Source organism: Bradyrhizobium sp. USDA 336, from assembly GCF_044908355.1.
In the GTDB taxonomy this organism is placed as follows: Bacteria; Pseudomonadota; Alphaproteobacteria; order Rhizobiales; family Xanthobacteraceae; genus Bradyrhizobium; species Bradyrhizobium yuanmingense.
The window spans coordinates 7,653,553-7,711,223 of record NZ_JBIYDC010000002.1 but is presented as its reverse complement, the minus strand read 5'-3'; the positions used below and the strand labels follow the sequence as shown (position 1 = coordinate 7,711,223).

Annotated in this window: 38 protein-coding genes and 8 pseudogenes (2 of these 46 only partly in view); 20 read left to right on the top strand and 26 right to left on the bottom strand. The window is 57.7% G+C overall.

The window, feature by feature from the left end; translation table 11 throughout:
* The 3 genes from ABIA45_RS36900 to ABIA45_RS36890 all read right to left on the bottom strand — a co-directional run.
* Positions 1–469, bottom strand: partial view of a trehalose-6-phosphate synthase gene (locus tag ABIA45_RS36900; protein WP_404655346.1) — the 5' portion only. 41 nt of this gene lie to the left of the window's left edge; the window shows 469 of its 510 coding nt (coding positions 1–469); its start codon is at positions 467–469; its stop codon lies off the left edge, out of view.
* Positions 430–693, bottom strand: coding sequence for a trehalose-6-phosphate synthase (locus ABIA45_RS36895; protein ID WP_404655848.1), 264 nt, complete (start codon positions 691–693; stop codon positions 430–432). The genes ABIA45_RS36900 and ABIA45_RS36895 overlap by 40 nt, the downstream gene beginning before the upstream one ends.
* 142 nt (positions 694–835) lie before the next feature.
* Positions 836–1,216 (bottom strand): hypothetical protein, encoded by a 381-nt coding sequence (locus ABIA45_RS36890; protein WP_370128436.1) that lies wholly within the window; start codon positions 1,214–1,216, stop codon positions 836–838.
* A 1,534-nt stretch (positions 1,217–2,750) separates the two neighbouring features.
* Between ABIA45_RS36890 and ABIA45_RS36885 the strand changes: the two genes are divergently transcribed.
* Entirely contained in the window at positions 2,751–3,311 is a 561-nt protein-coding gene (locus ABIA45_RS36885) for a helix-turn-helix transcriptional regulator (RefSeq protein ID WP_225125827.1), read from the top strand.
* An 804-nt stretch (positions 3,312–4,115) separates the two neighbouring features.
* Here ABIA45_RS36885 and ABIA45_RS36880 read toward each other — a convergent pair.
* The 5 genes from ABIA45_RS36880 to ABIA45_RS36860 all read right to left on the bottom strand — a co-directional run bounded on the left by ABIA45_RS36880 (position 4,116) and on the right by ABIA45_RS36860 (position 10,060).
* Positions 4,116–4,856 (bottom strand): methyltransferase domain-containing protein, encoded by a 741-nt coding sequence (locus tag ABIA45_RS36880; protein WP_370128438.1) that lies wholly within the window; start codon positions 4,854–4,856, stop codon positions 4,116–4,118.
* Positions 4,857–4,880: 24 nt separating this feature from the next.
* Positions 4,881–6,308, bottom strand: coding sequence for a radical SAM protein (locus ABIA45_RS36875; protein WP_370128440.1), 1,428 nt, complete (start codon positions 6,306–6,308; stop codon positions 4,881–4,883).
* Positions 6,309–6,412: 104 nt separating this feature from the next.
* A complete protein-coding gene (locus ABIA45_RS36870) occupies positions 6,413–8,188 on the bottom strand; it encodes a class I SAM-dependent methyltransferase (protein ID WP_404655344.1) in 1,776 nt (591 codons plus the stop codon).
* On the bottom strand, positions 8,175–9,140 hold the full coding sequence (locus tag ABIA45_RS36865) for a hypothetical protein (RefSeq protein WP_404655343.1): 966 nt from the start codon (positions 9,138–9,140) through the stop codon (positions 8,175–8,177). Before ABIA45_RS36865 ends, ABIA45_RS36870 begins: the two co-directional genes overlap by 14 nt.
* Positions 9,140–10,060, bottom strand: coding sequence for a DUF692 family multinuclear iron-containing protein (locus tag ABIA45_RS36860; RefSeq protein ID WP_404655342.1), 921 nt, complete (start codon positions 10,058–10,060; stop codon positions 9,140–9,142). Before ABIA45_RS36860 ends, ABIA45_RS36865 begins: the two co-directional genes overlap by 1 nt.
* A gap of 1,582 nt (positions 10,061–11,642) precedes the next feature.
* Here ABIA45_RS36860 and ABIA45_RS36855 point away from each other — a divergent pair.
* From ABIA45_RS36855 to ABIA45_RS36805, 11 genes and pseudogenes are all read left to right on the top strand, one after another.
* Positions 11,643–12,116, top strand: a pseudogene (locus ABIA45_RS36855) (Lrp/AsnC family transcriptional regulator).
* Positions 12,117–12,486: 370 nt separating this feature from the next.
* On the top strand, positions 12,487–13,320 hold the full coding sequence (locus ABIA45_RS36850; protein WP_404655341.1) for a Crp/Fnr family transcriptional regulator: 834 nt from the start codon (positions 12,487–12,489) through the stop codon (positions 13,318–13,320).
* 1,840 nt (positions 13,321–15,160) lie between these two features.
* A complete protein-coding gene (locus ABIA45_RS36845) occupies positions 15,161–15,391 on the top strand; it encodes a hypothetical protein (RefSeq protein WP_404655340.1) in 231 nt (76 codons plus the stop codon).
* Between the two features lie 598 nt (positions 15,392–15,989).
* Positions 15,990–16,856: a phosphoenolpyruvate mutase gene (gene aepX / locus ABIA45_RS36840; protein ID WP_404655847.1), complete on the top strand. Its 867-nt coding sequence runs from the start codon at positions 15,990–15,992 to the stop codon at positions 16,854–16,856.
* A gap of 132 nt (positions 16,857–16,988) precedes the next feature.
* A pseudogene (locus ABIA45_RS36835) lies at positions 16,989–17,772 on the top strand (phosphocholine cytidylyltransferase family protein).
* Between the two features lie 7 nt (positions 17,773–17,779).
* Complete coding sequence (locus ABIA45_RS36830) at positions 17,780–18,388, top strand: CDP-alcohol phosphatidyltransferase family protein (RefSeq protein WP_404655338.1); 609 nt, start codon at positions 17,780–17,782, stop codon at positions 18,386–18,388.
* A gap of 105 nt (positions 18,389–18,493) precedes the next feature.
* The gene (locus tag ABIA45_RS36825; protein WP_404655337.1) at positions 18,494–19,282 is read left to right on the top strand and encodes a class I SAM-dependent methyltransferase; all 789 of its coding nucleotides are present in this window, start codon (positions 18,494–18,496) and stop codon (positions 19,280–19,282) included.
* A 451-nt stretch (positions 19,283–19,733) separates the two neighbouring features.
* Entirely contained in the window at positions 19,734–20,849 is a 1,116-nt protein-coding gene (locus ABIA45_RS36820; protein ID WP_404655335.1) for a PLP-dependent aminotransferase family protein, read from the top strand.
* Between the two features lie 38 nt (positions 20,850–20,887).
* Positions 20,888–21,802, top strand: a complete 915-nt coding sequence (ilvE, locus tag ABIA45_RS36815) for a branched-chain-amino-acid transaminase (RefSeq protein WP_404655334.1) — start codon at positions 20,888–20,890, stop codon at positions 21,800–21,802.
* Positions 21,803–22,264: 462 nt separating this feature from the next.
* Positions 22,265–23,098, top strand: coding sequence for a class I SAM-dependent methyltransferase (locus tag ABIA45_RS36810; RefSeq protein ID WP_404655333.1), 834 nt, complete (start codon positions 22,265–22,267; stop codon positions 23,096–23,098).
* A 739-nt stretch (positions 23,099–23,837) separates the two neighbouring features.
* On the top strand, positions 23,838–25,241 hold the full coding sequence (locus tag ABIA45_RS36805; RefSeq protein WP_404655332.1) for a carbohydrate porin: 1,404 nt from the start codon (positions 23,838–23,840) through the stop codon (positions 25,239–25,241).
* Between the two features lie 337 nt (positions 25,242–25,578).
* On the opposite strand, the gene ABIA45_RS36800 is transcribed toward ABIA45_RS36805, so the two are convergent.
* Positions 25,579–25,728, bottom strand: a complete 150-nt coding sequence (locus ABIA45_RS36800) for a hypothetical protein (RefSeq protein ID WP_404655330.1) — start codon at positions 25,726–25,728, stop codon at positions 25,579–25,581.
* Between the two features lie 246 nt (positions 25,729–25,974).
* Here ABIA45_RS36800 and ABIA45_RS36795 point away from each other — a divergent pair, with 246 nt between their 5' ends.
* Entirely contained in the window at positions 25,975–27,228 is a 1,254-nt protein-coding gene (locus ABIA45_RS36795) for an ABC transporter substrate-binding protein (protein ID WP_404655329.1), read from the top strand.
* A gap of 260 nt (positions 27,229–27,488) precedes the next feature.
* Here the strand turns inward: ABIA45_RS36795 and ABIA45_RS36790 are convergent, their stop codons facing one another.
* The 5 genes from ABIA45_RS36790 to ABIA45_RS36770 form a co-directional block, all read right to left on the bottom strand.
* A complete protein-coding gene (locus ABIA45_RS36790; RefSeq protein WP_404655328.1) occupies positions 27,489–28,559 on the bottom strand; it encodes a hypothetical protein in 1,071 nt (356 codons plus the stop codon).
* Positions 28,560–28,765: 206 nt separating this feature from the next.
* Positions 28,766–29,704: a TauD/TfdA dioxygenase family protein gene (locus ABIA45_RS36785; RefSeq protein ID WP_404655327.1), complete on the bottom strand. Its 939-nt coding sequence runs from the start codon at positions 29,702–29,704 to the stop codon at positions 28,766–28,768.
* Positions 29,705–29,797: 93 nt separating this feature from the next.
* Positions 29,798–30,649 carry a carbohydrate ABC transporter permease gene (locus ABIA45_RS36780; RefSeq protein ID WP_404655325.1) on the bottom strand — a complete coding sequence of 284 codons (852 nt, stop codon included), beginning with the start codon at positions 30,647–30,649 and terminating at the stop codon, positions 29,798–29,800.
* Complete coding sequence (locus ABIA45_RS36775; RefSeq protein ID WP_404655324.1) at positions 30,646–31,512, bottom strand: carbohydrate ABC transporter permease; 867 nt, start codon at positions 31,510–31,512, stop codon at positions 30,646–30,648. Before ABIA45_RS36775 ends, ABIA45_RS36780 begins: the two co-directional genes overlap by 4 nt.
* A gap of 95 nt (positions 31,513–31,607) precedes the next feature.
* Positions 31,608–32,786 carry an ABC transporter ATP-binding protein gene (locus ABIA45_RS36770; RefSeq protein WP_404655846.1) on the bottom strand — a complete coding sequence of 393 codons (1,179 nt, stop codon included), beginning with the start codon at positions 32,784–32,786 and terminating at the stop codon, positions 31,608–31,610.
* Positions 32,787–33,387: 601 nt separating this feature from the next.
* On the opposite strand from ABIA45_RS36770, the gene ABIA45_RS36765 reads away from it, so the two are divergent.
* Both ABIA45_RS36765 and ABIA45_RS36760 read left to right on the top strand, forming a co-directional pair.
* Positions 33,388–33,636, top strand: a complete 249-nt coding sequence (locus ABIA45_RS36765) for a hypothetical protein (RefSeq protein ID WP_404655323.1) — start codon at positions 33,388–33,390, stop codon at positions 33,634–33,636.
* A 505-nt stretch (positions 33,637–34,141) separates the two neighbouring features.
* Positions 34,142–35,014: an isocitrate lyase/phosphoenolpyruvate mutase family protein gene (locus tag ABIA45_RS36760; RefSeq protein ID WP_404655321.1), complete on the top strand. Its 873-nt coding sequence runs from the start codon at positions 34,142–34,144 to the stop codon at positions 35,012–35,014.
* A 1,649-nt stretch (positions 35,015–36,663) separates the two neighbouring features.
* Here ABIA45_RS36760 and ABIA45_RS36755 read toward each other — a convergent pair.
* Positions 36,664–36,873 carry a helix-turn-helix transcriptional regulator gene (locus tag ABIA45_RS36755; RefSeq protein WP_404655320.1) on the bottom strand — a complete coding sequence of 70 codons (210 nt, stop codon included), beginning with the start codon at positions 36,871–36,873 and terminating at the stop codon, positions 36,664–36,666.
* A gap of 942 nt (positions 36,874–37,815) precedes the next feature.
* On the opposite strand from ABIA45_RS36755, the gene ABIA45_RS36750 reads away from it, so the two are divergent.
* Entirely contained in the window at positions 37,816–38,022 is a 207-nt protein-coding gene (locus ABIA45_RS36750; protein WP_404655845.1) for an isocitrate lyase/phosphoenolpyruvate mutase family protein, read from the top strand.
* A gap of 804 nt (positions 38,023–38,826) precedes the next feature.
* Here ABIA45_RS36750 and ABIA45_RS36745 read toward each other — a convergent pair.
* Both ABIA45_RS36745 and ABIA45_RS36740 read right to left on the bottom strand, forming a co-directional pair.
* Positions 38,827–40,633 (bottom strand): annotated as a pseudogene (locus ABIA45_RS36745) (ABC transporter ATP-binding protein).
* A gap of 589 nt (positions 40,634–41,222) precedes the next feature.
* Positions 41,223–42,365, bottom strand: a pseudogene (locus ABIA45_RS36740) (TlpA disulfide reductase family protein).
* A 1,785-nt stretch (positions 42,366–44,150) separates the two neighbouring features.
* On the opposite strand from ABIA45_RS36740, the gene ABIA45_RS36735 reads away from it, so the two are divergent.
* Entirely contained in the window at positions 44,151–44,432 is a 282-nt protein-coding gene (locus ABIA45_RS36735) for a helix-turn-helix domain-containing protein (protein WP_260343658.1), read from the top strand.
* A gap of 135 nt (positions 44,433–44,567) precedes the next feature.
* Positions 44,568–45,503 carry a LysR family transcriptional regulator gene (locus tag ABIA45_RS36730; protein WP_404655317.1) on the top strand — a complete coding sequence of 312 codons (936 nt, stop codon included), beginning with the start codon at positions 44,568–44,570 and terminating at the stop codon, positions 45,501–45,503.
* 118 nt (positions 45,504–45,621) lie between these two features.
* Here the strand turns inward: ABIA45_RS36730 and ABIA45_RS36725 are convergent, their stop codons facing one another.
* The 4 genes and pseudogenes from ABIA45_RS36725 to ABIA45_RS36710 all read right to left on the bottom strand — a co-directional run bounded on the left by ABIA45_RS36725 (position 45,622) and on the right by ABIA45_RS36710 (position 49,777).
* On the bottom strand, positions 45,622–46,992 hold the full coding sequence (locus ABIA45_RS36725) for a CapA family protein (protein WP_404655316.1): 1,371 nt from the start codon (positions 46,990–46,992) through the stop codon (positions 45,622–45,624).
* A gap of 408 nt (positions 46,993–47,400) precedes the next feature.
* A pseudogene (gene tnpC, locus ABIA45_RS36720) lies at positions 47,401–48,926 on the bottom strand (IS66 family transposase).
* A 193-nt stretch (positions 48,927–49,119) separates the two neighbouring features.
* Complete coding sequence (gene tnpB / locus ABIA45_RS36715; RefSeq protein WP_404655314.1) at positions 49,120–49,353, bottom strand: IS66 family insertion sequence element accessory protein TnpB; 234 nt, start codon at positions 49,351–49,353, stop codon at positions 49,120–49,122.
* 166 nt (positions 49,354–49,519) lie between these two features.
* Positions 49,520–49,777: a transposase gene (locus tag ABIA45_RS36710; protein ID WP_404655312.1), complete on the bottom strand. Its 258-nt coding sequence runs from the start codon at positions 49,775–49,777 to the stop codon at positions 49,520–49,522.
* A gap of 82 nt (positions 49,778–49,859) precedes the next feature.
* Between ABIA45_RS36710 and ABIA45_RS36705 the strand changes: the two are divergent.
* Positions 49,860–50,129 (top strand): annotated as a pseudogene (locus tag ABIA45_RS36705) (IS3 family transposase); the annotation flags it as partial.
* Between the two features lie 739 nt (positions 50,130–50,868).
* Positions 50,869–52,147 (top strand): annotated as a pseudogene (locus ABIA45_RS36700) (ATP-grasp domain-containing protein).
* Positions 52,148–52,474: 327 nt separating this feature from the next.
* On the opposite strand, the pseudogene tnpC (ABIA45_RS36695) reads toward ABIA45_RS36700, so the two are convergent.
* The 5 genes and pseudogenes from tnpC (ABIA45_RS36695) to ABIA45_RS36675 all read right to left on the bottom strand — a co-directional run.
* A pseudogene (gene tnpC / locus ABIA45_RS36695) lies at positions 52,475–53,997 on the bottom strand (IS66 family transposase).
* 122 nt (positions 53,998–54,119) lie between these two features.
* Entirely contained in the window at positions 54,120–54,284 is a 165-nt protein-coding gene (gene tnpB, locus ABIA45_RS36690) for an IS66 family insertion sequence element accessory protein TnpB (protein ID WP_404655310.1), read from the bottom strand.
* A 250-nt stretch (positions 54,285–54,534) separates the two neighbouring features.
* Entirely contained in the window at positions 54,535–54,864 is a 330-nt protein-coding gene (locus ABIA45_RS36685; RefSeq protein WP_404655308.1) for a winged helix-turn-helix domain-containing protein, read from the bottom strand.
* Positions 54,865–57,162: 2,298 nt separating this feature from the next.
* Positions 57,163–57,492 (bottom strand): hypothetical protein, encoded by a 330-nt coding sequence (locus tag ABIA45_RS36680; RefSeq protein ID WP_404655306.1) that lies wholly within the window; start codon positions 57,490–57,492, stop codon positions 57,163–57,165.
* A gap of 124 nt (positions 57,493–57,616) precedes the next feature.
* Positions 57,617–57,671, bottom strand: the 3' end of a protein-coding gene (locus ABIA45_RS36675) for a M81 family metallopeptidase (protein WP_404655304.1). 1,415 nt of this gene lie beyond the right edge of the window; 55 of the gene's 1,470 nt are visible here — the last part of the coding sequence; its start codon lies off the right edge, out of view; it ends in the stop codon at positions 57,617–57,619.

Below are 57,671 nucleotides of genomic sequence, written 5' to 3'. Positions count from 1 at the left end.
TTTCTTTGGGATCGTTTGGATCCACCAGCAGCGCCTCGTCCTCATTGAAGTCTTCAGCCGCCCCCGCAAACTTCGATAGGACCAGAACGCCGGGATCCTCCGATTCTTGGGCAGCAACATATTCTTTTGCTGCCAGATTCATGCCATCCTGCAGTGGCGTCACCACACCTACATGTGCCTCGCGGTAGAGACGCGCGAGTGCAGCCTGGCTGAACGAGCCATTCGTGTAGTGGATCGGCCTCCACTCGTCGGTGCCATGATCGTCATTGACATGGTTGATCGCATTCTCCACGTCCTCCTTGTACTTCTGATACTCGTCGACGTCGGCGCGCGAGGACGGGGCGATCTGTAACAGCGAGATGCTCAGCAGCTCCTTCGTCAAAAGCTCATTGAACCCGTTTATGGCTGCCTTTCGTGTAGTGAGCCGGTCTACGCCGATGGCAAACTTGGCGCCCTGACATTTTTGCAATAATGACGAGACTTGTTCTTGCTCTGCGGGAGAGAGGTCTGCCGCAAGGTACGCGCGAACTGCTCGGGATCGATCCCGATTGGGAATTTTTGAAGTCGCGTCTGGCAACGTTCCGTGGTCACAACGCCATCCTTACTCTCGAGCCCGAAATGGGTTCGCAGGCAGGCCAGGAAATTGTCTACATCCCGGTTCGTCTGAAAGCCGAGCAGATCGTACTTCAGCATCGATTTCATCAGTTCGCGATGTTTGGGTACGCACTCTAATGTCGGGCGTGGGCCATGGCGTATGGAGGAAAAAGCCGGTTGGCCGCTCAATGCCCAGGCCTTTCAGCTCGGCCCCAAGCGGGAGCAGATGATAATCATGAACTCAGAATGCGCCCCTATCTCGTACATCGAAAGCCGCGCGCGCGATGAAATCGTTGATCCTTCGATAGCTGCCATAATCCTCTTCCGAGCCCGACATCCGGTCCGGCAAGGAGTGCAATGCTGGCCACAACGTTGAATTCGAATAACCTCGATAGTAGCCCGCATGGTCTGCGGCCGGCAGATCGAGCCTCGCGACGTGGCCTGCACCAGTCGGCACCAATGGCAGGGGCCGCTCGATCCCGTCGCCGCGGGTCTCAAAAGAGCCTATCCAAACCGCGCCGGAGCGTTCCACCACCGGCTCGAGACCCGCGGCAAGCCCGCCGGTCTGGGGTTTATTGGGGTCGAACGGCGCAATGCGGTTCGAAATGACGACAAGCTTCAAATCGGGTTGTTGCTTGACAGCATCAGGGCGATCCTCCACCTCGTCCGATACACTGGGATCGGAAGGACCTGCACTAGCTTGTTGCTCTTGCGGTCTGTCGTCCAGGTGCTGATCAAAGGCCGTTTGACCTATGGTTTCATCTTGCCCGGTGGCGGCTGATGTGCTGACGGGGTCTAACGTTGCCGTATCGAGCGTGTCTTGGATTCGAACTATCTCGCAACTCCGTTTGACGATGTTTACGTTTGCTGCAGTCGCAGATCAGCCCCGAAATATCTCCACTTGCCCAGGATCGTAGGTCTAGCTTTCGGGAAGCTGACCGGCCGAGCGAAAGAGTTAGATCCAGGACTTCGAGGCTGTCCTGGCGGATGAAGGGACGAGATGGTCGGATAAGGTAAGACGACCTTTGGCTTCATCGACTTGATGAGTGCACGCAGAGCGTGGTCGTGGTTCGGCGACGCACAATGGGCCTCGACGTTAGGAAAACTCGGGCGCTGTGGCGAGGTCACCGTCCTGATCGCACCATTTGAATGGCGCAACCGCCCATTGGCGCTATGGAACGGGCTCGCAAGTGCCGAGCTCCGTCTGCCCGATGTTCGCGACGTTTCCCCCGCTCGCGTTCGGGTGATGCGCTTTCCGAATCTTCGCATGGCGGTAGCTGGCCAGAGGTGGCAACCGAGCTCCCATCATCTGCAAGCGTGCGCGCCGATAGGCTGTTTTCTTCGATCAACCGATAGGTGCCGCCCCCCCTGGCTCTTGGGCTCTTCGCTGACGACGTGGGAGTTGCCAACGTCAGGATCGAGATGCCAGCTGGTTTTGATAGTACGTAACGCACCGAACTGGTGCGCCATAGACACAATCGGCGGCTCCAAGCTGCCTTCGCGGCTTCTTGCTTATGGAGTCCTTCGATGATCAGTGAGAAAGTTTGCCGCCATTCGTACGCACCGCAACCGGTTCAGCCGCGTGCTGTTGCCCGGTCTTGATCGCCAATCCATCGAAAATGCCTTTGCTCTCAATGCTCTAATCTCCGCCGGATTCCTATCGTTATCCACATTCAGAATTAGAAACACGACATAGAATCAAACAGAACTCCCGCACAGCAGGGCCCGACGAGATAAAATTCGGCGCGAAACGGCGACTCTTGCGTGATGTATGCAGACACGACATTGCAAGCCATTGTTCTTCGTGTGACATGTTGAGCTTTTCGCTTCTGGATCGAACGCAATCAAATGTCGCCCAACAAGCGCGGATCGAACAAGAAAACGCGCCAAGCAGACCCGGACCAAAAGTCCGGCTGCAGACGACGCAGTCTGAAACTGACTAGGATTAAGGGGACACATATCCCAAATGGGACTGTCGACGTAGAAGCACGCAGCTATAAGTTGCCGGCTGATCCGTGGGTTTGTTGGTTTTATTTAGTGACGGCAAGCACGATCATTTAATCAATGCTCAAGACTGAAGAGGAAACGGGCGCCGTTCCAAAGAGAGTTTTATTTTGCCCGAGCGAAATGCGCATCACTCGTGGGAACAGCGCAGGATGATTGGTGCGCTTGGATTGCTGAAATGGCCGGCGATTGTAGTCGATCGTCACGGCATGGTTCTGGATGTCAACGAAGACGCCTATAGTCTTTTTGATGGTGATCTTTCGATCAAGGGAAAGCGCCTGTTCGCGGCGGACCTTCAATCACGAATGAGATTGGATCGGCTGGTCAACCAGATTCGTCTCGCATCGAGTAAAGCGGGTCGTACCACCTTGCAAACTGTCGTCACCAGACGCCAAGGCCGTCCGGTCGTCGTTGATGCCTTTGTGCAAGGATTGGAGGACGACCTATTTCCGGCTGTGGGTGCCCTTCTTCTCCTCACCGATCTCAACGAAACCCTCCAGGTGTCGCAGAATTCTGTGATGGAGATCTTCGGACTGACGCCTTCTCAGGCCCGGCTCGGATCGCTGCTGGTCGAAGGAAAGACGCTCAAGGAAATTTCCCTTGATATGAAAATTTCTCCAGGGACAGCGCGTAATCATCTCAAAGCCGTTTTTCTACGGACCGGGACGAGACGGCAAGCCGAGTTGGTATCTCTGTTGTCCCGCCTGCGGTAACTTTCAATCGAGGTCCGCTCGCGCGATCGAGGCATTCGTTCTGACGCCAGCGCATGCTGTGGCAACGCAGTGGCTGCAGTCAACTTCCTCGTTTCTGACAAATTCTCTCGATGCTCCCCATGTCGAAATCCGTGCTGCACCAATGCCTTCGAATCCGAGGCGATGGGCCACGGCTTTCCGCGAATACGACGTGCGCTGGATGTTCAACAAGGAAATCAACCTGATAGGGGTGCAAGCGCTCGGCAGGGCGGGGTACGCTGAATGCCCAGCTCGGTGTCAAGCACAGGTCAGCACGATCCAGGCTCTCAGAGCCAGTATCTGTGCCGTCCTCCACCCCATCGTCAGACTTCAGTTGGGCGCGCTCGTCATCGCTCAGTATCAGGGGCAAGAACTTGTGGCTCGGGACGCGCTGGCTTCCAGGAGGCATTGACCTCAAGTATTCTCCGATGAGATTGGTGCCCGAGGACGCGCAGAGCAGCGCCAAGGACAACCAGGCGCGCAAGCGAGTGGTCCTGAGCGTCATCATGCGTCCGGCCGTCATAGCTCGTCGTATTGCGGTGGGCGCATCGCGACCCGCATCGCCCTAACTCGGCGATGCCTCAACCGCCATGGACGGGCCGAGCCCGGGCTGACCGACGGCAACGGCCGGAGGTCGCGTTGGCTGCAGCGACCATGAAGGAATAGTGGGAAGGTCCGGAAAGCGGTCTCGATGGTCGAGACTTGGCGAGGTCAGCACCCTGATCAATGGATCAGGGACAATCTTTACCAAACAGCTGCCCAAGGTAAACTATAGGCTACATAGTCCTATTTGATGGCCAGAAATCCCTCGAAACAGACATGTTTGTATATGGTCATGGCGTCCATAAACCCCGCACGATGCAACATGTCGAGATTGCCCTTGGTCGAAAACGGCTCAAGAACGCCTTTCAAGCTGCTTGCTTTTCCCAGAACTTCTTCGGGCGAGTAGCCGTTCTCCAGCTTATAATCGGTATAGATCGCGCTCATAATATCCTGAAACCGCGCATCTGGCGCCCTGACTTTCTCGAAAAACAGGAATGCTCCGCCCCAATTGAGTGACTTATAGATTAAGTCTATCAAGTTCTGGCGGTGTCGTGGCGGAACGAACTGTACCGTATAATAGGAGACGATAAAATCGCTGGCTTCGTAGTCTACCTCGCATGCGTTTGCGAGCAAGTACTCGACGTTCGGCGCTTTGCCCGGAGCGCTACGCGCGTATTCGATCATGGCGCGCTCGTTATCGATCCCGATCCAGCGCGTGCCGTGTGGATGGCGTTTCGCTAGTTGCCGCAGGAGCGTTCCGGTTGAAGTACCGATTTCATACGCGACTGAGTCCTTCTTCACGAAAAAATCACTCACCTGTTCAATCAGGCTATGGCCCGCTTCATAGTTGGGAACGGACCGTGCGACGTGGCGATCAAAATATTGAGGTGTGTCGCCGCCGAAGCTCCAGCCGGCGCGTTCGGCCCGGATGCCATCTCCGGTAGGGCCCCTCTCTCTTGCAGCAGACTGCTCCAAGCTGTCCATGACCACCTCTCCCGGTCTTTCCGACTATGCGAGCTGCAGTTTACGTTCGCTTGTCGTTCTTCTGGCCAATTCGCTTTTGACCGCGGGGCTGAAAAAGAGGGACAAGGCCTCGTCTTCAAAGAGTTTACCGAGTGCGGAAAGTCTCAGCCCGGCTTGGCCCCTATCGTCGAGATAAGCCTCTAATGCGCCGGCATTGTTCAGCTCGTCGACAAGAGCGTCATAATACCTCGAAAGCTGGGGATGAGCGGAGCGGAGCGACCGCAGGCTCTCGTCCTCGATGCGTCCGATACGTAGTCCTGTCGCATAAGAGGCGGCCAGCAATTCCTCTTCGTCGACGGCGCGTCCGGTGGCGATCGGAATGTTGCCCGTCAAGACGGCATCCACATATGTCGGAATATTCGGGTCATTGCGAAACACGTGCCCCAGACAATTTGCCTTCGCCACTTTGACGCCGCCATGGGAGTAGGCTCCCGCCCCCAACCCAAGAAGATCGCTCGCCGCCGTCGTTCGGATCCTCTTGAATGGATCGGTAAATTCATGCGATCGCACAAAGCGGTTGCCGTCTGTCTGGTCATAGCCGAGCGCGGCCATTTCCTGCCAAATAAGCATCCGGCCAAGAAGTGTCGTGAACTCGTCCTCGAACTCCGCTCGCTTTGTTTCCGTCCTATACCAGTGCCCTTGAGGACGGTCCCCGAATCGTCCGTGATACCAGGTGAGGTGTGGCGGACGGATCTCGGCAATGGCTTCAAGATTGCCCCATACTTCAGACGTCGACCCCCTATAGAGCCCCTGGATCAGGTCAAGATTCCAGTTTTCGAAGATCGTGTTTGCAATTGCGCATGCACGAATCGGAGTTTCGCGCTGGTAGCCGCGGGCCGCATATTTGAGGACCTCATCATCGAACGACTGTACTCCAAAGCTCAGGCGCGTAACGCCTTGAGCTTTAAGAGACCGCAGCTTGTGTTCGCCCTCAGGCGCGGTGATCGTGAGGGGGCTGCCTTCGATGCAAAACTCCGCGCCGGACCGCAGATCATATTCGCTTCGAATGGCACGTATCAAATCTCGCAACGCTGACTCATCGAGAACGAGCGGCGTGCCTCCGCCAATATAGACCGATGACACCACGGTGCCGCTTCGAGCGAGCCGCGCGCCCCAAAACGCGAGTTCACGTTTTAGCGCGGTCAGATAACGAGCAACTTTAGCGTCCTCGATAGAGTGCTTTGCCCGGCCAGCGTAGTGATCGACTGTGTAGTGACAGAAGGTGCAGCGGGTTTCACAGAACGCTATATGAACATAGAGACTGGCTTCTTCGCCCCACTCGATCGTATCGATCACGCTTCTTGAATCGAGCGGTGTCAAAGAGTTGATGGGCGGGTAGATCGCCACCGAGTGCGATCCGCCCAGGACCGCCCGACTGATGCCGATTCCGGCGGCATGAAGTGCCGGCAACATCGCCGGAATTCCGAGCCGTCGCAGCGACGAACATGCTTGCTCAAGAGCGGATTCTCTCGATCTCATGGTCGCACCTCACGTTATCGCGCTACCTAGTTGATAGATCATCGCCGTTGCGCGATGACGGTAAGATAAACGTCGGCGCGCGTATCTGGACTGTCGTCGTATCTGTAGATTACGTCGTAGGGATTTATCAGGCGCGGCATATACTGCTTACGCCAAAGGGTTGCATGCTCGCCTATGAGCGACGGGACGATTTGACCCCAGATGCGTTCCGCGATGATCGTCAGATCCGGATGCACGAAGGCTTCGCGAATCCACGCATAGATTTCGTCATACTGGACCCATGGCTGCCGCAGCGAAGCGAGATGAAGCTGCACGAGCCGATGGGTGACCGCGATGCGGCCTCCGGGCCGTACGACCCTCGCCATTTCTTTGACCATACTGGCTCCGAGTCCCAGTTCCCAAATGCCCCCGGTCCATTCGTTGACGGCCGCATCAACTGACGCATCGGGCAGAGCGAGACGCTGCGCGAGACCAGGGCGAAAATCGAGATTTGTGAAGTTTCGTTCACAGGCGAACCGGCGCGCCCGATCGCTCAGGCAGCGAAACATCTCGACGGAAATGACGAGTCCGTCTTCCCCAACAGCCGGCGACAAGCGTCGTGCGACGCGTCCGAGCCCGCCGCAGACGTCGACCACGATGCTCCCGGGCTTGAGCAGCAGCAGTTCCGGGTGATTCGGAAGCAGATCCTCTTGCGCACGGACCAGCTTGTCTTCGACTTCAGGTACCTGGCTCCAGCTATTGTCGTTCTCACATGCCTTCAACAAAGGCAGACGCCATCGCAAGTACGCGGCTCGAAAACGCTTTGCAAAATCCGACACCCGGCCGGGAGACGTAGAAGACGCCGCATTGCCTAGCAACACTTCATCGCTCGGCAAATTGACGATCAGGACGTCACCGAGCGCGTTCTCGATTGCGCGGACCGCTTTGAAAATGGCATCAAAATCATCTTCAGCGGCATCTCCGGCGGGCCAGAGAGCGTCCGGATCAAGCCGTAAGCACAGACCTGAGATGAAGGCCGAGGTCGCCCAGGTTAGAACGCGCCTCCGCTCAGCCTCGTCCATGATCGACAGGTCGGGAGTCATGAGCAGATGGATGGCGACGCAATCGCGAACCATCTCCTCAAGCCCGGCAATCGGATGGTTCGGCGCCGGCCAAGAAATTCCGTCCAGGTAGACCGCGGCACCGAGACGAATGAGGGAACGCCGGAGTTCATTGTCGCTCGCCAGGCATTGCGTTTGCACCACCGTCTGGTGCATTCGAACAATGCCTTTCTGGCGAAGGCGCGCCAGTTCACTCAAAGTCAACTTATAATCTGCCAGCTGCGCGCAACGCAGCAGCAACTCCGGCGGATGCGTTTCGTCCTTCAGGCGCGTGGAGATCTGCTCAAGCGAAATCTCACCATCGAGGTCGATTACGATGGAGCGGCGCAAGCTTGCGGTGCGTGCACATTCCGCAATGCGTCGCAGATGCTCAAGCTCCTCGGTCGACGGCTTTGTTTGCGAGGTAATGTGCATAAAGCCGTGCTGGCGGAGCGAAGCCAGCATCTCGTCAATCATGGACTGATCGTCGAATTGAGCGCGTAGAACTGCCACATTAACAGGCTCGTTGCTGAGCGTGGTGACAAAATCCACCAGGCCCTCCCCAGGTGGCACGACCATGCCGATCTCGAGGTAACCGTGACTGAGCAATCGATGTTCGGCAATCTCGGCATCCAGAACCTCGACAGCCGGGTCGAGCATGACAAATGCATCGTCCGGCAGCTTCTTGGAAAGGCTGTCCGGTCTGGAGGTCTTAAGGCGCTCAAGCAGCTTCATGGGGCGCGCCGCCGCAGATCAGGTGTGAAGCAAGAGGGAGCTCATCTACGGCATGCGTTCCTTTTCGGGAGGCAATTGCACTTTTCGACGGGTTAGGTTGATTATCCGATCCGCTTACGATGACACCGAGCCCCGCCAGAGAATCGATTAACGCGAGCACATCAGCTTGGGCGACATCGTCCAGGGCCGTCGACAATTCCACCAAGCTCTTTGGGACACGAAGAACATCAAAGAGGCGGGCAGCTCGCTGCGAAAGCTCCGCATATTCATGGGGGGATTCAGCGACCGGAACATAGATCAGCCAATGTCGTGGAGAGGCTTCGAGGTCCTGGCTGGGGTCGAAGTCAAACGGATTCTCAATCCATGGGGTGAGATCATAGGATGACGAGATCATCGTCGCCGCTGGATGGGCGACGAAGCGGATTGACTGCAAATTCCTGCTCGGGCTCTCTGCCGAGAAAGCCTCCGCCGCGGTATTGGGCCATATCAGGGGAGCGGCTTCGCCGAGCCGGCGCGCAAGCGCAACGCCGGCCGCGTCGATCGCAAGCACATCCTGGTGCGGGCGGGAGAAGAACTCCGCACGACCGGCCAAAAATGCGACAAAACATGCTGCCGTTCGCCAGAAGTAAGGCCCATTGTCCGCGTAACCGCCTGACTGCACAAATTCCGAGGCAACCGCTTCAACATCCAGCCCACTCGCGTGCAGGAGCCGGCGCGTAAGCGGGACAAGGTCTAGCGCACCCAGAGCATTCCTGACCAATCCGCGACGATACATGCCAATGTTGGATTCGGTCGGCGCGGGAGTTCCCGCATAGTCCACCAGGATTGCAAGCTCATCCGCCGTGCAGCCATGGGCATCTTCGGTCCTCGAGTTGGGATTCACGACCCAATTCGCGAGGCGATCGTCTCTCAGCACGCGCCGCCACGTATCCCAGACCAGCCGCGCGTCCACTAGGCAGCCTCGCTGCGCGTCGTACGTCTGCTCGCCCGCCCGTAGGCGCGATCCCACGCCTTACGTCCCCGTTCGAGGTCCGAGAGGATTAGATCGGTGGTACGCCCGGTATCCGCCATTTCTCCATCGCAGTAGAGAGATTGGGTCTCATATTCGAGGATGACGGCGCCAGGCCGCGCACGCGACAGAACATCATCGAGCAGGTCCCAAACTGCCTCTGCAACCTGGGTATCGTGAAGATCGTGATATTGACCCTTGATCCACCGCCCTCCCGCCATATGAATAGTGATGATGCGATCGAGCGGAATGGTGCTCAGAAACCGACGGATGGAATACCCCCTCGCGCGGTGGTTCTGCTCGTTCGCGTAGAGATTGTGCAAGTCCAGGTGCAGGTAGGTGCCTGATAATTCAAGCATTCGCGCGAGGAATTCCTCTTCGGGCAAATCGCTACCGGGGCATACGCGGTAGTACGCAGCGTTTTCGTGCGCGAGCGGAACGCCGTAAAGATCTTGAAGCGCGCGCGCCCTCGCCGCCACACGAACAGATTCAGCCCGCGAGAATTGTAACGGACTGCTCCAAACGTCGGACCAGGAGGCATCGCCGTAGAAACAGTGGTTGGCGACCGAAGCAACGTTGAATTTCTGAGACAGCGGAACGTGCCGTCGTACCGCCGCTGTGCTCATCAGATCGTCGAAGCCAAAGTCACCGCCGTAGTTCGAATGTCCGAGGAGCGGATATTTATCCATAATGTCGCGCATGAGATCGATGGCGCGGGGAGATACAAGACCCGGCCCATCAAGAGGGCTCATGACCGAGTCGAAGAGTACTTCCAGCGCGTCAAGGGGCTGGCTCAGAAACGGAAACCATCCAATTAATTCCGGGTTAAACTGAAGCCCAACGCCCAAGCGCGGAACGCTCATTTCCGAGACCTCCAATAGCCTTGGCGGCCCCGCAAAGGCGACGCGCCAAGGCCACGCCGGATTAGGATCGGTCAGTTAGGGATGATCCGCCGCGCACTTCGCCGCGGTTGCGGCGCATCTCGCTGCGGTTGCAGCGCACCGCGCCGCGGTGGCCGCGCATCGGGCCGTCGCTGCCTTTGCCTGGGCATGCGCCGCAGTCGCCGCACATTTGGCAGCCGTAGCGGCGCATTGAGCGGCCGTGGCGGCACATTTAGCGGCTGCCGCCGCCGCTTCTTTCACCGAGAGCTTTTTGACGTCCATTGGATTTCTCCGTGTGTGGAATCAATTGTCGAAAACCACTTCTCGAAGTGTCTCACTCAATCACCAGTAGAACTACCTGATCCCGACGTGGCAGCCAGTCCCATTTGGGATAGGAGCAGATGATTCTTTCCAGGGGTTCGAGCGCTGCATATGAACTCTCGCCTACGGTGATCAGGTAAAGTTGAACGATCTCGTCACAAAGCTAAGTTCATGCCCGCGCGTCAGGGCGAGACCGCCACCGACGCCCGCAGCGCTCCCGCATAATTCAGTCAATGTGCTCGCGCCTGTGTTCGACCTTGCGCGAAGCCGACGTGGTGATCGATGCTTCGGCATCGACAGAGGTACAACTAGCGCTGGCGCACTATTGCAAAATTCGGCGTACCGTACGTGCTCGGCTACGCGACGCACTGGGTGGCGGGCGGTTTGGTCGCGCGTTTCCTCCCTGAGGAGGAAAGTTGCTTCGTTTGCCTCAACGAACATTGGAAGGACGGTCGCAGCTCCGGCGGCGGCTATCGGCAACGCCGCAAGAGATCAAGATCTTCGATCCTTTTTCAGTCTGGCCGCGGCGGTGCGCTTACATGTGGGTGATGGTGGATCCCGGCCCGCCGGCAAGGCGCTGTACCGCCCTGAGGCATCCGGCATATCCCGCGTAAGGCGCGCGAGTTCGGCACCTCGACGACGCACTGGAAGTCCTCATCGTCGGAAAGCACATCAACAGCTGCGTCGGGCATCTTCTCGCGGCGAAGGACGCCAGGACCGTTTCGATCTTTGCAAAATGGAGACACTAAAGGAGAACAGCTGACCAGGGGGCAATCTCCACCTAGCGAGCTTGCATCAACGGCTAACAGGAACGCCATGGCGGAAGCTCGGCGGCTGTTATCGAGCTCGAGGACGAAGTCAAGCCAGAGGTTGGTCCTCTCAGAGGCAAAACAGCGCCTTGACGGCGCGCCCGTCAGCGGGCGAGTAGCTGTCTAACCTCAATCAAGATGCCGTTTGAGCCGAACTTATCGCGCGGCGCGGTTCGGTTGCGTTTCAGCTTCACTTTGGTTCACATCTTTGTCGAAAACGAAGGCCCCGATCTTATCGGAAAGGCCCGGCTTTGCGGCTTCGCTCCCTGCCGCGCCGCAGAATGCCTGGCAAGGCCCCTCCTCCCCACTTTTGATCAATACCCATCCACGTTGGGCCTTTGTCACGGAAGATTTCCTCGTATTTTTCACAGTCGAGGATTTCCTGCGCGGAGTGATCATCTCGCGGTGAAATTCGTCTCAGGCCGGGGGTGGTTATGAAGTACGACCGGATAGATGCCCGCATTCTCGAGATCGTGCAAAAGAATAATCGTCTGACTTCAGATGTGATTGGCGAGATGGCGGGGATCTCTCCCACCGCCTGCCAACGACGGTTGAAGAGGCTCCGCTCGGAGGGCATCATCCAGGCCGACGTTTCGGTTTTGTCGCCGAGGGCGGTCGGACGACCTATTCAAGTGCTTGCACTGGTGACCTAGGAGCGAGAAAGCCGATATCATCGATAGGTTTGAAAAAGCCATCAAATCATCAATCGACGTCGTCAACGGCTTTTACGTCACGGGCGATGCCGACTTCGTCCTGTACATTACCGCGCCGTCCATGGAGGAATACGAGCAGTTCACCGGCGCTTCTTCTACGAGAATCGCGACATCAAGGGCTTTAAGAGTGCAGTCATATTGGATCGCGTAAAGGTTGGATTTGCTGTTCCGGTTGAGCTTCCCCCAAAGGATTGATTGTCCTGATGCGCGCGATCGTCGCGACCGCCATCTGCGGTTAACACTCCGGTGGGTTCTTTGGAATGTCAATCAGCATAGCAACAAAAGACACATGTAGAGCCCGGTCTCATCGCAATCTCGTTGGCGCAATTATCGTATCGCTAGCGATAAGGTGCAAAAGCAAGAATGTGGCGCCTCGCCTCCGAGCCGGCGCGAACGCGTCCATTCGCTTGGTCGAAATTCGCCGAAGACAGGCCCGTGAACGCAGGATTCGGGCGCCGATGAGATACTCGTTGCATCAATCAAATGAAGATGTTGGCTATAGTCGGAGTCACGTTCTCGTTGCGGTCAGGCGCGGCTAGCAAAAGCCTCTATCAGGAGAGGGACCATGACTGATCGCGTGCCCTCTTTCGAAGTGATCGACTGCTCTCAAGATAGAGCTCTCAAGCAGCAGCCTGGCACACCACCGGAGCCTCTGCGTTCTCTTCCGGTGCGTCCTGCGAAACGGCCCCTTGTGAAGAACGCAATCCTGGCTCGTCTTCCTATCCAACAGCTTGCGGCCATAGGGGAGTGCCTCAAGCCGGTCGCCTTGAAAGAACGGATGGTTCTGCAAGAGCCAAAAAGGCCGGTCGAGCACGTCTACTTTGTAGAGAGCGGCCTCGTCTCGCTTAGAGTTGTTACCGCGGGCAGTATGCTCGAAACGGCAGTCATAGGCTATCGAGGCGTCGTCGGCACGTCTTTCTTGTGGGGAGCACATCTTTCGAGCAACCAATCTGTCGTCGTCTTCCCCGGAAGCGCGTACAGAACTCGCGTCGATGATCTTCGTCGGATCATGAAGGTGCATCCGGAGATCAGAGACCATCTTTTTGAGTACGTGCAAGCGCTGACATTTCAGTGCGTCCAGACAGGGTTGTGCGGGGTTCGGCACCATCGTGAACAGCGCCTCGCGAGCTGGCTTTGCCTTGCTAGTGAAGCTGTTGATGCCCGCGTGCTGCCAGTGACCCACGATTACCTTTCCTCGGTGCTGGGGCTGCGCCGCGCGGGTGTGACCGAAACCTTGATCCGCTTTGAGGAGCAAGGGCTCATTCGCAAGATGCGGGGCGTCTTGCAGATCGATGAACACAAATTGCTCGAAGAGAAAGCATGCTGTTGCTACAAGCTCGTCTCAGCTGCCTATGCGTCCTCATCAGTCCGCACTCTCGGCGAAGAACAGGCGAGTTAGCAACTCGCGACTGGCGTTTCTGCGTCCCCTGGGTTCTTGCGACGCGAAGTTGAGGCAATTCGCTCCGAGAAAGACCACACCGTCACGAATCAATGGATCCCTTGCGGCGTGTAGCTGGTGGTGCGTAACCGATCATCGGGTTACCTAGAGGCGATTTGCCGAGCACGTGAGCAGTCAAACTACCAACCGGCTGGTCCTCTTAGCTATCAATATTTGCTATAAGAAGCGCGCTAACGTTGGGATCAAAGCAAGATCCTGCTCCTTAGCCCCAACGAGTTCGGCCGCTGCCGACCACCCGAGGGCCGTCGCATCTTGTATATTGATCATCACATTTTCCGCTGCGTCAGCACCGCCCCAGCCCGCTTCGTTAATGGGAGTGGGCGGCGCATGCATGACGTCCCCTGTGAAGAGGGCAGGCAGTCAAGGTAGGCCCGGCAAGTAATCTCAGGCTCGGAATTCTGGTTCTAGCTACGCCAGCGCGAACCAATCCTTCTGTCTACCAGATCCACAAATAGCCAGTTTGCGTCGCACGAGCATCTGTCCTGCTCTTGAAACTTCCCATGTAATCTCGTAGAGGTCAGCAGCGATCTCCTCGGCGCTACGCAGTTCGCGTCTTCGCAGCGACGTCGCGTCGGGAGGGGCGGCCTCGGTTGCAGCCCAAACTGGCGAAGCGGCAGCCGCATCCAAGGTCCAACGTCTTCGGTAGACATAGGACTGACGTTGCGCCCCTCCGGAGAGGCTACTTTTCGACTACCGCAGAGATCGGGGTGTGGCGCGCGCACATGGCAAGAGTGTTTGGCATTCTTCTGACTGGACAAGGAAAGCACTGGCCCGGATCAGCGGATTGAGAGCGTAATTGTTCTCCATGCGTAAAAACGGACTGCCAGCTCCTGCTCTGGACCGACACTCCATATGATTGGTTGCGAAGCTGACCTCGGCGAGCGCCGCGCCGGACCACCCGTCGTCTGCAACCGGCGCCGGTGATTTCGATTGTCAGAGACCGTGAACGGGACGCAGCCCTCGACGGCCGGCCCGCCCGATGCTTACCTCCGAAAGACGGGTAAGCTTCTTTCGGTGGCGCTCACGGCCGCAGATTCAACGCGTGCACCGTCCTAATTGAGCAGAATTCCGGCTTCACAGAACGCTTGATGTGATGCGAGATTTACGTGTCGATCGACAAACTTAGCAAGCCGCCTTGCGGAAATCGGAGCGTGACAAGATCGTCGTTCTGCCACCCCGTTTGCGCCGATGAAGATGCGGGACGGCGGAATTCCGCGAAGCACGCGAGTGACGGCAGTGGATCAGGGAACGAGCGTACCGTCACTCACCTTGCATACCAGCAGCTGTCGGAATGCGAAGGACAGACGCTTGCGCGACCGCGTATCTCGCGACAGCGTTGCCGGCCTAATAAACTATGCGCCGCAGGTGAACATCCTCGCTTCCGAATCAATGAAGACCTGCAAACAGCCGGAGTGGTGAGGGCGTATTAAAGCCCCCCTAAGTATCGACCGCATCGCCTGGCCCCCACACACGGTACTTTTCGCCGCTGGCGCGCTCGGACAGCGCATCGTCGCGGAATCTCTCTTCTCTTCTCAGATCTGATAGGAGATCTCCGTTCCCGTTTGAGCTATTCCTTCTAGGTTGATGAATACTTGCCACCCAGCGAAGGCCACAGCCGACTGGTGGCCAATAGCCACACTTTAAAGTCGTAGATGCTGGTTCTCGAATGCCGCGATGTAAGTAGCACCAAAGCTCAACAATCGCTTTACGATCCCTAGCCGGAGCACCTCCGAAATGGATTGTTCCACATGAATGTGAGCTGTCATCTCACCGAAAGGACATGATGATTCAGGTCCTCGCCTCCCATTCAAGTGACTGCGCTCCGCAGATTGTGTTCGTCGGTAAAAATCGGGCCGGCAACTGGGTTGCCCGTGAACAACAGGGCGCGTTTGGCGGGCTTTTTGTCAACCGCGCTGAAGCCCTGAAATACGCTCTCTTCAAGAACGGACACCATCCAGAGAGCATCATCGAAGCGACGCGTGAGATCGAGCTTGATATTCCCAGCCCGTGAACTGCAGAACATAACAATGTGATCGTTCTTCTGCACCTGCTACCCACTCGAAGCCGGGGGCACTCGTTCATCGTCGCAGGTCCAAACGCCGCCAGCCGATTTCTTCAGCGTGCCCACTTCAACCCTTCAACTAGGCAGCCCAGAGGCTTTCTTCGCAGCCTGTGTGGGACGACAACATCCGCCGATCATTGCTTCCGCTCGATGCGTGTTACATCGCTATACAGCTGAACATGAGTCGTCCTTAGTCGTTCCGAACGACGACACAAGAGGAGAGATTCCAAGGACGCGCCAGCGACCTTCCTATCTGGGTCCAGTTCACGACGGAAAAGAGAGCGCAACTCAAAGAACTCGTCGGTTCATCTGCATCTGTCTAATCTCGAGGTGGAATGCGTTCGCAGGCTTAACGCAAATATCATCCGCAGCGAGACGTTCTATGATCTCACCTACCAGTTCTCTCAATTGATCAAGAAGCCAGAAACGTGTCACGCTCGAAGTGGGATAACGTTGGGCCCGAGGCACGGTTCGATTGCAGGATCATTCACCATCTCTCCTCGCCGATGGGTATAAACAACCCCTCGATCTCACTCGAGCTGATGCTCTGCGTGCTGAGGTTTGCTGCAGCAGCGCGCTCTCCTTTCTCATGGAAGCGCACGACGGTCTGTCCGCCGCAATCGCCGAGCGAGCAGGTTTCAAGGGCTTGTGGGCTTCCGGTCTGTCGATTGCCTGTTCTCTAGGTTACCGCGATGCAAACGAAGCATCGTGGAGCCACCTTGTCGGCGCCGTTGAGCGGATCGTGGATTCAAGCCGACTTCCGGTCCTTGTCGACGGCGATGGCGGGTTCGGGAACTTCAACAATGCCCGCCTGCTGGCTCGCAAGCTCCGTGAGCGCGGCGCGGCGGGTGTTGCGCTGGAAGACAGCTGCTTTCCGAAGCTAAACTCGTTTGTTGGCGACCGTCACCCCCTCGCGGACGTTGACGAATTCTGTGGACGCTTGCGCGCCGTGAAGGACACAGTTGCGAACGAGCTCGTCCTTGTGGCCCGGATCGAAGCATTAATCGCCGGCCACGGAATGCACGAAGCAATCGCACGCGCTCACGCATACCGGGAAGCCGGAGCCGATGCGATCCTAATTCACTCCCGAAGCAGCTCCGCAGACGAAATCCTTTCGTTCTCGGATGCTTGGCAGAACAGGTTGCCGGTCGTGATCGTTCCAACGAAATACTATCGGACACCGACCTGCGAGTATCGTCGCGTCGACATCTCGACGGTCATTTGGGCCAATCACTCCATGCGAGCGGCAGCCGCCGCAATGCGTCGGGTCTGCGGCCGCATCTTCGCTGAACAGAGCGTTGCGACCATCGAGCCCGATATCACCCCCCTCGAAGATCTTTTTCAACTGTTCAGCTACGATGAACTCGCCGAGGCTGAAGCGCGGTACCTCCATCCTAACAAACCGCAGCATTAGGGGCATTCACGGTCCAAGTCAGGCGGCTTAGTCCAACAATGGACGCTTGTTGCTCTAACTACTGCCAGATGTGCGGCGAATAGACGGACGCTTTGAACGAACCACCCATAACTCGGCGGCTGCTGCGACCAAATGACTATCAAGAAAGCAATCATTCTCGCCGCAGGCGTCGGCTCTCGCCTTCGACCGCTGACGGACCTCCGGCCGAAGCCCTTGGTCGAAGTCAACGGTACGCCGATTATCTACAACGCGCTCCGAAATCTGGAAGCCGTCGGCGTCGAAGAGGTGACGCTCGTGGTCGGTTATCGCAAGCATGCTATTCAATACGCCTGCGGGCATCGCTTCGGCACGCTTGCAATCAACTATGTGGAATCATCGGCTTTCGACCGCACAGGAAGCGTCTATTCATTGTGGCTCGCGCGTGACGCGCTGCTTTCCGGAGATTGCTTTCTCCTCGAGGGCGATGTGTTCTTCGAGGAGGACGTACTGCGAGATCTTCTGCACAGCCAGGCGACCGACGCGGCAGCAATCGTTCCCTTCGAAGAATCGATGGAAGGCTCGGCAGTCCTGCTGACGGATCGCGGCCTCATCTCTGAGTTCCGTATGAGGCAAACCGGAGCAAACTTGGCGGCGAGTGGGCCACGGCTTTTCAAAACGATGAACCTACTGCGACTTTCAGCTCCGACCCTCAAGGCGACGATTGTTTCCAGCGCTGGACCAGATCATAGGGTCCGGAGCGACCCAGGCCTACATTGAGGAGCTCCTTTCGTACCTTATTGAACTGCGCGGCCTGCAGCTCGCCACTACGCGGTGCGACCATGTCAGATGGTACGAAATCGACACCGCTGAAGATCTGCAAGTCGCAGAGCGCCTTTTCAGGGGAGTGCAAGGTCGAGGCATGCCTCGCAAAATGTGAGAACTCGATGCTCAAATATCTTTGGGATCCGGCGAACGCCATAACAACTGGCGGCCTTCTCTTTTCGTCCGTCAGTCTGTTTCTTGCCCTATCCAATCGCCTTGAACTGTCGATCGCGACAGCACTTTGGGCTGTCCTGTCCGACCACCTCGACGGAATAGTGGCAGCTCACACGAAAAATCGCCACCCAGATGTTGCCAAGATGGGAAAGAGCCTCGACGGGTTTGCTGACCTCATCTACGGAGCCGTTTTGCCCGCGGCAATCCTAATTCAACTCAGCGGAGCCTCGGGTTTTGCCCTAGCCACCGCGACCGCCCTGCTCGCAGCGGGAGCAATTAGGCTCAGCTACTTTGACAATTTCGGCCGCTTACGCGACGACCGTTTTTTGGGACTCCCATTATCATACGACATTCCTGTGATGGCGATCATTTTCCTTGCTCGACCGTTGGTTTCCGATGGGCTTTTCGTACACTTCACGCTCAGCACTTTTGTCTTGCTCGCAGCACTACACGTTGCGCCAATTCGCGTCGCAGCGCCGAATAAGACCATGTACGTCGCAATCTCGATATTTTCCGTCATCGCTTCATTGGCTCTGGGATTGCGAGGTCTAAGCTAACCAGCGTGTCGCGGGTCGTATGGGTACGGAGCTCTAGATCTTTGCAATTAACCGAGAGACGTCAGATGCGGATTTGGGCGCTTAAGCAGCCGAAAGGAGAGCTGGATGTTAGCAAGCGGCATCTTTGAGGGAGCAGCGTTTTACTATGCTCGCTATCAACCTGAGTACCCGCACGAACTCTTCAGATCGCTCAGCGAGCATCTTCTTCTAACACCTGACAGTCGGGTACTTGATCTTGGATGTGGTACCGGACAGATCGGACTTGGACTTGCTCCCAGCGTGAAACATGTGGACTGCGTCGATCCCAATCGCGCCATGCTGGGCGAGGCCGACCGACTTTCATCTGAACGCGGCCTCCTCAACATTTCAGTGATTGAAAGCACCGCCGAGGAGATGGATCCGGGGTTGACCGGCTACCAAGGGGCCACGATCGCGAGTGCCTTTCACTGGATGGACCGCTCGCTCGTTCTGGAGACGCTTGATCGTCGCCTGCTTTTGTCCGGCAAGGTCGCGATCATCACAAGAGTTCGCGACGAGACCACGCCGAGTGATTGGTGGAACAGGATCTGGGACTTCGTGCACACTTGGTGGGGAGGCTCTTTTCCCGCCGGACGTGGCGATAAGCGCCGCGAATTGCGCGTGGACCACGAAGCTGTTCTGCGCCAATCGAGGTTTTCGAACGTCACGGGAAGCCACATCCCTTACATGGTATCGTGGACTTCCGAGAAACTCGTCCAATACATGTATTCCACATCAAAGGCCTGTCCAGGTGTACTAACGCAGAGAAGAAATGAATTCGACGAACAATTGCGCTCTCTACTCCACCAACTGTCGCCGGCTGACATGTTTCTTGAAAGATGCCATTTAGATATCCTATACGCCAGCCGCTACTAAGGGCGAAATGCAGCGGGAATTGTTCTTCACCAAATCGGATCCGCGGAGCTTAGATTGTGCCGCGCTTCAATCGCCCGGAGGTGCACCCTTGATGTCCGATCTCGTTCATTGGCGGCGCGCGATGATAGCCATTCTGAGCGGCAGAGCGTCTTCTATGCAGCGGCTCCTACGGGCCAGCAGATTCCCCATGCTTGTGCTGATGAGGCTCTGGCAGGGGTCGTCAAAGCAATCCCAGTTACGTCCGAGAACCCTGATAGTCTTAGAGGCCTGCTGTTGCTCACAGGAGCAACTGCAGCTGGCCAGGGAACGCGGCATTTCGGGCAGAAGCGGAGCCGTCGATTCCACAGCAGAAGTCGCATCCCGGACCTCGCTTCTAACCCTTGCCGGCGTAGAACCGGCTAATAGCCACAGCTTTGATGTAATGCGGTATCGGTGGGCCGAGGAGAGTTGAATGTCTGGTGGTGAAACGACGGCGCCGATTGATATGACGCGAACATGGGCTCCTCACGTGCCAGCTTTCCGCGAACATATCGAAGAAAGCCTCACTGCGGCGGCGCGCGCACCGGACCTTGCCAGCATATTACAACGCCATCGCTTCCACGGGAGTGCACGAGACAAACAGGCCGCTGCCGATTGGTTGAGGAACCGGCTCGGCGCGCGCCCTAGTCCTAACCGCTTACTGATGACAGGTGGCACTCAGAACACGCTAATGGTCCTGTTCTCGCGACTGGTACCCCAGGGAGCGGCAATTGCCGCGGAAAAGCTGACTTATGCAGCGATCGGCCAACTCGCAATGCTGGGGCGGATTAGCGTTCTGCCAGTTGACATGGACGAAGATGGCATGCGTGACGATTCCCTTGAGTCATTATGCAAAGCTCACAATTTGGCGGCCGTTTACATGAACCCGACAGGTCACAATCCGACGACTTCAATGATGTCGCTTGAGCGCAGACAGAGGATCGCTCGGGTCGCCCGCAAGTACGCCGTTTCCATTATCGAAGATGACGTGCATGGCCTTATAGCCAATAACGCTCCCCCTCCGCTCGCTTCGATCGCTCCTGACCTCACTTGGTACCTGATGAGCGTCTCAAAATGCTTGGGCATCGGATTGAGGACTGCGTATCTTGTTGCACCATCCGACGACAGCCTCGCCGATCTTCTTCGACCAATACCAAGCGTCTCGAGTTGGTTTGTACCGGGGTTATCGGCGGCGATTATTACTCACCTGATTGAAAGTGGTGCCGCAAGTCACATTGTCGGACAGATATCCAAGGAAATCGCGGCCCGGCAAGACATTGCGCAGGAGATGCTTGGGGATCTAGGGGTGATGCGCACGAACAAATCGTCCCTACACGTCTGGATCGACTTGCCATCTCCCTGGACAGCAGAGCCATTCATCCAAGCGGCTCGCACCAAGGGCGTAATCCTAAGACATCCGGGAGTGTTTGCGACACTTGGCGTCAACGTCGAGCACAACATCAGAGCATCGCTGATCGCTCCGTCAACCCACGAGGACCTCCGACGTGGACTGAGTGTTCTAGCGGCCTTACTCCTCAGTCGGACTTAAATCGCGGATCTGGTAACTCACAATCGGTGTAGGCAAAGATGTTGGCGCCAAAATTTGCGTATCTCAATGGCCGAATTGTCCCATGGGGTGAAGCCAGGGTGCATGTATTCTCGCCCGTGGCAAAGTATGGCATTGGTGTGTTCGAAGGAATACGCGGCTATTGGAACGAGAACGTCCAGCAATTGTACCTCTTTCGTGTTGCAGAGCACCTCGAGCGATATGCCTTCTCGCAAAAGGCAATGAGGTTCGATCAGCTGATCTCCTGTGATAAGCTGATGGAGGCACTTGTCCACCTCTGCCGTGCAAATTCATTTCGCACGACGGTGCATATTCGGATGATGGCTTTCATTGATGGGCATGGCGAGTTGGTTGCAAAAGGGCCCGTGGGGACGGCGATTACAGCCTTGCCCCGCGAGGCCACTCGACAATCCGTCGACGGCGCATCTGCTCAGATCAGTTCTTGGATGCGCATGCCGGACAACGTCATGCCCGCCCGCATCAAATGCAATGCAAACTATCACAACGCACGATTGGCCATGATGCAAGCCAAACTCGATGGGTACGATATCGCTTTTCTCCTTAATTCAAGGGGAAAATTGGCCGAGGCGCCAGCAATGTGCGTTTTCATGGTTCGGGATGGTCAGTTGGTCACGCCAAGCGGAACCAACGACATACTGGAATCGATCACACGCCAGACTGTTATTCAGTTAGCACGTGAATATCTTGGGGTGGATACGGTCGAGCGCGATGTCGACCGGACGGAACTTACCCTCGCCCAGGAGGTGTTCTACTGCGGCACCGGTGCCGAAATCACTCCGGTGACTTCGATCGACCGCATGGTGGTAGGGAGTGGTCAACCCGGAGCGATCACACGGCAGCTCATCGATATCTACCGAGCGATCGCCACCGGAACAAATACCGCACATGAGTCATGGCGAACTCCTGTCTTTTGAAGGCATGGATGCAAACGGGACGACCTCACCTTAGCCGCTAGCCGGTCAATGATGCGTCATTGTCGAATTGCTCCGGTTCTACAACTGCCGTAATGGCAATCCTAACTCCTTAACGCGCCGCGGATGCTGGTGCGGTCACAAATCTCCGAAACGGCCCGCCACCAATCGCGAGCGGCGCTATTCGCACCACAACCCGACCCGGAATGGGTACGCACCTGCCCTCTCGGGCCTGACCTACTGGTATTTATAGTCTGCGTCTTCAGCGCTGCTTGATACGATAGACGGCGTCACTGATCGCAGATTTGATGAATTCGTCCGCATTCGGGGTACCTTTGGGTCTTCGTCGGCCTGAACGTGCAGGAGCCATCCCGCAATCAGTCGGATTCGAAGCTACTCCCGCCCGGCTTCCGTCCGGGCGATGGAACGCCGCTCTCCTTTGTTTAATTCTCCGCTCGAGGCGCTATGAATGAACGGGTGACATGGCAGCTCTATAACGGCGCCGCTCTGGACTACGACGAGTATAGGCCGAGGTATCCTCACGCGGTCTTTGATATCCTCACGGGCTATCACTCGGCACTCGCGCCACTGCGGTCAGCCGCAGACGTGGGCGCGGGTACGGGGATTTTCAGCAGACAGCTCATGGCGTCGGTTCCGAGCATTGAGCGCCTAACCTGTATTGAGCCAAACTGCGATATGGCCGCCGTTGCCAAGGAGCGATCCGCAACGTTTCATGGCCTCGACGTCCTCGCCGGCTTTGCTGAGATGCTTCCGCTCCCGGATCGTTCATGTGAACTCGTGACGGCAGCAACGGCGGCCAACTGGTTCGATCGGCCTCTATTCTACCAAGAGGCTGCACGGGTGCTGAAGCCTTCGGGAACATTGCTGCTCCTACAGAACAAGCATCGGCACGAGGAAAGCGCATTTCTTGATGATTTCGTCAGCCTTCAAGAGCGCTACATCCCTGGATTTCGTCGAGACCACTACTCTGATTTCTGGGGCAACTATGGGAAAGCTGATTTCGAAGCGGAACTCCGTTCGAGGCACGATCTGGTGTCTGTGGAACGCTACAAGCTGGAATGGCGCCAGACGACGACCGCAGTGCAGTTTCGCGGCTACTGTCAATCAGGACATTTAAGGATGGCGATCGCTAGGTCTGGCGCCGCAACGATCGCCAAGGAGCTTGACGCCCTGCTAGACCGGTACCAGGACGCCTCAGGTTATGTTATTATTGACTGGCTGACCGATCTCGTTTTGAGCAGAGCCCGACCTCAGGAGCAACCACTGGGGAAGCGCTAATTTGCTTTATTCCGACTGCGAGAAGTCCCCGCTTTGGCTTACATCTAGGTCCGATGCCGGTCGTGCCGAACCAACCGAGACGCCTCCTTTCGCGCAGAAAACGAAAGGGCGACATTCTCGGCTCGAGGCCAAATGGACGCGACACCGGACCAAGCCCGAACTTGTCCGATTGCGCGACAGCCGTTTCTATTGTCGCCACAAGCGGCTGAGGCACTGAGCAGACGCCCGAATATATACGCCTGATCAAATGTGCATCATTCCGACCGAGGTCATGACGCGCTAAACTTCAAATGCACTGTCGAATAATCCTAAAGGTCAAGACCTGCCCTGGACAACCTTCCAATCGGGGTGTCCTTCACTTGACCACACTCAGATTGCCTCCGCACCATAACTTGGACGGTCCGGTCGCATGTAGAGTGATCTCGCTCCGCAGTCGCACGGGTACACCCTCGCAGTAGCATCCCCGATACTTAGCGCCATCGCATCTTACAGGCACTCACATCGAATTATCCGATGCCTGTCATCCTCCAGTTGCGGTTGCGATGCCAAACACAGCGCGCAACGGCTCTAACCGCGTCTGAGGGATTCTATGCGCGTCAAGATAAACAACGATGGACAAAATGATCAGGCAAGACCGCCCTACTCGGCATCAGGACATACGTGCTGCTTCCGAACCATTCGAAAAGCGAAGCTATCAGCTGCATGTATCCTGACAACTAGTTTGGTTTCCGGAGCGGCGTTGGCACAAACGACCAATATGCCTAATCAGAATAGCGACACTCTGAGCGAGATCACCAAGAGAAACGCTCAAAAGAAGATGATCCAGCTTGGGAGTGATACTCCTGAAAAGCGAACAGTGCGTCCTGGCGCTCGCCCAGCCGCAGCTATCACGGCCAATGCCGACCACCTCGCAAAGTTCGAACACCTTCGGATAAAGGGATTGGGGGTCAACTTACCTGGTCCAGCCGATACGGCGGTCCAGGACAAAGGAGGCATCAGATCCGCGCTGGCAGAGATTGGGATCGGATACATTGCTTGGACGCAAAATACCTACGTTAACAACCTGCTGCCGAATGCAGCCAAGAGCACGATCGCAAACCAACTATATAGCGGACAGAATCCGACATTCTACACCTTAAATTACATGATGGTGACCTATGATCTCAGCCGGTACGGGATTCCCGACGGTCAGATCATTGTTGGAACCGAGCAGCAAGCTTGGACATGGCAGCCCGGAGGCCCGGATAGGTGGGGAATCAACACGATTGCCTACTACCAAACCTTTTTTGATAGGAAGCTCGAGCTCAAAGTCGGCTACCTCATGAACTCATATGAGTTGGCCGGCACTGTGGTCGGAGGGAATCCAGGAGCGAACGTCTTCGGCCCCTCATCGAATGTGCTTTATCAAGGAGGGATGAACTTCGCGCCCGCGCCGACACCTACTCTCAACCTCACTTACCATTTCGATGACCGGCTGTATAACAAGGTATCATTCCAACGCTCTACCAGTCCAAACGGGGTGTTTGCGCATATATCTGCAAACCCAACGGGCTTAGCCTGGAGTACGGCGAACGCGGGCATTCTGTTGCTTGACGAGAGCGGGTATCGCAACAGCGCGGCTCCCGGCTTACCCGAGACCTGGTTGCGGGCGGGTGTTGGCTTCAACAACAGCCACTACACGAACTTGGCGTATCCAACCCAACCGAGAGCTGACGAGAATAGCCTCTATTACGTCGCTGCGGACAGGCAACTCTGGCAGAGCCATGTCCCTGACGCCGCATCGCGTGGCATCTATGGTGGATTCTCGGTTATGGGCGCTCCGCCTGATCTCAATAAGGTTACTCGGTATTATGAGCTACGGCTTTACGCGAAGGGACTCTTTGATAGCCGGCCCAGGGATCAAATCTCGCTCGTTGCTACCGACACGGTTTGGAGCAAATTTGCTATTGATGCTGCGGCGGCTAAAGGAAATCTCGTTCATCGCGACGCGAAAGCAATCTCCGGAACATATACTGCGCATCTTGGCCCCGGAATATACGCCAGCTTGGGGCTGACATATATCGATCACCCGACAAGCATCACATATACGCCCCAAACCGGCCATGCCCTGAATTTCTCAGCGTCTACATCGATATTTTTCTAACGGAGTCGCTCGCGTTATACGTGATGAAGGCCGCTCAAGAGTGGATAAGCTGAGATCGTAGAGCCCGGGAGGACTGCGCGAGCCGGTGATGCGTACGAAGTTAATCTCGGCGTAAGCGAGGGTGACGCCAAAGGCGTCCCCTCGCAGTTGATTGGTTTAGTCGACGCCTGATCCTAGCTTACAGCACCCCAACGAGCGGCTCGCGCAGCAGGTATTTGCGCGCTTGTTTCGGAGACCAGCTGAACTCCTCCAGTCATAGCCGTCACTCAGCCGAGCTAGCCGCGGTTCGGCCGATCTCCCAATGCAGCAGACCTTGCTACGCGGACATGTCCTGTGTTCACTTTTCGCCGGTATTCGGCCGCGAAGATAATTTGCCCCTTGCTTCCGCCGACAATCGTAATTCGATGATCATCACGCGAGCCAATAGCGCGCCATGTTCAGATGTTGCGCGTTTCTCATATGATTTTTCGATGTATGTCATCAGCATGTCGCTATCAACCTCTTGAAGTCGTTCGCGAGCGCGTTCGAGAGGTCAAGGAATTGATCGTTGTAATAAGATGTGGAGGGCCAATGGCAACGCGTCGTTGACAGAAGAGCGATCGGAAACGCTCAAGCCTGGTGCCTGCTCCTTGTTTCACTGCTGACCGGCGCAAATGCCGCAGAAACGCGTACCCGCGCGACGAGCGGCTAGTTCAGGCCGCTTGCTCGCTGTAGTTTCGATTGGAGGTTAACGATGAGACGTCTGCTTGCGGTGGCTTTGTTCTTGGCGCTTTCGATTGTTATCGCGAGACCGAGCATGGTTTACGCGCTGGAACTGCGCGTGAGCTATTCGCCGGCCAATTTTTCCGCGATGTACAATGCAATCGCGGCTGAATTCACGAAAGCGCACCCGGAGATAACAATCAAGTTCGAAACGGCGAAGAGCTACGACGAATTATTGCAAAGTACCTTGCGCGCCCAATTGATCAACGATGCGCCCGACGTCTCCCACCAGGGCCTAAATTATATACGGCTGCTGGTCGATCGTGGCCTCGCCGTACCGCTCGACCGCTTTATCTCGGCCGAACCGGATTGGATTCAACAGGGGGTTGCCGATGCCATCCGAAACATCGGATCGTCCGGTGACAAAGCTTATGCCGTCCCTTATTCGCTGACGACGCCAGTGCTGTTCTACAATAATGCCCTTCTCGCCCGCGCTGGCGCAGACCCTGCCAAGCTCCCCACGACCTGGGACGGTATTTTCGATTTGGCAAAGAAGATCTCAAAGCTGGAGCCGAACGTGAGTGGGTTCTACATAGACTACAATGCGAATGGCGCGTGGGCCTTTGAAATACTGCTTTTTGCGCATGGCGGCAGGATGATGACCAAGGGCGAGGACGATATCGCCTTCGACCAGCGGCAAGGGCTTGCCGTTATGGAAACCGTAGCGCGCGCCGCAGATTCTGGTATGATGGACTTATCGCGTGACAACGCCCGTCAGTCCTTTGCCGGTGGCAAGATCGGTATCTACTTGACGTCCAGCAGCCTTCTCACCGATTTCGAGCAGCAAATCGGTCAGCATTTCATGCTTACGATGACGCCGATCCCCCTGGCTCACGACGGCAAGACCTTGGCCGCCGGCAATGGAATGATGATGCTAACCAGGGACTCCGCTCGGCAGGAAGCAGCGTGGAAATACATCAAGTTCGCCGCGAGCCCGCGCGCACAGGCGATCATGGCGGCGATGACCGGCTATACGCCAATCAACACGGCCGCCCTATCGGATCCACAGCTACAGAAGCTTTATCGGGAAAAGCCGAACTACATCGTTCCGCTGGGGCAACTCAATAATCTGGTGGCTTGGTATGCATTTCCCGGCGAGAACAGCACGAAGGCCGCGGCGATGATCGTGGACAAAATGCAACTGGTGTTGAGCAGTAAACTCTCGGCGCCAGCGGCGCTCGACGACGCGGCCAAGGAGGCACGCAAGCTCATTCTGAAGAAGTGATGACGTGTACAGGCGCGCCTTCCTGACGCGCTTGTACCGCCTATCTGATCTTTTCGTGGACGGTGTGTACCAGCAGCACACCGCAGTCCTTCGTTTGACGCCCATTAACCTCCGTGCCCGGCTTGGTGTGAGGAGACGAGCACCTCGTCCCTGCCGCCCCAACACGCTGGCGGGCCAGCTTGAGCGACACCTGGTGAGGGGCGCTGGCATTATCAGAAATGCGTCCAGTGAGTGCTTAGGAACGGCTGAAGGCTGTCATTTTATTTTGTTGGTGTTGCCGCTTGATTGCAGACGATTGCCGAGACTTCGGCCTGCAGGAATGCAATTTCAGTTGCGAGATTTGTCAGATGACGTGCTGTTGCTTTGGCGCCGCGCTCACCTACGAAGAAGAAATGACCGCCTGATACAGTACGCGTGAGGCGGCGTGGCAAATCTAACATAAGCAACCGCAGGTGCTCCCAGAGCTGGGGAGGGAAAGTGGAAAGACCAGGGCATCCGCTAACGTAGCGCTCGAAGACGTGCTGTGCGTTTAGGAAACCCCAGGTGAGTGAATCGGTCAGCGCGTGGCGCGCATCAGAAGGCCGCGTCGGCGCTATTACACCCGTCAGCGGATGGGAACCAAAATCGAAAGTGCCAAGTTCCTCCGTCACTTCTGCAACCGAGACGACCGCGCTGCACGATCGCAGATATTGCGGCTCTCCGCGCAGCAGAAGCGGGGTATTTACACGATAGTCGCGTTGATAGACATCTTCGGGGATGACCACGCGCTCGTTGTCGGCCGATTGGGCAGCAAGTTCAGCACACCAATTTGCGTGACGCGTGGGTAGACCGGGCTCATCGGCCGAGAGATCCCACAAGCCCGCCTCGGTCACCGGCTCGCCCCTCTCGAAGACGGGCACCAGGCCGGGAAACGGAGCGCTCGCGGCGAGCGAGACAAAACCAATCGGCGGCAAACCGCCTCGGGAGAGACCTCGACAGACAGAGCGCGCAACCCGACCCGCCATGCTCCAGCCGGCCACAACGACCCGCCGTGGCGCCGGACACGGGGCCAAAAGGCCGAGGGCGATCGCGGTCACCGACGCCCCCCAGTCGCTCACGGTCATCTCGGGATAGAGGTGGGGAAAGGTGGGATGATCACTGGGATAGGAGACCGCGAGAAGCCCCCATCCGGCCTCTCGCAGCCAGAAGTCGAGGAAGTCCCGCGGATCCCCGCCCGGGTGGCCATATGCGACCCGGGCCAGATGGCCACCGCCAGGCAAGAAAAGGACGGTTGGGTTCGTGCCGGTCGGCGGTCGCCAAAACACAACCGCAGGAAACGTGCCGCCATTCATAAACAGCTCGTTCGAAAATAGCGCGGCCTCCGATCTGGGGACGGCCTCAGAGATTGTCGGCGAACAGGCAACCACCCCACTTCTCCAATGATGGTGCGACTTGTAGTCCCGAAAATGGCCCGCCGGCTTTGGGCGCCTCGAAGCAAAGCTATGCTCTTCTTGGCGGGCATCGATGGATCGCTACAGGCGGATGGCACCGCTCACCTTCACTCTGCCCCGCTTCTTTCTGCCGCAAACTGGGCTCTCGCGGCCCATTGGGACGCCGACGCATACGGAATCGGAGGCTCGCCCTGCGTCGTGATATGCCATAAGACACGCCGTTCTTGGGAGTCGAAGGCCTCACGCCTATGAAGCGTGTAACTGTTATCGAAAACGAAGAGATCATCGACACCTACCACGTCGCCCCATGTATCGTTATAGGCTTCGACGTATGTCCATAGCAGGTCAGAGAGCTTCTCACTCTCTGCGCTCGTCAAGCCTTCGATAAGGCATTGTCGCTGGCGCGGGAGATACAAGGATGGTCTTCCACTATGGGGATTGAGGCGCACGAGCGGAAAGCTGGGCCCAATATGTCGACGATCGGCCCCTTCGGGGAGTGCTGCAATTTGCTCGGCATATTCGGGAGCGAAGTTATACTGAGAATAATGGATGCAGCTCAGTTGGCTCAGATAGGATGTCAAGCAGCGAGGCAGGCGATCATGGACATCGGAGAGGTTCATGAAAAATGTCTTCGGCGGATTTGCTTTGGGCGACTCGCGTCCGTACAAGAACGTTAACTTGACAGGCTGTGGCAGATAGGTGCCATCGGTGTGCCAGTAATTCTCAGAGGAACCGCCGTCACCGATCGGTTGGCCACCATCATTCGCTACGTTCGAGACGACCTTGATTTCAGGATGGCCAGGCAAATGCGCGCTACTTGACGCTGCGGCGCGCTTCAGCGTCTTTGTATGGCCGAAGGCTGACGCAAGCCTGACGAATTCGCTTGGTGACAGATGCTGACCGCGAAAGCGAAGCAAAAGGTGCGTTTCAAGCGCTTCGCGAAGCGCAGCGACAACGGCGGCGTCTTTCGATTCCGCCAATCTGCGGAGATCAACGTTGACGACATCCGCGCCGATCGCAGAAGAAAGCTTTGTTATTGTGAACATCGGAGTTCCTTTTCCAACCATAGCCATTCCAGCGCGTGCCCGGGCAATGCCTGTGCATGCGACGAGAGGTGAACTTTGATCGCCTCGACTCGCTTATTGTTTGACGGCCCCTGAGGTCAGTCCCTCGACAAACCAACGTTGGGCTGCAAGGAAGGCGATGGTGAGCGGGAGCACCACAAGAGTGGATGCGGCCATCAGAGGACCGTAGTCGCTGCCGGCCTCCTCGTTCTTGAAGACCAGAATACCCAGCGGCGGCGGCATCAGAGACTGATCACGTACGGCGATCAGTGGCCAGAACAGGTCATTCCAGTGCCCGACCACCGAGAAGATTGCAAAGGCGATGACAGCCGGTCGTGCCATTGGCACCATGACCTTCCAGACGATAGCGAGTTCAGAGAGACCGTCGAGACGGGCAGCGTGCAAGACGTCATCCGGAATGGTCTTGAAAAACTGCCGAAACAGAAAGATGCCGAAGGGTGAGACGATATAAGGAAGAATCAGCGCGGCGTAAGTGTTGAGGATTGCGAGCTTGTACCCGAGGATGAATAGCGGCAGCGAAAGCACTTGGTGCGGGAGGATCAGACCGGCAAGCACCATGCCGAAAACGAGGTCGCGACCGAAAAATCGCAGTTTTGCAAGCGCGTAGGCGCAAGGAGCGCAGAGGAGAATTTGCACCGCCAGGATCAGACCGCATACCATCAGGCCGTTGCCCATGTAGCGGAGCAGCGGCGCTTCAGACAGCGCTTTTTCATAGTTTTCGATGGCGTAGAATTGCACGGGCCAAACGGAGAAGGACGCGTGGAATATCTCGCCCGGCGCTTTGATCGAGAGTGAAATCATCCACAGGAACGGAATGAGTATCAACGCTCCCGTGACGAGTAATACGACATGGCGAAGGATCCCGGCAAGTGCGGAAAAGCCTTTGACGGAAGCAACCGCGCTCATTGGTAATGCACCTTTCTATCCATGACGATCGCATTGATCAGCGTGAGAGTACCGACCATGGCGAGGAAGACGACGGCGATGGCGGCGCCATATCCGGTGCGCAGATACTCAAAACTCTCTCGATAAAGCGTGTAGAGCAGTACTTCGGAGGCATCTCCAGGGCCGCCCTGCGTCAGTACCTTCACCGCGTCGAAGCATTCCAAGGCCCGCAGTGCCACGACAATGACAACGAACATCGAGACCGGCCCGAGTGAGGGCAGAGTGACGGTGCGCAGCCGGTCAATCCATAAGTCGGCACCATCGACGTCGGCGGCATCGTAGAGATCTCGCGGGATGCTTTTGAGGCCTGCGAGAAACAGAACCATCGCATAGCCGAGATTTTGCCAGATCCCGAGAGCGCCCAACACCGGGAGGACGGTATTTTCATTGCGCAGCCAGTTGGCGGTCGGAAGGCCGACGGCGGCGAACATCTGGTTCACGAGGCCTATCGTGGGATGCAGCAGTGCCTCCCAGACAATGGCCATACTCGTGACCGTCGCCATAAAGGGCAGGAAATGGACGGCCCGATAGAACGAGTGGCAGGATTTTCCGCTTTCGATCAGAAGTGCAACGGTAAGGCCGCCAAGAAGCGTACCCGGCACGACGATCAGAACATAGACAGCGGTGTTAGCAAGGGAGGCCCTAAAGGTGGCGTCCAGGAACGCCTCGCGGTAGTTGGCGAGGCCGACGAACGATAAAGAGCTCGCCCCGAGCTGCCAGTCGGTCAGCGCGATGAAAAACACGCCAACAACCGGCAGCAAGAACAGCACCAGCAGAAAGAAAACCGCAGGGCCAGCCAGCCCGTATCCTGCGAATGCCGTCACAAAAGCTTGCCGACGAGCTGGAGAGACCGCAAGACATGACGCTCCACGCCCCGTTAAGGACCGATTATAAGCGTTGGAAAAAGCACGGGGCTCGCTCATCCCACCGCCTCGCGGAACGGAGCAACGTGTCTGCGAACAGGATCTGCTTCCCGCCGTAAGCGCCGTCCATCCCGTGTAAACAGAAGAATGCGATCCGGTCTCGCGCCGACATGCAAGGTCTGGCCCGGCGCGATGTGCGGCGGCCGCTCGGGCAGCAGCCTTGCGATCAACGGCTGATCGATGCCGGCAAGATCGAGATGTACGAAGAGATCTGATCCCATGTGCTCGACCATTCGCACCGAACCCGTCAGCACTCCTTGGCCGGCGTGGTCTGCGAAATAAAACGCCTCCGGACGAATGCCGACCGAGAGCGGCGTGCCTGCCAGCGCATCGGCTTCGATCGGGATCGTCGAGCCAGCCACGTCGATCAGGCCGCGTTCGCGCATCACCCCATCAAGCAGGTTGATCTTGGGCGAGCCGATGAATTCGGCAACGCGGCGATTGTCTGGATCGGAATAGATGTTTTGTGGTGGAGCAACCTGCAACAACTCACCGTCGAGCATCACCGCCACGCGGTCCGAAAGGGTCATCGCCTCGGCCTGATCATGCGTCACATAGACGAAGGTGACCCCGAGCCGTTGGTGCAGTTCCTTGATCTCGGCGCGCATCTGCACGCGCAGTTTGGCATCGAGATTGGATAGGGGCTCGTCCATGAGGAAAACAGCTGGATGGCGCACCATCGCCCGAGCAACCGCGACACGTTGGCGCTGGCCGCCCGACAGTTGCCCCGGTTTGCGCGACAACAAGTCGCCGATCCCGAGGGACTTAGCCGTACGGGAGACTTCCACGCCGATGTCCTCCACCATCTGCGCCGTTGTTGGCAGAAGACGGCCTAGAAGGGGGAGCCTCTGTAAGGCAGAGAGTCGACGCATCCGCAACGGCAGCGCGATATTCGACGCGACGCTCATATGGGGATAGAGTGCATAGGACTGGAACACCATTGCGATATCCCGCCGCTTTGGCCGCACTCCGTCCACCACGCGCCCGCCGATCGAGACGGAGCCGGCATCCTGCGCCTCAAGTCCGGCCAGAATGCGGAGTAGCGTCGACTTACCACAGCCCGATGGCCCCAACAGCGTCAGGAATTCACCATCGGCTATCGACAGCGAGACGCCGCGCAGGACCGGCGTCTGACCGTAGTCCTTACTCATACTTTCGATCAAAACCGATGCCATCGCATCATTTCCCTCGCTGGCATGAAACTGTTTGCGCAAGCTGAGGACCTTGAAAACCCATCGTGCTACAGCTGGATGACAGATATCGAATATGTAGATGGAAGCCCCTGCAATATGCGATAACCGCGGTACTGCGGGGCTAAACAGCGCGACCCTAAGCAGCGGCGCCGAGATCCTTGACAACGAACCGCCCGCAGCGAGCGGGCCTTGGCACTGCTTTCTTAATGGCCGCCGCGCAACTTCTCCGTCGTGAGGCGGAAGCAGCTTCGAGTCCTGCTGATGGTTCGATTTGGACCAGAGAATTCACACCTGCGCGGCATCGAACGTAGAAGGCGCCGTGCCAGTCTGGTGAATCGCCGCCGCGAAACGCCGTCGTCTTCGGCGATGCGACGCAAGGCATCGCAAGTTGCGATCGTTTCACCCAACAAACGCGAATGTCTGTTTTGTTCGCTACTTTGCCAACGAGTAGAAACCGTCAACAATTTTGCGTCACACTTCAGGTGCTTCCATTGTCTCTCGTTGCAGGTCGGCTCAACGCTTGTCCGTTCTTCCGGAGCCGAGGCCATGTGCCGCGCGAGCCGCCAAGCTCCGCGAACACGGCGTGGACGTGATCACATTCGGTCAGGGCGAGTCCGATTTGGAAACCTCATTTGCTGCCTGCGAGGCCGGCATCTGCGGCAATCCACGACCGGCTGAGGAAAAGCAGCGCGCTCGCAGGGAGGAGGCAGCTACGCCGGCCAATCAGCGAGACTTCAGTCGCGGTCACGGGCTCAATTCCAGTATCGATCAGACCACGTTGTTTTTGGCGGCGCGAAGCAAGTCTGTTCATCGCGAACTTTGCAAGTCTTAAGACGGAGCAACGGCGGTTCGGAGGCCGAAGCAATGACTGGCTGGTGCGTTCTGTATGGCGCAGGACCTTTGACGTTGGTCGAGGCCATCAATCTCGTCCAGAGCCGAACCTTTTCCCACAGGGGCGCGATCGCACAATATGCAGCTGTCGAGGCGCTGTCTGGCGTCAGGGGTCATCTGAGGCAATTCGCGCGCGTTCCGCAAGGCCGCGAACTCGTGGTCACTAAGCTGAAGCCGGCGGAAGGCCCATCGCCGTACCTGTCGCATTCTACGCTTCTTCCTCCGGCGCCCGTTCGATCGGCAAACGCGCACGGCAGATGGTAAGGGTGACACTGACAGCCATGTTCGCCATGTATCTTCTCGATGCGTTTGCGTCACCTGGTGCCCCGGCGGCTTCCTGGCTTCGTCTTACATTCGCATCTCTCATGCTTCCTCGCTTGAGGATCTCACCTGCGCCTGCGATCTGATCATCACCGCTTGCGCCGCCCTACCTTGAAAGACTTCAGATGTCCCCTGCCAAATGCCTGCGCGCCCGGATGGCCGAAAGCGGTCTTGTCCACATTATGGCAGCTCATAGCCCGCTTTCAGCGATCCTCGCTGAGGAAGCCGGCTTCGATGGGCTGTGGGCCTCCGGTTTCGAGCTTTCCGCACTTTACGGCTTGGCTGACATGAGCCTGATCTCGATGGCACAGCATCTGGATATGCTGCGAGCAATCGCCGGGCGCACGACGATACCGATCGTGGCCGACATCGACACAGGCTATGGCAATGCGATCAATGTCATGCATGCGATTGGCGAATATGAAAGGGCCGGTGCCAGCGCCGTTGTCATCGAGGACAAGACATTCCCCAAGGTTACGAGCCTTGCTGCGGACGGCAGACAGCAACTCCTACGCGTAGAGGAATTCCTAGGCAAGATCGAGGCTGCTCTCGCCACAAGACGAGATCCAAATTTTCTTGTGATCGCGAGAACCGAAGCGCTCATCGCCGGCCTTGGCGAAGCTGAAGCCTTAGACCGCGCCCAGGCATATGTGAAGGCTGGTGCGGACATGATCCTGATCCATTCAAAGAAGAAGGATCCAGGCGAGATCGAAAGCTTTTCCCGCGCCTGGAAAGGTTCAGTGCCGCTGGCCATTGTGCCAAACGCCTATCCGGTCCTGGATGCCCGTCGTGTCAAGGAGTTGGGTAACGTCCAGATGATGATCTATGGCAATTACGGTATCCGGGCTTCAAGCACGGCCTTGAGGGACACCTTCCGGCGCATCATCGCTGATGGCGGCGTCCAGAACGTCCATAAGAATATTGTACCGGTAGAGGAAATCTTCAGACTCCAGAGAATGGGCGAGGTTAAGGCAGCTGAAACGCGCTTTCTGCGCTGATGCAGGGCTGAAGGCTCCTCGAACATTGCCTGAACGGCTGTCGCTGCAATCTGGATGCATTGCGCCGGTTCATTTGTTCGCCGCTGCAACTCCATTTCGTTGAATGGAAGAAGGCCATCGGGCCTCTCCCAGCGAACATATTTGTCTTTGGCTCGAGGCCCTTCGCGCAAGTTTGCAGCGGAATCGAACCGCTGCTGAGCCAGCTGAGCGGCTGAGCTCCACTCAGCGCGCAAAATCTGCGCTGCCGCTTTGATAGACGGTCGAGATAGCAGCGCTTGTGCGGCTCGCCCTATTAAAGTCGGGGGAGACGATTCAGTGACACTCGATGAACAATTCGATCAAAACCCCCGCGCCCATCTTGTGCGGTGACCATGCGCTCCCAAGACCTTAAGCATCGACCGCATCGTGGGGTCCAAAAATCAACAGTGACACCCCGAAGCACACACACGGTACGCTTCGCCGTGGCGCGCTCCGAGGGCGCATCCTCGCGGAACGCCTCTTCTCCGAACTTATCAACCGCGCTGAAGCTCTGAAATGTGCTCTTTTCAAGAACCGACACCATCCAGAGAGCATCATCGAAGTGGCGCGTGAGATCGAGCTCGATACTCCTAGGCCGTGAACTGCAGAACACAAAGAATTGACCGCCCTTCTGCATCCGCCGAGCCGTCGGACCCTTGCACTCGCTAACCGATGTTCTTGAGCGTGCGTACCGCAACCTTCGAGTAGGCAACCCACAGGCTTTCCGCCGGAGGTTTTCTCGGTCGACAATCACCGGCCAATCATTGTTTCCGCTCAATGAGCGTCACATCATTATAAACCTGAACTTTAGCCGTCCTGTCTCGTTCGGTGCGACGATTCAAGATGAGAGAAGGAGGCACCATCGACGGTTCCATTTGGCACGCGCTTCATTACGAAAGCATAGCGCCGACTCAACGAAACTAGTCGGCTTCACCTGCATCGGGCTATCTCGAGATGGAATGCGTTCGCCGGCTTAACGACATTTCATTCGCAGCGATACTCAGAAACTCCCGGATCGCGGCGTGCGCCGCAAACATATTCAGCTCGTACTCGACTCGGCTAGATCGTCGAAGAACGGAACCCTTGGCATTGGTGGTCCGGGAAAAGGCAGTTCTTAGCTAGCTAACGCTTCGTAAGATCGCCCAACTGGGTCGAGCCCGCAGAGCGGAGCGTCAGAGTATCGTGCAACGTCGACCAGATTCCACTTTTGGAAACTCGTTTACTTTCTCTAATTGCGGTCTTCGTGTCCGGCCCGCACCGTGTACGCCGCCGATTACCACGACTTCAGTACAAAAGCCGCTTCGATCACCACACTTCAGTTTGCGACAGGTGTACAACCGCCCCATCCGCAGCAGGGCGGACGAAATGATCACAACGTTGACATTGTGGATCCGACCAGACGTCAAGCTCTCAAGAGCGTTACGCGCCGATGATCTCACCTCGCCTGGTGGTACGCGGCGCCCGGCAATGCCGGTCGGCGACGAAGTCGAAACAGGCCCTATTCATAGTAACAACGCCGTATTATGGCTATACAGCTGCAGACATGAAATTTCATCGCATTCCGCCGCAGCAACCACAGTCGCCGCTTACATTTCGCTAGATCTGCAGCATCGGCAACGGAACCGCGGCCGCTACTCAATAAGACGCAGGCGCCGCGCCTTGACGACGCATTGTATACGGGTGCTCGTTTCCAGCTTTCGCATTGCATTTTTTACATGAAAGTTGACGGTGTTCTCGCTCACTTTCAGGATGACTCCGATGGCCCAGGATGTCTTCCCCTCCTCGACCCATCGTAAGCACTGTCTTTCCCGTGCCGACAAAACAATCTCTTCATCCGCCATGAGTTTCTCCCGGAGCAGAGAGGACGTAGGACGAGATCAGCAAATGCCATACCAGTCGGCGGCACCGCAAACTCTGGCGGCAGACCAAGATTTTGGGAGATTTTCCGGCTCACTTCCCAGGAGACTGCGATTCAACTGCAGCCCTATCGACGGGATCGCGACATATGTCGAAAACGCGACAGCAGTATTTCCGACAACCCTAGCAGTCGATATTTGCTCAACATCTATGTGAGCTAAATATCACCTTTTTAGCCAGGCGTTCCTCTCCCGCAAGGGGTGAATGCTCCGTGAAGGGCCGTAGCACCTGGCTCGCGAGCCGAGGCCCTCATTTGTACCAAGCCAACGTGTCGGCTCCGATTCACCCATTACAACAGCCCCGCGTTCGGCGCCAATCCTACGGCGATAATGCAAGCTCTTATCGCCCCACTCAACTACCAAGGCTGGTCATTGATCGGACTCACCAAAAAAAAGATGCGAGCAGTGAGGTTTATGCCAATCGAAGCTCGGCCTCCAGGACTTCTGTATGAAGTATCGTCACAATCCACTCGGCCCAACGCAGGTCTTCAATGCACTCGCCCATCGCCTGTCGAAATACTTCGCGCCCAGGTCTTCTCGATTGGTGAGCTCTCGTTTGAGATGGAGGCGCATGAGGCCCTGTCCGCCACAATCTCTCAGCGCTCAGGATTCAAGGGGCTCTGGGCGTCTGACTTGTCGATTGCTGGCTCGCTCGGCTACGGCGATGCCAATGAAGCTTATGGACCCAGCTCGTCGGGAGCGTCCAACGCATAGGGGGCCTTGACCGCGCCACCTGTGTCGTTGACGGCGACGGGGCATGGGCAATCTCAACGATAAAGCCCCCTCGCACGCAAACTCCGTCAGGATCGCGCGGCGCGCGTCTCGCTTGAGGACAGCTGAAGATGAACTCGCTCATGGGGCAACGGCATTCGCGCGCCGACACCGGCGAATTCTCGGGCTGCGAAGGATACGGTCGCTGAAAACCTGGTTCTCGCGGCTAGGATCGAAGCGCTGATCGCCGGCCATGGATTGAACGAAGCCATCTTGCGTGCTCACGCCTATGCCGACGCAGGAGCTGATGCAATCTTCATTCACGCGCGAAAGAATACCGCGGACGAATGCTTTCGCTTGTGACCGAGTGGCGGAACCGGCTACCTGATCGTTCCGGCGACATACTATCGAACGCTCTCAGCCTATCGTGATGGGCGCATCTCCACGGTCATCTGGGCCGATCACTTATGCGAGCTGCAGCAGCTGCAACACGGCGTGTCTGCGATGATATCCTCGCTCAGAAGGGCGATGCGAGCATTGAAACCTCATATCGCCCCGGTCAGCGAGATCTTCGATCTCCTGGGGTATGACGAACTCGCATTGGCCGAAAAGCGATATCTGCAGCCCCTCTAATCTATCGTGACAGGTTTTGTCACGTAACCTTGCACTCTTGAAAAGCTGCCACGATGCGCACGCCAGGGCCTCTCGTCAGTCTTGCTTCAGTGTCAACCAAGACTCGAGTTTCTAATCCTGGCGACGCTTTGACACGGCGGAACAGCTTTCCGCTGCCCCAGTTGTTGTTCCATGCTCGGATGACGATGATACCGACGTGTTATCCACGATGGTTATGGGCTAATGCCAGAGAACGTCGCATTTACTTTAGGTGCGGAGCGTATGCTTGCAAAAGGCAGTCGGGTTATGGCGTTGGCCAGATCACCTTTCCATCGATGAGCGCTGTCGCCGCGGACATCGCTCAAGCCGAACGGACGGCCCGGCTCCACCATATCTGCGGGCCAAGTCTGAAAGAATCATGTGCCCTTGCGTCAACGCTCACGCACGCTTCCCTCACCAGATTGTAAACGGGATGTGGGACTATCAGGCCGTGCTTCATGTCCCTCCAGCCCGGTCAAATAGCCCTAGGGCCACGGAGATGCGGCCAACCATATTTTAGGGCTGGCCATCCGTCGAGAGCGGACCGAACTCGACGGCCTGCCGCTCGAACAGACTGCGATAGACGCCGCCGGGTTGCACGATCAGTGCCGGATGCGTGCCCTGCTCGACGATCTGGCCGCGATCGAACACCAGGACGCGGTCGAGGCCGCGCACCGTCGACAGGCGGCGCGCGATTACGATCGAGGTGCGGTCCTTCATCAGCCGTTCCATCGCCTCTTGGATCAGCGCTTCCGATTCCGAATCCAGGCTCGACGTCGCCTCGTCCAGGATCAACACTGGCGCATCGGCAAGGAACGCGCGCGCCAGCGCAACGCGCTGCCGCTCGCCGGCCGACAGATTTACGCCGCGCTCACCCACCAGCGTGCCGTAGCCCTTCCGATCGTATGATGAAGTCATGCGCATTGGCGAGCCTCGCCGCTTGCTTGATCGCTGCCATGGAGGCGCCGGGTCGGCCATAGGCGATGTTTTCAGCCAGCGAGCGGTGAAACAGGATCGGCTCCTGCTCCACGATCGCGATTTGGCTGCGCAGCGACTGCTGCGTGGCCAGCGCGATGTCCTGGCCGTCGATCAGGATCCGGCCGCCGGAGACGTCGTAGAGCCGCTGAAGCAGCTTGACGAACGTGGTCTTGCCGGAGCCGGAGCGGCCGACCAGACCGATCCGCTCGCCGGCGCGGATGTTGATCGACAATCCGTCGTAGAGCGGCACGCGATCGCCGTCATAGAGGAAGGTGACGTCCTCGAACGTGATCGTCCCACCGTGAATGTGGATCGGTTTGGCGTCGGGGGCATCGACAACGCCGATTGGCTCGCCATAGATAGTAACCAGTTCCTCCATGTCGTTCACCGAGCGCTGCAGATTGTTGATGTGCATCCCTACTTCACGCAAATAGGCGTGGATGATGTAATAGCTTGTCAACACATAGGTGACGTCGCCCGGAGAGGCGCGCCCCGCTATCCACAGCAGGATGGCGCCGCCGATCACCGAACCACGAAAACACAAGAGCATCACGAGCTGCACCGCGCTCGTGCGGTTGGACCGCAGCCAGGTGCGCTGCACCCGCGCCCGCCAACGTCTGACGACACCGTCAAGCCGCGCATCCTCACGCGCCTCAGCACCGAAAGATTTCACTACAGTATTGCAAGTGAGCGCGTCCGCTAGCGTGCCGCTGACTTTGCTGTCCCAGGCGTTGGAGACGCGCGCCGCCGGCGCGATGTAGCCGATCGTGAATGCCGTCGTCATGGCGACATAGATCACGGCGCCGAGGCCGATCACGGCGCCGAGCTCGGGCCAATGCAGGCCGAGCAGGATCGTCGAGCCCACGAGCACCGCGAGCGACGGCAACAACGCCATCAGGATCGTATGATTGAGCAGGTCGAGCGCCCACATGCCGCGGGTGATCTTACGCACGGTCGAGCCGGCGAACGAGTTAGCGTGCCAGTCGGTTGAGAAGCGCTGCACGCGCATGAAGGCACCACGGGCCACATCCGACATGGTCTTCAGCGTGAACGGCACGATCGCCTGCAAGCCCGTAGACCGCAACATAATCGAGAGCAGACCAAGGGCGAGGATACCAACGAACGCAATCAGTGCGGCATGTCGCGCCGCTTGGTCGGAGGGGACCGACGTCAATGCATCCACCAGACGCCCGGAATAGACCGGCATGAACAGGTCGGCGACCGTCGCCCCTAAGAAGCCGACGAGGATAATCGTGGCACGGACTGGCTGCTTCAGCCAGTGCTCCAACGCAAACGGGAGAACCAAGCCGATTGCGGCGGGTCGTTTGTCATCTTGACTGGTCATGGGCGCTATGGGTTTGTGGCACACGCGGTGTAAAAACCGGTCGATCCAGACCCGATGTGGCCAATGCTTGGCGCGCCGTCCGAGGGATGCGATAAATGCCCGGAGTCTGGCGGCTGCGGCCGAACTCTTCTACCCATTTCACCCACTCTTCGCTTAAACGTTTAGCTGAAGCGCCTCACGCTTTGCGAGCTTCTCGGGCTGAGAGCATCGATCTGAGACATCGGCCAGCCTTGCGCGATCCGAGCTTGTGTGAGCCAGGTAGGCGGGATCGGCGCCACTCATCTTTGCCCGTCTGCAGAAAGCGTGGGAGGTCCACGTAGCTCCGGCCTCGGCCATGGCTGTACGCAAAGGTGCATTTTGATGAAGGAAGTTTTCAGCATATGACCGCCAGAGACTTTGCGTTATGGAATCGCGGCGCGACTTCACCTGGAAGATCACCTCCGCGTCGATCCGGATGGAGGTCATAGCAATCCGAACTTCCAACGTGCCACAAACGATCCACCGCCGTGCTCGCTGATCATTAATCACCGATGGCTCACCGGATAAATGGACGAACTAACCAGTGAGCAGCTCAGATCGTTACCCTTCTTCATCTCCTCTCCTCCGGCGCTTGCGCCTTGGTACTTTGCGGAACTCCGGGTTGCGGAGTCGCACAAAAAGACCCATAGCAAGCCTTCTCACCCTTGTAGTTGGCGAGCGTTTGAACCAATACCGAAATAACGTGCTGTTTCAGGTTGTCCGGGATAGGTGCGGAGCCGTCCAGCGACTTCAGCGTCACCTCGATCAACTCGATTGCGCGATCCTTGTTGCCGCTCTCGTAATAATACTGAGCGGCCGCCGGATAGGACAGGAACTTAAGGGCCTCGCCGCGTCGCGGAGGATTTTCTGCCAGGATGTGTTCGGATAACTCATTACCCATCGCAAAGCGCTCGGCCTGCGGCAAATGAGAGTTGTCATTCGCCGGATCAAAGAGTTGGCGCATCGCCTCGGCCATCCACACCGCGGAGTTTTTGTTGATCGCGTCACGAACCAATTGCCGCATCACCGGCAGGCCGGCCTGCAAGTCGCGCATTTTGTGAAGCAACAGGTCCGCATGGAGCACGCGGAAGTTCACGTCATCCGGCAGGACAGCGACGGCTTCTTCGACCACCGAAAGCGCCTTCGCCCAATCCTGCGCCTTGATCGCCGGCGTCAGTTTGGCGAAGATCGGCATTGTGCGTTCGCCCTTGGCGATCCGCTCTGCATCGGCGGCTTTCGCTTCATCGCTGATGCGCTAGCTGCCGGTCAGAATCTTCGGCAAAACGTCATCAAGTTGCGTCGGGGAACCGATAAAGGCGATGTGGCCGTCACGGTCGACGACGAACGAGGTGGGAATCCCGACGGAAAAGCTGGAATCCATCCAAAGCTTGTCCATTTCGCGTGTATAGTCGAAACCGACCCGATAGTTGAGTTTCGGCAACTTTTTGGTCAACCAAGCGTCCAACTTGTTTCGGCCCTCTTCCGCTGTTTGAGCGCGCTCACAAGCTGCTATTCCGAGGACCTCAACTCCGCTATCTCTGTATTTCTCTTGCAGTTGTACCAGATCGGACAGCGCCGCCACACACGGTGCGCACCAAGTTGCCCAGAATTCGACGATGTACACTTTCCCGGGCTGGAAGCTCGTGAGGGGCTGACCACGCAGCCAGTTCTCCACCTTGATCGGGGGAGCTGGGGATTCTAAGCCCAGCGCCATGTTACTCTCCAAAATTATTGTCAGAGGTTGCGCGACGTTTTGCGCCAGCTGATCTCTGATCGCGCCCCCGACCGCGAGGGGTGGTGCCTTGGTGTAGACGGGCTGCTCAGCGAGATGCGCAGCGATTGCCGGTGTCGCCGCGCTAAGCGCGACGACACACAAACTCACAAGCAACAAGCTCGTCCTCTCACAAGCGGGCCACATCAGTTCAAGGAAGGAAAGCATCGCTCGACTCGCATCTGGGTGTGCTCAGCACTTTCAGTACTGCTGCACCGAGTAGCAACGTCCGTGCCAGCATCGTCTGCGCGCATTAAGGCCTAATTGCGCATGAATAGCTCAACGGCACTTCACGGCGAGCAGTGTTTTGAATCCGCCGGGCTTTGTGCCGCTGTCGGAGTTTGAACACGAATTGCGCAGTTCGCGCCGTCAGAAAACTGACTTGATGTTGTGAGCCGCCGAACGCAAGCTTGGTATTCCCTGTCCCATAGCAGACAGGATTAGGCGAGCGACGATCTAGCTCGGGCTCGAATGAGCCAAAGCCCGTGGGCCGGGGACACGTGTCCTGGTCGATGACGATGGAAACATTCGTCGGGCACTGCAGTGCGGTGCCGCGGATCGCGGAGGCTTTCAAACTGTCAGTGCTTGCCATCACGCAAGCGGTTCCTGCACCACAAACTAGTACTTCGATTAGTTTCCTGTCCAGCCGCGTGTACCAGGGGTCCCTGACGCCCCTATCGACTTCGAGGACCGCTCCCCGTATCGACACAGGTACGACGCAAGGCATCGCAACCTGCGATCATTTCATTCAACAAAACCGAATGTCTGTTATCGCGACTTTGCCAACGAGTGGAAGCCGTCAACAATGCTGCGTCAAACTTCAGGTGCTCCCATTGTCTCTCATTACGGCTCGAGGCCTTGTCCGTCGCTCTGGAAGTCGAGGCCAATGACGACGCGAGCCGCCGAGCTATGCGAACAAGGCGCGGAGGTGATCACACTCGGTCAGGGCGAATCCGATTTCGAAACCTCACTTGCTGCGTGCGAGGCCGGCATCTGCGCAATCCACGTCGGCCGACGAAAGGCACCGCGCTCGTAGGGAGCAGACAGCTGGCCAGTCAGCGAGATTTCAGTCGCGATCACGGGCTCAATTCCAGTATCGATCAGACCATGTTTTCTGCGGCGCGAAGCAGGTCGTTTTCAACGCGACGTTTGCAAGCCTCGAGACTGGGGCAACGGCGGTTCGGAGGCCGACGCAATGACCGGCTGGTGCGTTCTGTATGGCGTAGGACCTTTGACTCTTGTCGAGGCCATCAATCTCGTCCAGAGTCGAACCCTTTTCCAAGGAGCTCGATCGCGCAATATGCAGCTGTCGAGGCGCTGTCCGGCCTCCAGGGTTCATCTGAGGCAATTCGCGCGCCTTTCCGCAACCCGGTCGCTGCAATCTCGATGGTTTGGGCTGGCGCATTCTTGAGGGCTGCACTCCATTTCGTTGAATGGAGGGCCATCGGCTCCCTCTCGGCGTTTGGCTCGAGGCTATTAGCGCAAATGGGGCAGCGGAATCGAACGCTGCCGAGCCAGCGTAACGACGGAGCTCCGGTCAGCGCAGCAAACCTGCGCCGCCGCAATCGTAGGGGGCGACATACCAGCGCCTATGCGGGCCGCCCAGTAGCGTCGAGGAACGATTCGGTGACACTCATCGAATAATTCGATGGCCCCCCCAATTTGTTGACGTTTTTATGTCGGTTATAGCCTGTGGTTTGATGACCATCGAAATGGCTGCGTTCGCGCATGAGAGCTCGTGCGCTTGTGGCTTACAATGTGCGCCGGATCCGCGTCCAGCGCGGTATTCCGCAAGAGCAATTGGCCTATGATGCAGGTGTTGATCGCTCCTATATGAGCGGTCTCGAGCGCCAACAGGCGAACCCGACAATCGATCTTCTCGATCGCCTTGCCGAGACGCTCGACGTTGCTGTCTCCGAGCTGTTTGTTCGGCCATCCAAGGGTGCGCCGCCACCCGCGACCTTACCTAAAGGTCGCAAGCCGAAGCCGACACGCCGTAAAAGGACCTAGCCGCCCTGACAGCACCGAGCCGTTGACGCCGATCCTGCGCGGTGACCAAGTATTAATGCGCTCCCACGCCGATTTTGTGCGCAGCCGACCCTTGATATGCGGCAATCCCGCTGTGGACATCGAATAATGTGATGGATGTTCATTCTGGCGCCGGAGCAGACAATGGCGGCTCAAGACGATGAAGTTCCTTTAAACGCCATCCGCGCTTTTGTGACCGTCGCCCGCGAAGGCAGCGTCACGCGCGCCGCCACCACTTTGGGAACAACACAGAGCTCAGTCAGCCGCTATTTGTCCGTACTGCGGGACTATCTGGGTGCGGACCTAATCGCGCGGCGCGGCCGACGCAGTGATTTGACCGAGTTCGGAAGGTTATTCGCTAACGCAGTCTCTGAACCGCTCGAGACAGTCGGCTTCACCGCCAAGAGAATGCGGCGGCGGGCGGCCGCGGGCACCAATCGGATCGTCGTCCGCACATCACTATCGACTTTTGCTTCATCGCTTCTGATTCCAAATCTGCAAGCTTTCTCTGCTGAATCGGGCGGTGTTATCGTGGACGTCGTCAGCTCGCTCTCGCCGCCGACATCTTCGGATGACTATGACATATTGATTACACGTGACCTTTCCGTCATCGAACCCGCCGACAGTTGGGAGATCTACAATGAGGAGCTGGTATGCGTCGGGCCGCCAAATCTGGTCGCGGGCAGAGAGCTCTCGATCGTTCGCTCAACCCCGATACTGAATATCACATCGCGTCCCGACATCCTGCCCACATGGCTGAGGGCCATGAACCTGTCCTCAAACGACATACGAGCGGGCGCGCGCTATGATCACAACTATCTTGCTCTGCCGGCAGTCATGACAGGAAAATGCCTTCTTGTCGCACCAGAGATCATCGTCAGTGATCTGGTGCGAGGGGGCGCCTTGCAAGTCATCCCCGGCTCACGCGCTCCAAGTGGGATGCTATATCGCGCCTATGCTGTGGATCGAAGCGCGCATCCCGAGATCGCTCGCTCCTTTTGCCGATGGGTGGCTCGTCTTTGCAAGAAGGCAGCACTTGCGCAGGCTGCCTGACGCCTACCAGGCGCGCTTCAATCCGGAACACGCGCGCGCATAGCACGCTTTCAAGTCTGGAGCGCTTAACTTAACGAAACCATCCGAGCGAAGCCGTCAAAGCCGCATGCGAGCCGCATCATCGCGGCGAGCCGGGCAGCAACGTGATGACACCGACGTCGTTCGCGATGGTAATCTGGGTCCCAAATGGTTCCGAAAGCTTCTGCAGACGCTCTAAAATGAATTTTGCCTTGGGCCCGCACGCGAGCCGCGGGACTCCTCGGTTAGCAAATCTCTTCGAGTAACCAAGCTCAATCGGAAAGAGACGCAATTCGGCAAGTTGGTTCTGCAGGAATCGGCCGATGGTGACGACGCTTTCATAGAAAACTGGATCTAAAAATTCTTCCATTTCTTTCACGGTCACCTCAGCATCCGTATCGGTCCGGGGATCCTTACCATAAGCGGAAAACATGTCAGCGCCAACCGGGGTATGAAGGCCGTCCATGATGAAGTTTCCAAGACTGTAAAATATCGGCCGGTTTTTGTAGATCTCTATGCCCCGCAACTGATGCGGTCCATGTATAACGTAAGCGTCCGCTCCGGCATCAATCAGCCTGTGCGCAAACGATTGTTCGCAATCAGGCGGCTCTTGGCTCCAATTCCCAGGCTCGTGATCGTGATTTGTGACTATGCAGAAGTCAGCGAACTGCTTGCCCCGGCGAACGTTTCGTAGAATGCCGGCGACATCGCGCGGGTCGACTTCATAGGTATAACCGATCTTGTCCCCGGTCCTGAATGTCATTCCAGCCAGGTCGACCCTATTTGGACCCTCACCGTCAGGCCGAAGGCCAGGCAATACATCGCGAATGCGCCGCAAGCTCTCGAGCATCTCGGGCGGAATCACGACGCTTCGCGCCAAACGAAGGGGGTTGAGTCCTGGCCTGCCTGGCGCCTCGCCCGCGGGATCTGCCGCACGAGACAGCGGCGTGAACGTGGATGCAAATGACAGCAATGCCACGCGACCGCGGGCGGTCTCCAGAAAGCGAGCGGCGCCGGCTTGTGAGAGATTTTCGCCCGCACCTGCATGGACGATTCCGTTCTCATCGAGCACACGGCCGGTCTCTCGCATTCCTTCAACGCCCCAGTCAAGCGAATGGTTGTTCGCGCGACTCATGATGTTGAATCCCATCGCTTTCAAATCAGGTCCAAGCCCTGGCAGACTAATGACATACGCACCTCCGTATTCAGCCTGCGGACTTCCCTTAAACGATCGGATATCAAAAATGTTCGTTTCAATGTTGCCAAACGTGACATCAGCATTATGAAGGATCTTGACGATATCATCGAAGCCGGGATGTTGTCCTTTAGTCAGTGGCCGCGTCACGAGGAGGTCTCCAACGGCTACCATGGTGAACCCGTCAGCAACGTTCGTTGCAATCGAACCTACTGTGTCATAGCTAGTACCCTGCTGAACCGGATGACTAACGATTTCATTTGAATGTTCTTCCATAGGTGACTCCTGGCAAACCAGATTCATTGCAAAGATCGCTCGACTTATGTGCGACCTTGGTACTCCTCGGAAACGGGTCAACGGGTCTACGGGACGGTGACTAGGAGTTCGTGCTGCTCATCGGGTGCACTCGGCCTTCCTTCAGTGTTGAAGTACCTCACCAGCAACGGCCGTGCCAACAGTGTCAGCGGCATATCCGTCGGATTGCGTTTTGAAACACTACGCGGCGCCCCACCACGCGCGGTTTTGAACCTGAAGAGTTCTTGTGCTCCTGTCACAAACTGCACACGAATGGGCACTTCGCACCACAATGACAGTATGGTTTGAATTATGAGCCGCGAACGGAACTTGCTCATCCGTCGCTCTCTCGGCCTGTTTCGTATTCGTCGGTTACGGTAAGCATCGTTCTCAGGCCCCGGCTTTGAGGGCTTGAGCGCGATGAGCCCAGGCCAGTAACTGGTCGACGTCCCGGTTTGGATGACCATCGACGATGCTGCTGAGCGCGTCGGTTAGGTAAGGGAAGCGGATCGACGTCATTCAGCTTACAGGTTTCGACCAGGGAGGCGATGATTGCCCAGTGCTCGGCACCGCCGTCGGAGCCTGCGAACAGCGCATTCTTTCGATTGAGCGTGATCGGAGGGATCGAACGTTCGACGGCGTTGTTGTCGAGCTCGATCCGGCCATCATCGATGAAGCGCGTCAGACCCTCCCAGCGTGAGAGTGCATAGCGGATGGCGTCGGGGAGCTTGCCCTTCTGGCTGATCAGGGCGCGTTTTGCGTGTAGCCATTTCTGGAAGGTATCGGCAAGCGGCCGGCTTTTCTGCTGCCGCACGGGGCGACGCTCCTCGGCGCCGCGGCCGCGGATGTCCTTCTCAATCGCGTAGAACTCGGCGATGTGCTTGAGCGCCTCGCTTGCGATGGGTGCCGGGCCAGGTGTTGCGAGCTCATAGAAGTTGCGGCGCATGTGCGCCCAACAGAACGCAAGCTCAACGTCGCCCCGCTCAGCGAGTTTGGCGTAGCCGGCATAGCCGTCGACCTGCAGGATCCCCTTGAAGCCTGCAAGATGAACGATCGGTCGATCGGCTTTGCGATCGGGGGCATAGACATAGACGACGCCCGGCGGACCGACGCCGCCCCATGGTCGGTCGTCTGCCGCATAGGCCCAGAGCTGACCGGTCTTGGTGCGTCCGCGGCCGGATCAAGCACCGGCATTGTCGTCTCGTCGGCGAACAGCTTTTGCGGTTGCCTGAGCTTGCCGAGGAGTTGCTCATGCAGCGGACGCAGGTGGAAGGCTGCTTGTCCCACCCAGTCCGCCAACGTTGAACGATCGAGCTCAATGTCCTGACGGGCATAAATCTGCGCCTGCCGGTAGAGCGTCAGGTGATCGGCATATTCGGAGACCAACACCTGGGCGACGGTAGCCTCGGTCGGCAAACCGCCCTCGATCAGCCTAGCCGAGGCTGGCGCCTGCATGACGCCATCCTCGCAGGCCCGGCAGGCGTATTTGGGCCGCCGGGTCACGAGGATCCGGAACTGCGCCGGGACCGGGTCCAGCCGCTCGCTGTTGTCCTCACCGATCCGGTGCAACTCGCCTTGGCAGCAGGGACAGGTCTTGTTCTCGATGTCGAGGGTGACTTCGATCCGCGGCAGGTGCGCCGGCAACGCGCCACGGTTGCCGCGGCGCTTGCGAGCTCGCGCATCGCGGCCTTCAGGTGCACTGACGTTCTGCGCCGTCTCGCCGTACGCGGCGACTTGCTCGATGTCTTCCAGGCCCAGCAGCATCTGATCTTCGGGTAGCGTCTCCGCCCGCCGGCCAAACCCGTGTCGCTGCATTTCCTTGATGATCTGACGCAGGCGTTCGCTCTCGCACCGCTCGGCAAGCAGCATCGCTTCAGAGTCTCGGGATCGTCAGGCAGGGCGTCGCTCACACCCAAATCAGAGCATATTCGCCGCCATCTTGCGACGCGTTCGGCGGCTCCTGATTCACTTCGCCGCAGCACTGCCAACGGCTATCCGGGCTGCGCTGGCGCCGGCGTCTCCCAAGCCTCGTGCACAAGCCGCCAGTCGAGTCCTTCCAGCAGCGCCGACAATTGCGCCACTGACAGGCGCACCGTCCTCGATCTTCGCTCAGCGGAAGATCCCATCCTCAAGCCTCTTGGCGAACAGGCACAGGCCCGTTCCATCCCAGAACACCAGCTTGATCCGGTCCGCTCGCTTGACCCGGAACACATAGACAGCTCCCGAGAATGGATCTGCACCCATGCTCTCGCGCACCAGGGTCGCAAGACGCTCCATGCCCTTGCGGAAGTCTACCGGCTTGGTCGCCACCATCACCCGGACCGCGCCTGACGGACCGATCACCGGCTCGCCTTCAGCGCCTGAACGATCGAGGCAATCATCGCCGTGTCCCCTCCACGACCGGCTCGGATCGCCATTCCGTGGACTTCAATCTCGATGATCCGGCTATCTGGCTTACGTACCGCTTTGCGCTCCCGGTGAGCAGTCGGCGCCGGCACCACAGCGTCCATCACCGCCGGCACAAACTGTACTTCGTCCGCCTCTTAATGACCACCTGCGGCTTCTCGCAACTGACGCCGCCAGCCAAAAGCTGCTGCGGCGACAATTCATGCCGTCGAGCCACGGAACACACCGAGTCGCCACTCGCCACGATCTCCGCGACGATCCGCGCCTTGTCCTCGTCGCTCCACTTCCGCCGACGACCGGCTCCGGTGAAGACCTCAAGCCGCCGCACCGGCTCCGTGATAGCAGTATGCACTGTGTCCATTCTAAGCCTAACGGTCGAAACCGAACCGCAGACTCGCAGATCGTCCCGTCATCCGGTAGGTGGCTGCTGAACAGCGCCTACCAGCAGCGAGCAATTCCAGCGTTTGATGGCCGAGCACGGCATTCTCTGCAGCATGAGCCGTTCCGGCAACGTCTGGGACAACGCGGCGATGGAGAGCTTATTCTCATCGCTCAAGACCGAACGGGCCGGCAAAAGATCTACCGAACCACAGACGAGGCACGAGCAGATGTATTCAACTACATCGAAAGATTTTACAACACGATGCGCAGGTCCTCCACCATAGCTATCTCAGCCCCCGATTGAGTTCGAGCGCAAGATGGGATTAGCTTAACCTGCTGTCCATCAAACCGGCAGTAGCTCATTCTGCGGCTGCTGGGGCTTACGTGAGCGTGTTCGGCTCGGCAAGACGGCGCTTCGAGCGTTTCTAGAGCTAAGGCCGCATACGAGGACTTCCAGCTTACGCCTCCTCCCCGGAGATTTGTTCGTCCCTTCGCGATCAATGAACGCATTCAAGAGGTTTGGTCGATGCATTCGCAAAGGCCTATCGGCTTTTAGGTCGATGCTCGGCATCGGCGGACCGCACCGGACGACTGTGCGTGTCGAACATATCGGTCTTCAGTAACGAGCGAGACGTTGCGGCGATCCGGAAATACTCCCGAGGCAGCCCGGCGGCAAGACCACCCTTTTCGGCATTTGAAGGGGCGATACTTATGTGCGCACGCTGACGTCCACCACATGTCGGCTTTTCACAGCAGAAACGCGTGCAAGCCTGGGCTCGCCGCATTTGTGACTCGGCTCATCCAACGTGGAACGCACACCGACAGATCATCATGGCGGCAATGGGGCTGCCCGCAATAGGCGCAAGCGTGGGCTCCGCCGAGATGTTGGTGTTCGACTGCCCCGCGCGGAACCGCCGCAACAAATCCTTCATACAATTTTACAGAACCTTTACGGACTAGACATCGCTGATATGGCATGCTCCCCGCCAAATTTGATGACAAGCTCATCGCAGGGCACGGCTGAATTTATGCTGGACCCTCGTACAGCATGCAATCTTGGAGTTGATAGCCATGGCCAGAAGAAGAGCTCTTATTCTACTTGAAGGTACAACGAACAATGGCCTACTATATGTCCAAGCGGCCCAACGTCTTGGACTTCATCCAATTACGCTGTCAGCTAATCCAGCTCAATACGACTATCTCGCGGCAGAGGGCATTGATGCAATCCGCGTGGATACAGACAATCAAGATGCGCTGATTGACGAATGCGTTCGGCTACGTGACACCTATGAAATCGCTGGTGTTACTAGCGCCGAGGAAGCGGTCTATGCGACAGTTGGTAAGCTCTGCCGGCATTTCGATCTGCCAGGACCAAACCACCACGTCGGTTGAACAATGCTGCGACAAATTCACCCAACGTCGGCTTCTCTCGGAGGCCGGCGTTCCAATACCTGCTTATCGGTTGGCGCTGAATGCTACGGACGTAGAATGCGTTGCGGCGGAGATCGGCCTGCCGGTGATCCTTAAGCCCACGATAGGCTGTGGCAGCAGCGGCGTCCGTTTGTGTCGCAGCGTCGATGAGTTAGCCCATCATACGGCCTATCTGTTGGGCGAGCGGCCCTCGCCAAGGATATTAGTCGAAGAATTTGCACAGGGCCCCTATTATTGCGCTCATCTAATGGGAAGTGAGTTAATTGGGATTGGTGCCGCAACCTTCGGCCCCCCACCGCATTTCGTCTTCCGTGGGCGCATCTTCCCAGCTCCGCTGACTGATGAAGAGCATAAGTGTATTGCCGATGTTTCGCTGAGCTGCTTGCGAGCTCTCAACCTGGGTTGGGGACCAACGAACGTTGAATTCCGCTGGACAAAGCGTGGCCCAGTCGTCATTGAAGTAAATCCGCGTCTTGGCGGCGGTCCTCATGCGGTTCGGGTGGCCTACGGAATCGATCCCGTAACCGAGCACATTAAGCTTGTTATCGGCGAGGAGTGCGATCTTCGCAGAAAGCATTCGCTCAGTGTGGCTGGGCAGTATCTAATTCCTGATCGCGATGGCGTCCTCGAATGGATCAATGGCGAGAGTCGGGCAGCCGCTGTGCCAGGTGTCGTCGAGGTCAAATTGCATGTTAAACCCAAAACGCCAATCGTCAGGAGGAACGATTACCAAGACTCTATGGGGCATGTCATCGCTGCTTCACCCAGCCGTGCTACGAGCGCGGCGATACTTCAGCGTGCGCTCGCCTTGATCGATTGGTCGATCACACCATTTCCGGCTCTTGGCGAACCGAAACAATCTGCGGCTCTTGACGCCAGGCGCACGCTGCGCCCGATAAGCGACAATAATCATCATTAGCGATGCATTGAAAGTAGGAGAGCCATAGTCCATCAGTTGGGCGGAGATCAAGCCGTATGTCCGCAAGCGGTCGACGATTATCTCACGCTCCGGGCTCATTCGAAGAGTTTCAGGCTCCTGTTATGAATGCTCTGCGGATGACTATCGGAAACGAAGTGCCAATCGGACGTGACCGCCGCGGCCACCGAGTTCCTGAAATCTGGTCAAAGCTCGCCCCGTCCATCGGCTTGATCGGTTCTTCGCTGGCGCACATCGTATGCCGCGAGGGGCTCGCCCGGCATCGTCATTGCAACTCTACGCCGCGCCGCTGAACCGTAAGCGTCGTTCTCAGGCCACGGCTTTGAGGGCTTGAGCGCGGTAGGCCCAGGGCAGTAGCCGGTCGATGTCGCGGTTGGGATGCCCGTTGACAATCCTGGTCAGGACGTCGGTGAGATACGCGAGCGGATCGTGGTCGTTGAGCTTGCAAGTCTCGACCAGGGACGCGACGACAGCCCAGTGTTCGGCACCGCCGTCGGATCCGGCAAACAGCGCGTTCTTGCGACTGAGCTTGATGCCACGGATTGATCGTTCGACGGTGTTGTTGTCGAGTTCGATGCGGCCGTCATTGATGAAGCGCGTCAGTCCTTGCCAGCGCGAGAGGGCGTAGCGGATGGCGTCGGCGAGCTTGATCTTCTGGCTGATGAGAGCCAGCTTGGCGCGCAGCCATACCTCGAAGGCATCGGCCAGTGGTCGGCTCTTCTGCTGCCGCACGAGGCGACGTTCCTCCGCGCTGCGACCGCGGATCTCCTTCTCGATCGCATAGAATGCTGCAATGTGCTTCAGCGCCTCGCTTGCGATCGGCGCGGGGCCGGCTGTCGCGAGTTCGTAGAAGTTGCGCCGCATGTGCACCCAGCAGAAGGCGAGCTCGACCTCGCCACGTTCGGCAAGCTTTGGGTAGACGTTGTAGCCATCGACCTGCAGGACGCCCTTGACGCCGGCAAGATGGCTGAACAGCCGCTCGGCCTTGCGGTCGGGTGCATCGACATAGGCAATGCCGGGCGGATCGAGACTGCCCCAGGGCCTGTCGTCGGCGGCATAGGCCCAGAGCTGGCCAGTCTTGGTGCGCCCTCGACCGGGATCGAGCACCGGCACCGTCGTCTCGTCGGCGAACAGCTTGGACCTCGCGCGAAGCACCGTGAGAAGGCGCTCATGCAGCGGGCGCAGATGGAACGGTTGCCTCCATCGGCAGCACGCCGGGTGCCGGAACTGGGCCGGCACCATGTCAACCCAGTCTCCGCTAGCGTCGATCGATCGAGAGCGATGCCCTGGCGGGCATAGATCTGGACGTGCCGATAGAGCGGCAGGTGATCGGCATATTTGGACACCAGAACCTGGGCGACGGTTGCCTCCATCGGCAGTCCGCCCTCGATCAACCGGGCCGGAGCCTCGGCCTGCAGGACGCCATCCTCGCAAGCGCGACAGGCGTATTTGGGACGCCGGGTGACGACAACGCGGAACTGGGCCGGCACCATGTCCAGCCGCTCGCTCCTGTCCTCGCCGATCTGGTGCAGGTCGCCCTTGCAGCAGGGACAGGTCCTGCCGTCGATATCGACCACGACCTCGATCCGCGGCAGATGGGCCGGCAGTGCTCCGCGATTGTTGCGGCGCTTGCGTGCGCGTTCGGTCCGACCTTCCGGGGCTATCTCGTCCTGACCGGCCTCGGCAGAGGCTGCGACCTGCTCGACGTCCTCGAGGCCTAACAGCATCTGCTCCTCAGGAAGCGACTCGGCCTTCCGGCCAAAGCGATGACGCTGCAGCTCCTTGATGATCTGGCGCAGCCGCTCGCTCTCGTGCCGCTCGGCAAGCAGCATCGCCTTCAGCGTCTCGGGATCATCAGGAAGGTTATCGCTCACCGGCAAATCAGAGCATATTCGCACCCGCCTGACGACGTGCTCGATGCCGCTGATTCACGTCGCCGCAGCGCGGCCCACAATTATCCGGCTTGCGTCGGCACGACCGTCTCCTGTGCCGCGTGGACACGCCGCCAATCAAGTCCTTCGAGCAGCGCCGACAATTCCGCCGCCGACAGACGCATCACGCCATCCTCGATCTTCGGCCAGCGGAAGACGCCTTCCTCGAGCCGCCCGGGCGGCGGCAACCATCTGACCTGTGGCCCGTGAAGATGCGGGCCATCTGGAACGGCAGACAAACGCAAGGCCTAAGATTTTGGCTCTCGTCAATCGCTTCTGCCAGAAATCGCCGGAAGACGTATGTGGCGATCTCTATTCAAGTGACTGGCACTTGCCGAGCTGAACAACCGCCGAGCTTGGGGACCGCTGATTGATGCACACTTTGAGCACTAGACACGCTGAGAACGATACCCTCGGTCGCGGCGGCAGATGATCGCGTCAGGTTTCATGCTCTTTAAGAGCATAGCCAGCGGATCGCACGGTTCGGATTATGTTGTGAGGTAACAGTGCCTTTCTGAGTCGGCTTATGTGAACATCGACTGCACGTGCGCCGACATGGATGTTGTCGGGCCACGCTGCGGCGATCAACTCTTCGCGGCTGAATAATTTACCTGGACTCTTAATCAGGTGGAAAAGCAGGTTAAATTCGATAGGGCTTAGATGGAGTTGATATCCGTTGCAGCACACCCGATGGCTGGCAGGTCGCACTTCAAGAACGCCGTAAGTCAAAGCCCCGGCCGGGCCTCCTTTTGGCCAAGCCGACGGCATCGTCAACTTCCTCCGAAGATAGATGAGCAACCTAGTTGGGGCGAAAGGCCGTACGAAACTCTCGTCAATCCCGGCTCTTAGAAGATCGAGGTGCTGATCCTCGGCGCCTGGAGCGATTAGTCCGACTAGGGGGACTTGGGCAGTTGTCGCCTCACTCTTGAGCCGAGTACAAATCGAGGAGACTGTACCACTCGACGGTTGACAGTCGAGCAGAATGACCCGCGGCTCCCGCTCCTTCGTTTGCTGGACGGCTTCGCAAACGCTCCCAACCAGCTGGGTCGTGAAGCCATCCGCTTGGAGGACGTGGCTGAGAAAAAGGTAGAGCTCAGCATCACGCGAACAGATTAAGACCAGTGGCTTCATCCGGAGGACCCTGCCTCAATCAAGGGAGCTGTACCGGTCGCGAAGCACCTTATTGACCCTAGCTCCCCTTCTGCTGCTAGAATGATTTGGCATCGTTACCGGCAAGTTCTTTAGGAGTAGCAGCCGGCTGGCACTCCTTTTTGTCTTGCAAATGCCCGAAATAGCAAGTGATGGGCGCGTGACCTGCGGAAGGGCAACTTAAGCTGTGCATCACATGATCGGCCAAGTTGCCCCACGAGATGAAGCGACCGAAAACGGGGGACATATCTCCAGGCTGACGAACACCTCCGCAGCGTGTCGCGGGAGCTGGCTCGCCGTCTGCATGCGCAGCACCTGTTTTCTGCAGACCTGACATCAGTTGTCATCTTTTCATTACTGGACGGGCCAATCGCAGGCGTGTCCCCTAACCATCACGCGGTGTGTTATCGCACCTGCATAGTCGCACATTTTCGGGAGGTCTTGCTCTCTCCCAACAGATGGATCAAAATTTGTGCCAGGTTGGTAGAACTGCGACGGAAGTAGGCTAAGCGTTTACACGGACATGGCCGAATTTGGGCAGGGCACGAAAGCGTCGCGAAGCCGACAATATAGTTGGACTCCAGCTGTCGCTTGAGATAGCGAATCGGATCTGCTGCACAATAGGGAATCGCAGTGTTTTGGAGGTCTCTCCAAATTTCCTAGGATGTGCATCTGCATATGGACACGGCCCGAGCCAAAAAAGGGCTTGGCGGGAGCACTCGCGTCGTCGGAGCTGGCCGGGATGGCGGAGACACTTCGCTGCTCAGCCCGTGGCAATCGCACGCCAAATCTATTCTGTTCATCCCGTCCTGCCACAGCCGATCATCCCGGCCTAATGAGGCTCGCCGATCGCCGACTTGCAGTGTTCATCGCAAGCTCCAACTTCAGAGTGTAGCGACGATGATTTGGGTCCGGCCTGCAAACCGGGATCGGAGTGGTAGATCAATTCGGTATGCGGCTGTTCCCGCTATCACCATCGCCTAGGGCAGAGGAAGCCAGTTCGGCCCGTAGACCATCGCGCATCGCCCATCCGACGATTTTGCGGCTAAGCAGGTCGATGAGGGGCAAGATAGGGCCAGCCCTCAGTGGTCGGAATGTAGGTGATGTCGGCGAGGCAAGGGCCGGTTCGGCGCCGCGGCGGTGAAGTTGCGGGCGATGAGGTTCGGGGCAATCGGGCGCCATGGCGGCCGTCGGCGGCGCCATGATGGCGCGGATGCAGTGGCGGTGCATCAAGCGCTCGATCCACACGGCTAGCCGAAGATAGAACGCGCGGAGAGCTGTAACCGTTGTGGCCGCTAACCGCAACAGTGCGGCTGCCCGACTCCGATACCTTGGAGTATGTGAAGAAAGCACCTTACCACGATTTAACCCGTGTTCCTCCAGAATCTCGTGGACGAGGATCATATGGGCCTGAGTGGATTTTCATCGCGATGCTGGTCACGCCGCAGGCTCTCAACCAGTCGGCCAGATCATGCAAGTCTGGCGTGAACGTGGCGAAAGAACGCACCGGCTCGTTGTGCAAGAAGAGTTCACAGCAGCCCTATGCATCTTTGACGCGATGCGGATGGCGGCGGTCCCGACGTTGATCACGTTCATTTCGTGTTGGGTCGCGGGTCGCAGCATGCCCTTTATGTTGGCGTGCATCCCAAGCTATCTTCTTGAACTCGTGGAGTGCCTCGGCGAGCGCCCGTTTGATGCATAGCTCCTGAGTGTTGCTCATCTCAGCCAAAAAGCGGTTCTCTCGTTATTCGCCAAATGTCACCTGTGAAGTCTGCCGACCGCAGGTAATGAAGACATTCCAACCGCGCTGGCCAGGAGATGCCTTGCTGGCGCGGCGCGTCACAGCGCCCCAGTCCATCAGCTCCAGCTACACATTGCCCTCGCGCGGCGCATCTGCCCGGCAAGTCCGCAGCGATTTTACTGATAAGCCAGCTGGTCGGGTCGGCCGTCATCGCCGCCCTCCTTCAGGAGTTGCTTCGCCTTGGCATAGTTTAGGCCGGGCGTGAACCAACCGCTATTCGCATCGTTCTCCATCGGCATGCCGCAGGCGACGAGTGACGAGGGCCTAAAGTATTTGGGATTGGTGACGATTGCTTTAAGATAGTCCACCTGGCTGGCACCGTGCAAAATCGCCTGGTGGCAGCCCGCTTGCACCGCGGCGATCGCGGCCTGCGCATCCGGCACGCTAACGTAGGTGAACCGGTCGATCTTGCCACCGGCAATGCGGTCGGTGGGTTCATAGCGCAACACGTAATCGGAGCGATCGTAGACGTATCCTGCACCAGGCTTTCGCTAAGGCTCTTACCCGGCAGCGGTTTATCGCCTTCACCGCACGGCCTCCACCCCTTTGGCAGAGGTACCACCGTCCCTCTCAAATGATGAGACCAGGGCTGGTCTTTTCGTCGAGCGGCCAAATCGGACGCCTG

Excerpts from the sequence above, each read along its gene's own strand:
- ABIA45_RS36820 (WP_404655335.1), top strand. The coding sequence starts at position 19,734 with ATGTCTGGTGGTGAAACGACGGCGCCGATTGATATGACGCGAACATGG.
- ABIA45_RS36780 (WP_404655325.1), bottom strand. The coding sequence starts at position 30,649 with ATGAGCGCGGTTGCTTCCGTCAAAGGCTTTTCCGCACTTGCCGGGATC.
- ABIA45_RS36800 (WP_404655330.1), bottom strand. The coding sequence starts at position 25,728 with ATGCTGATGACATACATCGAAAAATCATATGAGAAACGCGCAACATCT.
- ABIA45_RS36730 (WP_404655317.1), top strand. The coding sequence starts at position 44,568 with ATGTTCATTCTGGCGCCGGAGCAGACAATGGCGGCTCAAGACGATGAA.
- ABIA45_RS36725 (WP_404655316.1), bottom strand. The coding sequence starts at position 46,992 with ATGGAAGAACATTCAAATGAAATCGTTAGTCATCCGGTTCAGCAGGGT.
- ABIA45_RS36785 (WP_404655327.1), bottom strand. The coding sequence starts at position 29,704 with ATGTTCACAATAACAAAGCTTTCTTCTGCGATCGGCGCGGATGTCGTC.
- ABIA45_RS36885 (WP_225125827.1), top strand. The coding sequence starts at position 2,751 with ATGATTGGTGCGCTTGGATTGCTGAAATGGCCGGCGATTGTAGTCGAT.
- ABIA45_RS36760 (WP_404655321.1), top strand. The coding sequence starts at position 34,142 with ATGTCCCCTGCCAAATGCCTGCGCGCCCGGATGGCCGAAAGCGGTCTT.
- ABIA45_RS36875 (WP_370128440.1), bottom strand. The coding sequence starts at position 6,308 with ATGTTGCCGGCACTTCATGCCGCCGGAATCGGCATCAGTCGGGCGGTC.
- ABIA45_RS36870 (WP_404655344.1), bottom strand. The coding sequence starts at position 8,188 with ATGAAGCTGCTTGAGCGCCTTAAGACCTCCAGACCGGACAGCCTTTCC.
- ABIA45_RS36850 (WP_404655341.1), top strand. The coding sequence starts at position 12,487 with ATGACTGATCGCGTGCCCTCTTTCGAAGTGATCGACTGCTCTCAAGAT.
- ABIA45_RS36770 (WP_404655846.1), bottom strand. The coding sequence starts at position 32,786 with ATGGCATCGGTTTTGATCGAAAGTATGAGTAAGGACTACGGTCAGACG.
- ABIA45_RS36895 (WP_404655848.1), bottom strand. The coding sequence starts at position 693 with ATGCTGAAGTACGATCTGCTCGGCTTTCAGACGAACCGGGATGTAGAC.
- ABIA45_RS36685 (WP_404655308.1), bottom strand. The coding sequence starts at position 54,864 with ATGCCGTCGGCTTGGCCAAAAGGAGGCCCGGCCGGGGCTTTGACTTAC.
- ABIA45_RS36810 (WP_404655333.1), top strand. The coding sequence starts at position 22,265 with ATGAATGAACGGGTGACATGGCAGCTCTATAACGGCGCCGCTCTGGAC.
- ABIA45_RS36795 (WP_404655329.1), top strand. The coding sequence starts at position 25,975 with ATGAGACGTCTGCTTGCGGTGGCTTTGTTCTTGGCGCTTTCGATTGTT.
- ABIA45_RS36735 (WP_260343658.1), top strand. The coding sequence starts at position 44,151 with ATGAGAGCTCGTGCGCTTGTGGCTTACAATGTGCGCCGGATCCGCGTC.
- ABIA45_RS36880 (WP_370128438.1), bottom strand. The coding sequence starts at position 4,856 with ATGGACAGCTTGGAGCAGTCTGCTGCAAGAGAGAGGGGCCCTACCGGA.
- ilvE (WP_404655334.1), top strand. The coding sequence starts at position 20,888 with ATGTTGGCGCCAAAATTTGCGTATCTCAATGGCCGAATTGTCCCATGG.
- ABIA45_RS36790 (WP_404655328.1), bottom strand. The coding sequence starts at position 28,559 with ATGAATGGCGGCACGTTTCCTGCGGTTGTGTTTTGGCGACCGCCGACC.
- ABIA45_RS36845 (WP_404655340.1), top strand. The coding sequence starts at position 15,161 with ATGATGATTCAGGTCCTCGCCTCCCATTCAAGTGACTGCGCTCCGCAG.
- ABIA45_RS36830 (WP_404655338.1), top strand. The coding sequence starts at position 17,780 with ATGCTCAAATATCTTTGGGATCCGGCGAACGCCATAACAACTGGCGGC.
- ABIA45_RS36860 (WP_404655342.1), bottom strand. The coding sequence starts at position 10,060 with ATGAGCGTTCCGCGCTTGGGCGTTGGGCTTCAGTTTAACCCGGAATTA.
- ABIA45_RS36755 (WP_404655320.1), bottom strand. The coding sequence starts at position 36,873 with ATGGCGGATGAAGAGATTGTTTTGTCGGCACGGGAAAGACAGTGCTTA.
- ABIA45_RS36825 (WP_404655337.1), top strand. The coding sequence starts at position 18,494 with ATGTTAGCAAGCGGCATCTTTGAGGGAGCAGCGTTTTACTATGCTCGC.
- ABIA45_RS36710 (WP_404655312.1), bottom strand. The coding sequence starts at position 49,777 with ATGGACACAGTGCATACTGCTATCACGGAGCCGGTGCGGCGGCTTGAG.